The organism is Streptomyces sp. NPDC050703, from assembly GCF_040654435.1.
Lineage (GTDB): Bacteria > Actinomycetota > Actinomycetes > Streptomycetales > Streptomycetaceae > Streptomyces.
On record NZ_JBFAHX010000041.1, the window covers coordinates 1 to 57497 of the forward strand.

The 57497-nt window shown below is 73.2% G+C and carries 51 protein-coding genes (1 of these 51 running past the window's edge); 31 read left to right on the forward strand and 20 right to left on the reverse strand.

All coding sequences use genetic code 11. The features are described 5' to 3' along the window. Nucleotides 1-149: 149 nt before the first annotated feature. The 4 genes from AB0I16_RS28880 to AB0I16_RS28895 form a co-directional block, all read right to left on the reverse strand. Nucleotides 150-1499, reverse strand: coding sequence for a protein kinase (locus tag AB0I16_RS28880; RefSeq protein ID WP_363252546.1), 1350 nt, complete (start codon nucleotides 1497-1499; stop codon nucleotides 150-152). 17 nt (nucleotides 1500-1516) lie between these two features. Beyond that, entirely contained in the window at nucleotides 1517-2413 is an 897-nt protein-coding gene (locus AB0I16_RS28885) for a protein phosphatase 2C domain-containing protein (RefSeq protein WP_363252547.1), read from the reverse strand. Next, nucleotides 2410-3072, reverse strand: a complete 663-nt coding sequence (locus AB0I16_RS28890; RefSeq protein ID WP_363252593.1) for a tellurium resistance protein — start codon at nucleotides 3070-3072, stop codon at nucleotides 2410-2412. Before AB0I16_RS28890 ends, AB0I16_RS28885 begins: the two co-directional genes overlap by 4 nt. A 124-nt stretch (nucleotides 3073-3196) precedes the next feature. Next, nucleotides 3197-5572: a GTPase-associated protein 1-related protein gene (locus AB0I16_RS28895; protein ID WP_363252548.1), complete on the reverse strand. Its 2376-nt coding sequence runs from the start codon at nucleotides 5570-5572 to the stop codon at nucleotides 3197-3199. A 381-nt stretch (nucleotides 5573-5953) separates the two neighbouring features. Here AB0I16_RS28895 and AB0I16_RS28900 point away from each other — a divergent pair, with 381 nt between their 5' ends. The 7 genes from AB0I16_RS28900 to AB0I16_RS28930 all read left to right on the forward strand — a co-directional run bounded on the left by AB0I16_RS28900 (nucleotide 5954) and on the right by AB0I16_RS28930 (nucleotide 15382). Then, on the forward strand, nucleotides 5954-7222 hold the full coding sequence (locus AB0I16_RS28900; RefSeq protein WP_363252549.1) for a DUF1266 domain-containing protein: 1269 nt from the start codon (nucleotides 5954-5956) through the stop codon (nucleotides 7220-7222). 566 nt (nucleotides 7223-7788) lie between these two features. After that, nucleotides 7789-8832: a LacI family DNA-binding transcriptional regulator gene (locus AB0I16_RS28905; protein WP_363252550.1), complete on the forward strand. Its 1044-nt coding sequence runs from the start codon at nucleotides 7789-7791 to the stop codon at nucleotides 8830-8832. A gap of 11 nt (nucleotides 8833-8843) precedes the next feature. Beyond that, nucleotides 8844-10424: a sugar ABC transporter ATP-binding protein gene (locus AB0I16_RS28910; protein WP_363252594.1), complete on the forward strand. Its 1581-nt coding sequence runs from the start codon at nucleotides 8844-8846 to the stop codon at nucleotides 10422-10424. Then, on the forward strand, nucleotides 10414-12357 hold the full coding sequence (locus AB0I16_RS28915; RefSeq protein ID WP_363252551.1) for a substrate-binding domain-containing protein: 1944 nt from the start codon (nucleotides 10414-10416) through the stop codon (nucleotides 12355-12357). Before AB0I16_RS28910 ends, AB0I16_RS28915 begins: the two co-directional genes overlap by 11 nt. 76 nt (nucleotides 12358-12433) lie before the next feature. Continuing rightward, a complete protein-coding gene (locus AB0I16_RS28920) occupies nucleotides 12434-13360 on the forward strand; it encodes a ribokinase (RefSeq protein ID WP_363252552.1) in 927 nt (308 codons plus the stop codon). Continuing rightward, the gene (gene rbsD / locus AB0I16_RS28925) at nucleotides 13357-13746 is read left to right on the forward strand and encodes a D-ribose pyranase (protein WP_363252553.1); all 390 of its coding nucleotides are present in this window, start codon (nucleotides 13357-13359) and stop codon (nucleotides 13744-13746) included. The genes AB0I16_RS28920 and rbsD overlap by 4 nt, the downstream gene beginning before the upstream one ends. Before the next feature lie 274 nt (nucleotides 13747-14020). Continuing rightward, nucleotides 14021-15382, forward strand: coding sequence for a M28 family metallopeptidase (locus AB0I16_RS28930; protein ID WP_363252554.1), 1362 nt, complete (start codon nucleotides 14021-14023; stop codon nucleotides 15380-15382). A 56-nt stretch (nucleotides 15383-15438) separates the two neighbouring features. Here AB0I16_RS28930 and msrB read toward each other — a convergent pair whose 3' ends face one another. The 4 genes from msrB to AB0I16_RS28950 form a co-directional block, all read right to left on the reverse strand. Beyond that, the gene (gene msrB, locus AB0I16_RS28935; RefSeq protein ID WP_363252555.1) at nucleotides 15439-15846 is read right to left on the reverse strand and encodes a peptide-methionine (R)-S-oxide reductase MsrB; all 408 of its coding nucleotides are present in this window, start codon (nucleotides 15844-15846) and stop codon (nucleotides 15439-15441) included. 11 nt (nucleotides 15847-15857) lie between these two features. Continuing rightward, nucleotides 15858-17261, reverse strand: coding sequence for a UDP-N-acetylmuramate--L-alanine ligase (gene murC, locus AB0I16_RS28940; RefSeq protein WP_363252556.1), 1404 nt, complete (start codon nucleotides 17259-17261; stop codon nucleotides 15858-15860). A 192-nt stretch (nucleotides 17262-17453) separates the two neighbouring features. Then, on the reverse strand, nucleotides 17454-17924 hold the full coding sequence (locus tag AB0I16_RS28945; protein WP_363252557.1) for an indole-3-glycerol phosphate synthase: 471 nt from the start codon (nucleotides 17922-17924) through the stop codon (nucleotides 17454-17456). Nucleotides 17925-18057: 133 nt separating this feature from the next. Beyond that, nucleotides 18058-18906, reverse strand: a complete 849-nt coding sequence (locus AB0I16_RS28950) for a pyrimidine reductase family protein (RefSeq protein ID WP_363252558.1) — start codon at nucleotides 18904-18906, stop codon at nucleotides 18058-18060. Nucleotides 18907-18943: 37 nt separating this feature from the next. Here AB0I16_RS28950 and zapE point away from each other — a divergent pair, with 37 nt between their 5' ends. Together zapE and AB0I16_RS28960 are read left to right on the forward strand one after the other, a co-directional pair. Beyond that, nucleotides 18944-20035 (forward strand): cell division protein ZapE, encoded by a 1092-nt coding sequence (zapE, locus tag AB0I16_RS28955; protein ID WP_363252559.1) that lies wholly within the window; start codon nucleotides 18944-18946, stop codon nucleotides 20033-20035. Nucleotides 20036-20160: 125 nt separating this feature from the next. Then, a complete protein-coding gene (locus AB0I16_RS28960; RefSeq protein WP_363252560.1) occupies nucleotides 20161-21522 on the forward strand; it encodes a PhoX family protein in 1362 nt (453 codons plus the stop codon). 61 nt (nucleotides 21523-21583) lie between these two features. Here AB0I16_RS28960 and sph read toward each other — a convergent pair whose 3' ends face one another. Next, nucleotides 21584-22558, reverse strand: coding sequence for a sphingomyelin phosphodiesterase (sph, locus tag AB0I16_RS28965; protein WP_363252561.1), 975 nt, complete (start codon nucleotides 22556-22558; stop codon nucleotides 21584-21586). 393 nt (nucleotides 22559-22951) lie between these two features. On the opposite strand from sph, the gene AB0I16_RS28970 reads away from it, so the two are divergent. Continuing rightward, entirely contained in the window at nucleotides 22952-23704 is a 753-nt protein-coding gene (locus tag AB0I16_RS28970; RefSeq protein ID WP_363252562.1) for a class I SAM-dependent methyltransferase, read from the forward strand. Nucleotides 23705-23782: 78 nt separating this feature from the next. Here the strand turns inward: AB0I16_RS28970 and AB0I16_RS28975 are convergent, their stop codons facing one another. Next, on the reverse strand, nucleotides 23783-23992 hold the full coding sequence (locus tag AB0I16_RS28975) for a DUF397 domain-containing protein (protein ID WP_363252563.1): 210 nt from the start codon (nucleotides 23990-23992) through the stop codon (nucleotides 23783-23785). Further along, on the reverse strand, nucleotides 23989-24819 hold the full coding sequence (locus tag AB0I16_RS28980) for a helix-turn-helix transcriptional regulator (RefSeq protein ID WP_363252595.1): 831 nt from the start codon (nucleotides 24817-24819) through the stop codon (nucleotides 23989-23991). The genes AB0I16_RS28975 and AB0I16_RS28980 overlap by 4 nt, the downstream gene beginning before the upstream one ends. A 163-nt stretch (nucleotides 24820-24982) precedes the next feature. Between AB0I16_RS28980 and AB0I16_RS28985 the strand changes: the two genes are divergently transcribed. The 6 genes from AB0I16_RS28985 to AB0I16_RS29010 all read left to right on the forward strand — a co-directional run bounded on the left by AB0I16_RS28985 (nucleotide 24983) and on the right by AB0I16_RS29010 (nucleotide 29060). Further along, a complete protein-coding gene (locus AB0I16_RS28985) occupies nucleotides 24983-25177 on the forward strand; it encodes a hypothetical protein (RefSeq protein ID WP_363252596.1) in 195 nt (64 codons plus the stop codon). A gap of 344 nt (nucleotides 25178-25521) precedes the next feature. Beyond that, nucleotides 25522-25905 (forward strand): SPASM domain-containing protein, encoded by a 384-nt coding sequence (locus tag AB0I16_RS28990; protein WP_363252564.1) that lies wholly within the window; start codon nucleotides 25522-25524, stop codon nucleotides 25903-25905. 20 nt (nucleotides 25906-25925) lie between these two features. After that, nucleotides 25926-27083, forward strand: a complete 1158-nt coding sequence (locus AB0I16_RS28995) for a methyltransferase domain-containing protein (RefSeq protein WP_363252565.1) — start codon at nucleotides 25926-25928, stop codon at nucleotides 27081-27083. An 87-nt stretch (nucleotides 27084-27170) separates the two neighbouring features. Further along, nucleotides 27171-27863, forward strand: coding sequence for an alpha/beta hydrolase (locus tag AB0I16_RS29000; protein ID WP_363252566.1), 693 nt, complete (start codon nucleotides 27171-27173; stop codon nucleotides 27861-27863). Nucleotides 27864-27986: 123 nt separating this feature from the next. Then, nucleotides 27987-28829, forward strand: a complete 843-nt coding sequence (locus AB0I16_RS29005) for a polysaccharide deacetylase family protein (protein ID WP_363252567.1) — start codon at nucleotides 27987-27989, stop codon at nucleotides 28827-28829. Nucleotides 28830-28838: 9 nt separating this feature from the next. Then, a complete protein-coding gene (locus AB0I16_RS29010) occupies nucleotides 28839-29060 on the forward strand; it encodes a hypothetical protein (protein WP_363252568.1) in 222 nt (73 codons plus the stop codon). A 7-nt stretch (nucleotides 29061-29067) separates the two neighbouring features. Here the strand turns inward: AB0I16_RS29010 and AB0I16_RS29015 are convergent, their stop codons facing one another. Beyond that, nucleotides 29068-30330 (reverse strand): hypothetical protein, encoded by a 1263-nt coding sequence (locus tag AB0I16_RS29015; protein ID WP_363252569.1) that lies wholly within the window; start codon nucleotides 30328-30330, stop codon nucleotides 29068-29070. Nucleotides 30331-30574: 244 nt separating this feature from the next. On the opposite strand from AB0I16_RS29015, the gene AB0I16_RS29020 reads away from it, so the two are divergent. From AB0I16_RS29020 to AB0I16_RS29045, 6 genes are all read left to right on the forward strand, one after another. Then, nucleotides 30575-31330 (forward strand): aminoacyl-tRNA hydrolase, encoded by a 756-nt coding sequence (locus tag AB0I16_RS29020; protein ID WP_363252570.1) that lies wholly within the window; start codon nucleotides 30575-30577, stop codon nucleotides 31328-31330. Nucleotides 31331-31427: 97 nt separating this feature from the next. Next, nucleotides 31428-32195, forward strand: a complete 768-nt coding sequence (locus AB0I16_RS29025) for a DUF4142 domain-containing protein (protein WP_363252571.1) — start codon at nucleotides 31428-31430, stop codon at nucleotides 32193-32195. A 104-nt stretch (nucleotides 32196-32299) separates the two neighbouring features. Then, nucleotides 32300-33586 carry a DUF692 domain-containing protein gene (locus tag AB0I16_RS29030; RefSeq protein ID WP_363252572.1) on the forward strand — a complete coding sequence of 429 codons (1287 nt, stop codon included), beginning with the start codon at nucleotides 32300-32302 and terminating at the stop codon, nucleotides 33584-33586. A 367-nt stretch (nucleotides 33587-33953) separates the two neighbouring features. Further along, nucleotides 33954-34697: a DUF4142 domain-containing protein gene (locus AB0I16_RS29035; protein WP_363252573.1), complete on the forward strand. Its 744-nt coding sequence runs from the start codon at nucleotides 33954-33956 to the stop codon at nucleotides 34695-34697. 105 nt (nucleotides 34698-34802) lie between these two features. Continuing rightward, entirely contained in the window at nucleotides 34803-35585 is a 783-nt protein-coding gene (locus AB0I16_RS29040; RefSeq protein ID WP_363252574.1) for a TIGR04222 domain-containing membrane protein, read from the forward strand. 103 nt (nucleotides 35586-35688) lie between these two features. Then, nucleotides 35689-37293, forward strand: a complete 1605-nt coding sequence (locus AB0I16_RS29045; protein ID WP_363252575.1) for an alpha/beta hydrolase — start codon at nucleotides 35689-35691, stop codon at nucleotides 37291-37293. Nucleotides 37294-37305: 12 nt separating this feature from the next. Here the strand turns inward: AB0I16_RS29045 and hemQ are convergent, their stop codons facing one another. Both hemQ and hemG read right to left on the reverse strand, forming a co-directional pair. Next, nucleotides 37306-38034: a hydrogen peroxide-dependent heme synthase gene (hemQ, locus tag AB0I16_RS29050; RefSeq protein ID WP_363252576.1), complete on the reverse strand. Its 729-nt coding sequence runs from the start codon at nucleotides 38032-38034 to the stop codon at nucleotides 37306-37308. A 5-nt stretch (nucleotides 38035-38039) separates the two neighbouring features. Then, nucleotides 38040-39503, reverse strand: coding sequence for a protoporphyrinogen oxidase (hemG, locus tag AB0I16_RS29055; protein WP_363252577.1), 1464 nt, complete (start codon nucleotides 39501-39503; stop codon nucleotides 38040-38042). Between the two features lie 156 nt (nucleotides 39504-39659). Here hemG and AB0I16_RS29060 point away from each other — a divergent pair, with 156 nt between their 5' ends. From AB0I16_RS29060 to AB0I16_RS29070, 3 genes are all read left to right on the forward strand, one after another. Continuing rightward, the gene (locus AB0I16_RS29060) at nucleotides 39660-40652 is read left to right on the forward strand and encodes a DUF4349 domain-containing protein (protein ID WP_363252578.1); all 993 of its coding nucleotides are present in this window, start codon (nucleotides 39660-39662) and stop codon (nucleotides 40650-40652) included. Nucleotides 40653-40743: 91 nt separating this feature from the next. Next, nucleotides 40744-42123, forward strand: a complete 1380-nt coding sequence (locus AB0I16_RS29065) for an FAD-dependent oxidoreductase (RefSeq protein ID WP_363252579.1) — start codon at nucleotides 40744-40746, stop codon at nucleotides 42121-42123. 628 nt (nucleotides 42124-42751) lie between these two features. Next, nucleotides 42752-43669, forward strand: a complete 918-nt coding sequence (locus tag AB0I16_RS29070; protein WP_363252580.1) for an NAD(P)-dependent oxidoreductase — start codon at nucleotides 42752-42754, stop codon at nucleotides 43667-43669. Between the two features lie 82 nt (nucleotides 43670-43751). Here the strand turns inward: AB0I16_RS29070 and hemE are convergent, their stop codons facing one another. Beyond that, nucleotides 43752-44825 (reverse strand): uroporphyrinogen decarboxylase, encoded by a 1074-nt coding sequence (hemE, locus tag AB0I16_RS29075; RefSeq protein WP_363252581.1) that lies wholly within the window; start codon nucleotides 44823-44825, stop codon nucleotides 43752-43754. Between the two features lie 85 nt (nucleotides 44826-44910). Here hemE and AB0I16_RS29080 point away from each other — a divergent pair, with 85 nt between their 5' ends. From AB0I16_RS29080 to AB0I16_RS29100, 5 genes are all read left to right on the forward strand, one after another. After that, nucleotides 44911-45570 (forward strand): DUF3000 domain-containing protein, encoded by a 660-nt coding sequence (locus AB0I16_RS29080; RefSeq protein WP_363252582.1) that lies wholly within the window; start codon nucleotides 44911-44913, stop codon nucleotides 45568-45570. A 443-nt stretch (nucleotides 45571-46013) separates the two neighbouring features. Continuing rightward, on the forward strand, nucleotides 46014-46676 hold the full coding sequence (locus tag AB0I16_RS29085) for a response regulator transcription factor (protein ID WP_016643199.1): 663 nt from the start codon (nucleotides 46014-46016) through the stop codon (nucleotides 46674-46676). A gap of 78 nt (nucleotides 46677-46754) precedes the next feature. After that, nucleotides 46755-48020, forward strand: coding sequence for a ribonuclease D (locus tag AB0I16_RS29090; RefSeq protein WP_363252583.1), 1266 nt, complete (start codon nucleotides 46755-46757; stop codon nucleotides 48018-48020). 663 nt (nucleotides 48021-48683) lie between these two features. Further along, entirely contained in the window at nucleotides 48684-49910 is a 1227-nt protein-coding gene (locus AB0I16_RS29095) for an acetyl-CoA C-acyltransferase (protein WP_363252584.1), read from the forward strand. Further along, nucleotides 49907-52039 carry a 3-hydroxyacyl-CoA dehydrogenase NAD-binding domain-containing protein gene (locus AB0I16_RS29100; RefSeq protein WP_363252585.1) on the forward strand — a complete coding sequence of 711 codons (2133 nt, stop codon included), beginning with the start codon at nucleotides 49907-49909 and terminating at the stop codon, nucleotides 52037-52039. The genes AB0I16_RS29095 and AB0I16_RS29100 overlap by 4 nt, the downstream gene beginning before the upstream one ends. Nucleotides 52040-52136: 97 nt before the next feature. On the opposite strand, the gene AB0I16_RS29105 is transcribed toward AB0I16_RS29100, so the two are convergent. After that, a complete protein-coding gene (locus AB0I16_RS29105; protein ID WP_363252586.1) occupies nucleotides 52137-53192 on the reverse strand; it encodes a hypothetical protein in 1056 nt (351 codons plus the stop codon). Between the two features lie 88 nt (nucleotides 53193-53280). Here AB0I16_RS29105 and AB0I16_RS29110 point away from each other — a divergent pair, with 88 nt between their 5' ends. Continuing rightward, nucleotides 53281-53649, forward strand: coding sequence for an NTP pyrophosphohydrolase (locus AB0I16_RS29110; RefSeq protein ID WP_363252587.1), 369 nt, complete (start codon nucleotides 53281-53283; stop codon nucleotides 53647-53649). Between the two features lie 12 nt (nucleotides 53650-53661). On the opposite strand, the gene AB0I16_RS29115 is transcribed toward AB0I16_RS29110, so the two are convergent. The 4 genes in view from AB0I16_RS29115 to AB0I16_RS29130 are tightly spaced (at most 16 nt apart) and all read right to left on the reverse strand, a layout consistent with a single transcriptional unit that may run on beyond the window. Then, nucleotides 53662-54735, reverse strand: coding sequence for an NlpC/P60 family protein (locus AB0I16_RS29115; protein ID WP_363252588.1), 1074 nt, complete (start codon nucleotides 54733-54735; stop codon nucleotides 53662-53664). Nucleotides 54736-54751: 16 nt separating this feature from the next. Then, nucleotides 54752-55234 carry a poly-gamma-glutamate biosynthesis protein PgsC/CapC gene (locus AB0I16_RS29120; RefSeq protein ID WP_062770698.1) on the reverse strand — a complete coding sequence of 161 codons (483 nt, stop codon included), beginning with the start codon at nucleotides 55232-55234 and terminating at the stop codon, nucleotides 54752-54754. After that, a complete protein-coding gene (gene pgsB / locus AB0I16_RS29125; RefSeq protein ID WP_363252589.1) occupies nucleotides 55231-56928 on the reverse strand; it encodes a poly-gamma-glutamate synthase PgsB in 1698 nt (565 codons plus the stop codon). Before pgsB ends, AB0I16_RS29120 begins: the two co-directional genes overlap by 4 nt. 5 nt (nucleotides 56929-56933) lie before the next feature. After that, nucleotides 56934-57497: the end of a HAMP domain-containing protein gene (locus tag AB0I16_RS29130; protein WP_363252590.1), read on the reverse strand. Its footprint extends 1674 nt past the window's final position; the window shows 564 of its 2238 coding nt (coding positions 1675-2238); the start codon falls outside the window, past its right edge — the gene reads right to left on this strand; the stop codon is at nucleotides 56934-56936.

Here is a 57497-nt window from a genome sequence, read left to right on the forward strand (position 1 = left end):
GGTCGGTGCGTGCGATCGGCGTGCGGCGTCCCCGGTCATGTGGCGGAGCCACCTGTCCGGGGGCGCCGTGCGGCGAGCGGGCGTGCCGGGCGTCGAGGCGCAGGCGAGGGTTCAAAGACAGGCTCTGAGGCGGTGCCGCCCGCGTGGCGCTACTCCTTGACCACCGCCTCCGTGCCGCCGCCGAACTCGATCAGCAGTCCCGGGCGCAGCGCGATGGTCTTGCCGGGGTCGACGTCGCGTACGGTCCCGTCGTCCTTGCGCGCCGTCCACACCGAGTTCGTCCGGTTGGTCAGGCCGAACCTGCCGCGCTGCTGCGGGTGTTCGGTGACCTCGCCGACGACGGCGGTGAAGTCGTGCCGGTCCGGCTCGTCACACAGGTGGTGGGCGTAGACGCGGGCGCTCGGGGCCAGCCGGATGCCGCGCCGGGTGCGGAGCGACCCGGTGCCGGTGGCCAGTTCGAGGCGGGGCGGCAGGGTCAGGGTGGTGCGGCACTTCCAGCACGCGGGCGGGGCGCCGTCCGGCTGGGTGAGGTTCTGCTTGCCGCAGGCGCCGCACTGCGTGATGGAGTCGAGGACCTGGCTCAGCGCCTCGCGCCACTGCGTCTCGCGCGCCCGCTGCGTCGGGTCCTTCAGGCCGATGGTGAAGGTGCGGACGAAGAGGTCGCGCAGGATCTGCGGCAGCGCGTCCCAGCTCGCGACGACGGTCGGCTGCTCTCCGGCGACCGGGCGGTTGCGGGTGTCGTTGGGGTCGTACACGAAGACGGGGTCCGTGCCGTACAGCTTGCGCTTGGCCGCCGGGTCGAGGCAGCGGATGCTGAACTGCTGGGCCCCGTTGAAGGGGTGGTCGTTCATCAGGAGGTAGAAGAGCAGCACGGCGAGCGAGTGGAGGTCGCTCTGGGTGCCCGGCATGGCGCCACGGTCGCCGCGCACCAGCTCGGGCGCCATGAAGTCCATGGTGCCCTCGACGGCCGCCTCGGCGCCCTCCACGACGGCGTTGTCGTTGTCGCAGACCAGGATGTCGCCGGTGCCGGGGTCGAAGAAGATGTTGCCCCAGTTGATGTCGCGGTAGGCGATGCCGCGGGAGTGCAGCGCGCGGTACGCCTCCACGGTGTGCAGGGCCACGGTGACCAGGGTGCGCATGGTCGCCGCCGAGACCGAGGGGTCGCGGCGGAAGAGGGCGGGCAGGTCGCAGAAGCGGGCGGGCCGCACGTCCATCACGTAGCCGAAGCCGGGCTGTTCGCCCTCGGGGTCCATCACGATGGAGCGCGGCCACAGGAAGCGGTCGTCGTCCCAGCCCTTGTCGATCAGTCCTTCGAGGATCGTCCGCTGCCTGGCGTCGGCGAGCTGCGGGTAGTACCACTTGACCGCGCGGTCGCCGGTGGGCGTCTGGACGCGGTAGACCTCGCCCTGGCCGCCCGAGCCGAAGAGCTCGGCGACCTTGAGCTTCTCCCCCGACTCGGCCACCAGGGTCTTTCCGGCGGCGAGCATGCCGTTCGTCATGCTGTTCCTTCCTGCACTCAGCTGTCGTCGCTGTGCTGGGCGGACGCCGCGATGGCGCCCACGAGGGTCGTGTCGTCCCCGGAGAACGTGGCGGCGCGCGCCAGCCAGTCCGGGAGCTGGGCCTGGACCGCGGCGACGCCCTGCTCGGCGGCGCGTCCGCGGACTCCGGTGGCGAAGTCCAGGAAGCCCTGGTCGTCGGTGAAGCTCTTGGAGAGCCCGTCGGTGGAGAGCAGCACGCACGGCGGGGGCCCGCCGGTGAACGGCTGCCAGTACGAGCGCATCTTGCGCCAGGGCTCCGGCTCGCAGAGCGAGTCGGTCTCGTCGCCCATGTCGGGGCCGGTGGAGAGCGGGGTGTGCGGGGTGCCGGCGTCGTCGACGAGGACGAAGTCACCGTCGCCCAACTGCCAGCAGAACACCATGTGTTCGGTGAGGACGGCGCCTATGAGGGTGCTCCCGTAGGCGGCGAGGTCCCGGGGCCCCTCACGCTCCCCGGCCGTGCGGCGCGGGACGGCGGGGCCGTGGGCGGGCGCGTTGCAGTCGTGCAGCAGGGCCCGCTCGTGCCAGCGGTGGCCGACCTGCTGCGGCAGCCGGCGCGCCTCCTCGCGCAGCCCGGTCCAGTGCGCCGCGTCACCGCCGACGCGCACCGCCTCGTACGCGAAGGCCCGCGCGCACGCGGTGAACTCCTCGACCGCCCAGCGCGCCCCCAGGTCGCTGCGGAAGTGCGCGGCGCTGCCGTGTCCGTCGGCGACCGTGAGGACGGCGGCGCGCCCTCCCGCGACGGGCAGGAGCGCGCTGCGGTCCTGGCTGTACTTCTTCGCGACCCCTTTGACCGCGCCGCTGATGAGCGTCCAGGGAGCGGCCGTCGGTGTGCCTGCCGCCGGGTCGCGTTCCGTCACTGTCCCCGGTTCGGTCACCAGATGTCGTCTTCGCCCTTGGTCATCGACGGCACGTCGATCGGCGTCGTCACAGCCCTCGAACCGTCGTCGACCTTCGGCGTGGAGGCGTCCTTGACGACCGCGGTGGACATCCAGCGGATGGCGGCGGCGAGCTGGCGGGGGTTCTTCGCCTGGAGCGGCTCCAGTTCGGGGTTGCCGAGGAACTCCTTGAGCATGCTCTTGTCGGCGTCGTCCCCGATGGCGACCGCGACGCGCACGGCCCGCTTGCCCCACGGGGTGCCGTCGATGGCGCGGAGCCCGGCGCGCCAGTCGTCGGTGGGCTGGCCGTCGGAGGCGAGGGCGAGGACCGGCGGCAGGGCGCGCTGGGGCATCGGCGGGGTCTGCAGCGCGCCGGCCGCCAGCTTGAAGGCGGCGCCCATGTCGGTGCCGCCGTAGATGTGGACGTCCTCCCAGGAGAACTGGTCGACGGGGGTGGGGTCGCTGACGTGCCAGCTCGCGCCGCTGGCGAAGGTGATGGCCCGCACGAGCAGGGAGGCGGCGGGGTTGGACTGGGCGGCCTGCTGCATCTCGGGGATGGCCTCGCGGATGGCGAAGTTGAGCTGGCCGATCTTGCCGTTGACGCCCATGGAGCCCGAGCAGTCGAGCATCCAGATGAAGTGGACGGGCCGACTGGCCATGCTGCCGCCGGGGAAGTTGTCGGCGAGGGTCTGGGTGGTGTCGCTCACGCTGTTCCTTTCCTGTGGAGCGTGATGGGTGCGGGCGGGCCCGCGGTCGTGGCCCCGTGGGGCACGGACGTGGAGGTCACTCGTCCTGCTGCTCGATCCGGTGGCGCCACGCCGTCCACCCCTGCAGGTCCTGGTTCTCCCGCTGGAGAACGGTGGCGACCCGGCCGAGGTGGTGCTCGTCCATGTGCGCGACGACGGGGGCGAGCACCTGGCCGAGCAGTTCCTCGGCGACCGCGCGCCACTCGTCGGTGACGCCGGACCGCCGCCGGGGGCGCCAGAGGTAGTAGTACGCGGCCAACTCGGCGGGCCGGTCGGGCAGTTCGCGCACCATGCCGTCCCGGATGGGTGCGTCGGTGAAGTACGCGCGGTAGGCGCTCAGCAGTTCCGGGCTCGCGGCGACGAGGAGCCGCAGTCCGTGGGACTCGCGCACGTCGACCGGGTCGGCCCTGGCGAGCGCGCGCCCCACCCGCTCGTCGACGCCGAGCCGCAGCACCCGGCTGAGGGGCCCGGCCTTGCGGCCGAGCTCGCCGAGGCGGCCGACGGAGGCCCGCGTGACGCCGAGCCGGCCGTCGGCGAGGTCCTGGGCGGTCACGAGCAGGTCGGCGGTGGCGCGGTCGGCCACTCCGAGCTGCGCGTCGCCCCGCATGTCCCGGGCGTAGGCGACCAGTTCGGGATCGCAGCGGTCGGGGTCCCTGACCCAGTGGATGATCCCTCGGCCGTGGCCCGCGTCGACGACGAGGCGGGGCGTGCAGGTGCGGGCGACCCACGCGACGTCCGCGTGGTCGGGCACCTTGCTGCGCCACACGAGGCGCCAGAGCAGCCGCAGCGTCGCGACGTCGCCGACGCGCCGTCCGGGCAGGAGCCCGACGAGCGCCTCGAACAGTTCGGCGCCGCGCAGGTGGTCGGGGGCCCCGGACCAGAGCACCGCGGCGGCGGCGAGGCGCACGGTGGGCGGCGCCTGTTCGATGTTGCGCTGCAGCCACACGCCCTGGGGGGACCTGGCGAGCTCCCGCACCCGGTCCAGCTTGCGGGAGGTGAGGTCGACGATCAGCATGCGCAGCACCCGGCGGATGAACGGCAGGTGACCGAGGTCGTCGAGGAGCCGCACCGCGTGGGCGCACTCGTGCTGTTCGGGGTGGAGCAGGGCGTCGGCGAGGCGGTCCATGGCCTCGGCGATCCCGGGGCCGTTGTCGGCGCCCACCGCGAGGGCGAGCCGCAGCGGTTCGGCCCAGGCGGGGATGGGTCCGCGCAGCGCCCCGCGCAGGGCGTCGTCGGCGCGCTGACCGTACTCCTCGCGCAGTTCCCGCCAGGCGTCCTTGCCGAGCGGCAGCCCCTCGAAGGCGGCCAGGCCGGGGAGGGCGCCGCCGGTGCGGGACGTGTCGAGGCGGTGCTTGACGAGGGCGAGGGCGAGGGGCCGCGCCGCGAGCGCCTGCTCGCCCTCCACTTCCCTGCACAGCGCTTCGAGCCGGTCGAGCGTGGCGGCGTCGGCCTCGCCCCTGGTCACGGACTTGGTGAATGCGTCGAGGACCGCGTGCAGCGAGTCGCCGCCGAGCCCCGCGAGGTCGGCGCCGGTGAGGGCCGCCGCGCCCGGCCGGTCTCCGCCGCCCCCGCCGGAGATGAGCGGGATCAGGGCGAAGGCGTCGTCGGCGCGCGCCCCCGTGCCGGGTGCGGGCGGGCTGCCGGAGATCCAGCGCTCGGCGGTGAGCTGCGCCCAGGCGTCGGCCGCGGCGGGCGGGCTCTGGCGGCCTCCGGTGGCGTCGTGGACGCGGTAGAGGTACTCGACCGTCGCGTCGTCGCGGTCGAACTCCACCCCGGGGCCGATGCCGATGATCTGCTGCGGGGCGCGGTGCGGATCGGTGGTCCAGGTGGTGAACGTCAGGGCGGGGACGTGGATTTCGGGCAGCGAGGCGCAGGCCAGCGCGACCCAGTGGGCCACGGCCTCGGGGTCCTCCTCGACCAGGACGATCTGCCGTCCCGCCGGGTCGGCGAAGAGGCGGCGCACATCGGTGAGGAAGGGCGCGACCCGCTCCGCGCGCGCCCTGGCGAACTCCACGAGGCGCCCGCTGTCGAAGTGCGCCCGTGTGACGGGCAGTTCGGACTCGACGAAGCCCGCCCCCAGCTCCTCCCCCGCGTCGGGCTCCCAGGTGGCGGAGCGCCAGGTGTCGATCGGCCACACGGAACCGGGCCCCGGCGTGCCCGCGCTCAGGTGCAGCGCCTCCACGCGCCGGCCGGAAAGCGTGGCGCACAGGAGCCTGCCGCCGTCGGGGAGCAGGGTGTAACTCAGCTCGGAGCCCGTGCCGATGACGTCTTCGACGGCGGGCCCGAGACCGGTCACCGCTATGCGGTGCCGGGGCTCCTCGTGGGGGGACCGCACGGGCTGTGCGGGGATCAGACGGACGGCTCCGGTGTCCGGCTCCTGGTCGAGCCGGTAACTGAGGCGACGGATGGCCATGCCACATTCTGACCGCGAACCCCACGCCCCCGCAGGCCGTCCACCAACTTCCCCCCACCACGCCCCCACCGGGCACGAGAAACCGCACGACCGCCCCCCAGCGGCACGAGGAACCACACGACCAGCCCCCCCCAGCGGCACGAGGAACCGCACGACCGGCCCCCCAGGGGCGCGGGGAACTGCGCGACCACCCCCCCCAGGGACACGAGAAACCGCACGACCGGCCCCCCAGGGGCGCGGGGAACTGCGCGACCAGCCGAAGAGAACCCGCACCCGGCAACAGAGATCAACCCGGCAGACGCACCCCCGACTCAGAAACGGCCCACCCACGCCACCCACGTAAACTCAAGATCCACCCAGGAGACGGAACCGGAGAACCAGATGGCCGCAGACGAGGACGAACCCCACGACGAGATCTTCCCGTGGGTGCCGGCCCCGAAGAACGGGAGCCCCTGGCAGGCCCCGGCCGACCTGGAACAGCACCTGTACGAACTCCGCGAGGCCGACGACGCGTACACCTATCTGCGGGCCATCGCCGTGGAGGGCCTGTACCGCCCGGTCGCCGCCCCGCACGAGAAGGACCCGGACGCGGAGTCGAGCCCGCTGCTCACGGTCGACCTGCCGGACGGCAGGAAGGCCGCGCAGGTGTACACGGCGGGGCTGCTCCCACGCCCGCACCCGGCCGTGGTCTACGAGTTCGTGACGCTCGGCGCGCTCGCCGAGGGGTGCCCCGACGACGTCCAGGTCCTCGCGGTCAACGCGGCGACGCCGTGCGAGCAGTACTTCCTCACCACGGACGAGGAGCGGCGGGTCTGGGCCGAGCTGCACGAGCGCCACCACCGGACCGGCGGTCTCGGCGACCGCATCGAGACGCGCCGCACCGGGGCACCCGCGCCCGGGCCCCTCCTGCACGGCCTCGCCTGCGGCGCGCACCTCTGCTTCGCCAACGGCGACCCCTGGAACACCGTCCACTGGCACGGCGCGGGCCACCACAACGAGGTCGGCCGCCTCGCCGAGTCCTGGGGCGTGACGAGCCGCGAGGAGTGGCTGGCGACGCAGGAGCGCCTGCTGACGCGCGAGGTCAGCCCGTGGTACTGGGACTTCGTGCTCGGCGCCCGGGTCGCGGTGCTCGCCGAGGTCGGCCCGCGGCTCGACCCCGAGCGGTGGCGCGAGTGCGTCGAGGTCACCCTGCGCAACCGCGTCGTGGAGACCGGCGGCCCCGGCACCCCGCACCGCCCGGGCGACGACCCGGACCTGGACGACTTCGTGACCGCCATGCGCGACCTGGTCGGCAAGGTCCTGCGCTACGAGGCCCGTTTCCGCGCGGACGAGCTGCTGCCGCCGGACGGCTTCGTGCGCACCGTCGCGGCCTGGGACATCGGCCGCGCCTCCAAGATGGCCCGCTGGGGCAGGGGCGCGCGCTACGCCACCGAGGCGGAGATGCGGACGGCGCTGGAACGGGCCTCCCGGGCGGCGGAGGCCGCGTACGGCTCGTGGGAGGAGTTCTCGGCGGGCTACGTGCTCGGGCGCTGCCTGCACTTCGACGAGGAGTCGTTCGGCACCTGGTACACGGACGTCCTCCACGCCCACCGCGCCCTGACCACGGACCCGGACAGCCCGTGGCTGACGGTGCCGTTCCGCCCGACCTGACCCCCGACGGGTCCGACACCGACCACCACCACCGGACCCCACCGGTTCCGCCAACCCGCCCCCGGTCCCACAACCCCACCGGACCCGGCACTCCATCGCACGACCAAGCCGACCGGGCCGGACCATCCCCATCGGACCCCGTTAGCCCCATAGGGCCTCACCAACCCCATCGGGTTCCGCCAACCCCATCGGCCCCCCGCCAACCCGTCCCCGGCCCCACAACCCCACGGAGCCCGACACCCCATCGCACCCGACCAAGCCGACCGGCCCGGACCAACCCCATCGGACCCCACCAGCCCAATCCGGCCCGCCCAACCCCATCCAGCCCGCCCAACCCCATCCAGCCCGCCCAACCCCATCCAGCCCGCCCAACCCCATCGGGCCCGCCCAACCCCATCGGGCCCGCCCAACCCCATCGGGCCCGATCGCGCCCGTCAGCCCCCCACCCCCGACCATCACAATCAGGTCTCACTAGCCCCAGCGGCCCCTCGAACCCCTTGCCAGCCGACCGTGTAATCGTTTCCAATCCTCCGTGTAATCGATTCCACAAGGAGGTGGGAGCGGCGATGACCCCCAGTCCGCCCGGCTCGGCCGGGATCAAGGACGTCGCGGCCGAGGCCGGGGTCTCCGTGGCGACGGTGTCGCGGGTCCTGAACGAGCATCCCTCGGTCAGCCCCGGGTCCAGGGAGCGCGTGCTCGCCGCCGTCGAGGCGCTCGGCTACCGGCCGAACGCCGTGGCCAGGTCCCTGCGCACCCACCAGACGCACACCCTCGGCCTCGTCATCAGCGACGTGCTCAACCCGTACTTCACCGAGCTGGCCCGCTCCGTCGAGGAGGCCGCCCGCGCCCTCGGCTACAGCGTGATCATCGGCAACGCCGACGAGCGGCCCGAGCTCCAGGACCACCACGTGCGGACACTGCTCGACCGGCGGATCGACGGCCTGCTCGTCTCCCCCGCCGACGGCGGCTCACCGCTGATGCTCGACGCCGTGCGCGCCGGTACCCCGATGGTCTTCGTGGACCGGTGGATTCCCGGCGTGGGCGCCGATGTGCCCGTCGTCCGCTCCGACGGCCGGCAGGCCGTGCGCGACCTGGTCGCCCATCTGCACGGCCTCGGCCACCGCAGGCTCGCGATCATCGCGGGCCCCGCGGCCACCACGACCGGCAGCGAGCGCGTCGAGGCCTTCCGGGAGGCACTGCGCGAGCACGGCACCGCGCTGCCCGACGCCTACATCGGGCAGGGCGACTTCCAGGCCGACAGCGGGCGCCGCGCCACGGAGCGGTTCCTCGCCCTGCCCGAGCCGCCCGACGCCGTCTTCGCCGCCGACAACCTGATGGCGCTCGGCGCCCTCGACGCGATCCGCGCGCGGGGCCTGCGGGTCCCGCACGACATCAGCCTCGCGGCCTTCGACGACATCCCGTGGTTCGTGCACACCGACCCGGCGGTCACGGCGATCGCCCAGCCGACGGCGGAGCTCGGCCGGGCCGCCGTGCACGCGCTCGTCGACCGGATCGAGGGCAGGAGCCCCCGTTCCGTGACCCTCCCCGCCCGCCTCGTCGTCCGGCGTTCCTGCGGCGAGGACACCCGCGTACGAAGGAGCAGCCCGTGAGCGGCCAGGAGATGGCGAAGCGCGGCGCACAGGAGAAGGACGCGCACGAGGAACTGCTGCGCGTCGAAGCCATCAGGAAGACCTTCCCCGGGGTCGTCGCGCTCGACTCCGTGGACTTCGACCTGCGGCGCGGGGAGGTGCACGTCCTGCTCGGCGAGAACGGCGCGGGCAAGAGCACCCTCATCAAGATGCTGTCCGGCGCCTACCGTCCCGACAGCGGCCGCATCCTGGCCGCCGGCCGCGAGGTGCGGATCAACGGCGCGCAGGACGCCGAGCGGCTCGGCATCGCCACCATCTACCAGGAGTTCAACCTCGTACCCGACCTGACGGTCGCCGAGAACATCTTCCTCGGCCGGCAGCCGCGCCGCCTCGGCCTCGTCGACCGCAAGAAGATGGAGGCGGACGCCGAGGTCCTCCTGGAGCGGGTCGGCCTGGCCGTCTCGCCGCGCGCCAAGGTGCGCGAACTGGGCATCGCCCGGCTCCAGATGGTCGAGATCGCCAAGGCGCTCAGCCTGGACGCGCGCGTGCTCATCATGGACGAGCCCACCGCCGTACTGACCTCCGAGGAGGTCGAGAAGCTGTTCGCCATCGTGCGCACCCTGCGCGCGGACGGCGTCGGCGTCGTCTTCATCACCCACCACCTGGAGGAGATCGCCGCGCTCGGCGACCGCGTCACCGTCCTGCGCGACGGCCGCAGCGTCGAGCAGGTGCCCGCCTCCACGCCGGAGGACGAACTCGTACGGCTCATGGTGGGCCGCAGCATCGAACAGCAGTACCCGCGCGAGCGGCCGGACGTCGGCCCGCCGCTGCTCCGCGTCGAGGGTCTCACCCGGGGCGGCGTCTTCCACGACGTCGGCTTCGAGGTGCGGGCCGGTGAGGTCGTCGGCCTCGCGGGCCTGGTCGGCGCCGGGCGTACGGAGGTGGCGCGCGCGGTCTTCGGCGCCGACCCGTACGACGCGGGCACCGTCGACGTACACGGAGAGCGGCTGCCCGGGCACGACGTGAACGCCGCGATGGGTGCCGGCATCGGCCTCGTGCCCGAGGACCGCAAGGGCCAGGGCCTCGTCCTCGACGCCTCGGTCGGGGAGAACCTCGGCCTGGTCACACTGCGCTCCGCGACCCGCGCCGGGTTCGTGGACCTCAAGGCGCAGCAGCGGGACGCCGCCCGGATCGCGGAGCAGCTCGGCGTACGGATGGCCGGGCTCGGCCAGCACGTGCGCACGCTCTCCGGCGGCAACCAGCAGAAGGTCGTCATCGGCAAGTGGCTGCTCGCCGACGTCAAGGTGCTGATCCTCGACGAGCCGACGCGCGGCATCGACGTGGGCGCGAAGGTCGAGATCTACCAGCTCATCAACGAACTGACGGCCTCGGGCCACGCGGTCCTGATGATCTCCAGCGACCTGCCGGAGGTGCTCGGCATGAGCGACCGGGTCCTGGTCATGGCCCAGGGCCGGATCGCCGGCGAACTGCCCGCCGGGGAAGCCACGCAGGACGCGGTGATGGCCTTGGCGGTCAGCAACACGGCGGCGGCCGGCCCCGTACGGAACGACGGACAGAACGAAGAAGAAGCGGAGGGCTCCCGTGGCCACTGAAACCGTGAAGCGTGACGCGGGTGGCGCGAGTTCGCTCCGCCGCGTCCTGCTCGACAACGGCGCGCTGAGCGCCCTGATCGTCCTGGTCGTGGCGATGTCGCTGCTCTCCGGCGACTTCCTCACCACCCAGAACCTGCTCAACGTGGGCGTGCAGGCCGCCGTGACGGCGATCCTCGCGTTCGGCGTGACGTTCGTGATCGTCTCGGCGGGCATCGACCTGTCCGTCGGTTCGGTGGCCGCCCTCTCGGCCACGGTCCTCGCCTGGACGGCGACCTCGCAGGGGATGCCGGTCTGGCTCGCGGTGATCTTCGCCGTCGCCGCGGGCCTGGCCTGCGGTCTCGTCAACGGCCTGCTCGTCTCCTACGGGAAGCTGCCGCCGTTCATCGCGACGCTCGCGATGCTGTCGGTGGCCCGCGGGCTCTCCCTGGTGATCTCGCAGGGCAGCCCGATCCCGTTCCCCGACTCGGTCTCGCACCTCGGCGACACCATCGGCGACTGGCTGCCGGTCCCGGTGATCGTGATGGTCGTGATGGGTCTCGTGACGGCCGTGGTCCTCGGCCGCACGTTCATCGGCCGCTCCATGTACGCGATCGGCGGCAACGAGGAGGCGGCCCGCCTCTCCGGCCTGCGGGTCAAGCGTCAGAAGCTCGTCATCTACGCGCTCTCCGGGCTCTTCGCCGCCGTCGCGGGCATCGTGCTCGCCTCCCGCCTGGTCTCGGCGCAGCCGCAGGCCGCGCAGGGCTACGAGCTCGACGCCATCGCCGCCGTGGTGATCGGCGGCGCCAGCCTCGCGGGCGGGGTCGGCAAGGCGTCCGGCACGCTCGTCGGCGCGCTCATCCTCGCGGTGCTGCGCAACGGCCTCAACCTCCTGTCCGTCTCCGCCTTCTGGCAGCAGGTCGTGATCGGTGTCGTCATCGCGCTCGCCGTCCTGCTCGACACGCTGCGCCGCAAGGCCGGGGCGACCCCGGGTGCCTCGTCGGGCGCCCCGGGGGCCGGGCTCAAGGGGCCGCAGGCGGTCAAGTACGCGGTGGCCGCCGTGGTCGTGGCGGCCGTGATCGGCGCGGTGTCCTTCTTCAACTCGGGTTCGTCGGGCACCTCGACGAAGATCGGCATGTCGCTCTCGACCCTCAACAACCCCTTCTTCGTACAGATGAAGGAGGGCGCGCAGGACGAGGCCGGGAAGGCGGGCGTCGACCTGACGGTCACCGACGCGCAGAACGACGCCTCGCAGCAGTCCAACCAGCTCCAGAACTTCACCGGCGAGGGCGTCGAGTCCATCATCGTCAACCCGGTGGACTCCGACGCGGCGGGTCCCGCCGTGCGCGGCGCCAACAAGTCCGGCATCCCGGTGATCGCGGCCGACCGCGGCGTCAACAAGGCCGAGACGGCCACGCTGGTCGCCTCCGACAACGTCGCGGGCGGCAAGCTGGCGGCGAAGTCACTCGCCGAGAAGCTGGGCGGCAAGGGCGAGGTCGTCGTCCTCCAGGGCACGCCCGGCACGTCGGCGAGCCGCGAGCGCGGGCAGGGCTTCGCCGAGGGCATCAAGGCGTACCCCGGCATCGAGGTCGTCGCCAGGCAGCCCGCGGACTTCGACCGCACCAAGGGCCTCGACGTCATGACGAACCTGCTCCAGTCCCACAAGGGCGTCGACGGTGTCTTCGCCGAGAACGACGAGATGGCGCTCGGCGCGGTCAAGGCCCTCGGCGGCAAGGCGGGGAAGTCGGTGCCGGTGGTCGGCTTCGACGGGACCCCCGACGGCCTCAAGGCGGTCGAGGCGGGCACGCTGTACGCGTCCGTGGCGCAGCAGCCCGCGGAGCTGGGCCGGATCGCCGTGCGCAACGCCGTACGGGCGGCCCGGGGCAAGGACGTCGAGGAGATGGTGAAGGTACCGGTGAAGGTCGTCACGGCGAAGAACGTGAAGAATTTCTCCTGACCTCCTTCGGCGCGCGGCCCGGGCGAACCCCGGGCCGCGCGCCGCGCCGGCACCGTACGAAAGCAGGGAACAGCACATGAACGACGACTACGAGCTGCTGGTCGTGGGCTCGGCCAACGCCGATCTGGTGGTCGGTGTGGAGCGCAGGCCGGCGCCGGGCGAGACGGTCCTCGGCTCCGACCTGGCCGTCCACCCCGGCGGCAAGGGCGGCAACCAGGCGGTGGCCGCCGCCCGGCTGGGGGCGCGCACGGCGCTCCTCGCGCGGGTGGGCGACGACGCGCACGGCACGCTGCTGCTCGACGCGCAGCGGGCGGCCGGGGTGGACACCGCGGGCGTCCTGGTGGGCGGCGCCCCGACCGGCGTCGCGCTGATCACGGTGGACCCGTCGGGCGACAACAGCATCGTGGTGTCGCCCGGCGCCAACATGCGCCTCACCCCCGAGGACATCCGCGCGGCGGGCAGCCTGCTCGCGGCGGCGCGGGTGGTCTCCACCCAGCTGGAGATCCCCCTGGAGACGGTCGCCGAGGTCGCGCGCGGGCTGCGGCCCGGCGCCCGCCTGGTCCTGAACCCCTCGCCGCCGGCCCCGCTGCCCGACGAGGTGCTCGCCGCCTGCGACCCGCTGGTGGTCAACGAGCACGAGGCCCGGTTCATCCTCGGTGACGGCGCGGGCGAGACGCCGCGGGAGTGGGCGCGGGGTCTCCTGGCGCTCGGCCCCCGTTCGGTGGTGGTGACGCTGGGCGCCGAGGGCGCGCTCACCGCCGAGCGGGGCGCGGAGCCCGTACGGGTGGAGAGCCCGCGGGTGGAGGCGGTGGACACGACCGGTGCGGGCGACGCCTTCACCGCCGCGCTCGGCTGGCGCCTCGGCCTCGGCGAGGACCTGGCGACGGCGGCGGCCTACGCGGCGCGGGTGGGCTCGGCGGCGGTCACCCGCAAGGGCGCGCAGGACTCGTACCCGACCGCGGTGGAGCTGTCGTCGGTGGCGCCGGAGGTCGCGTCCTCGTGAAGAGGTCGGGCATCCTCAACCGCCATCTCGCGGGCGCGCTGGCCGAGCTGGGCCATGGTGACACGGTCCTCGTCTGCGACGCGGGCATGCCGATCCCGGCGGGTCCGCGCGTGGTGGACCTGGCGTTCCGCGCCGGGGTCCCGTCCTTCGCGGAGGTCCTCGACGGTCTGCTCGCCGAGCTCGTGGTGGAGGGCGGAACGGCCGCGCGCGAGGTGGCGGAGGCCAACCCGGCGGCGGCGCGGCTGCTGCGGGAGTCCCTCCCCGCCCTCGGCCTCGTCCCGCACGAGGAGCTGAAGGCTCTGTCGGCCGGGGCCCGCCTGGTGGTCCGCACCGGGGAGGCCCGCCCGTACGCGAACGTGCTGCTGCGCTGCGGGGTCTTCTTCTGAGGGGAGGAGGGCCGTGGGGCGGAGGGGCGGAGGGGGGCCGACCGACGTGATGGCGGGCTGACGGGCTGACGGGCTGACGGGCCCGTCCTCTCAAGGTCCGGTCCGTTATGCGAACACGCCTGCCCGCATTGTGACCGGATTCCGCTCTTGACGTGAACACGCCCCGCCTTCAGCATCAGGCAACGCACAGCTCCAAAGGCGCCCCGCGACACCCGCGTCGCAGGGCGCCTCGCACGTTCCGTCCCCACCTTCTGTTCGGAATTCGGAGCCCCACATGAGCCTCTCCCGATCCGTCCGGCCCGCCGTGCCCGGGGTGCTGAGACGCACAGCCCTGAGACGCGCCACCGCGGGCGTCGCCGTCCTCGCCGCCGCGGGCCTCCTCGCGACGGCCGCGCCCTCGGCGCTCGCGGCCCCTCCGGCGCCCGCCGCGGCGCTCGCGGCACCCGACATCCCGCTCGCCAACGTCAAGGCGCACCTCTCCCAGTTCCAGTCCATCGCCTCGGCCAACGGCGGCAACCGCGCGCACGGCAGGCCCGGTTACAAGGCCTCCATCGACTACGTGAAGGGCAAACTGGACGCGGCCGGCTTCACCACCACCGTCCAGCAGTTCACGTCGAGCGGCGCGACCGGCTACAACCTGATAGCCGACTGGCCGGGCGGCGACACGAGCAAGACGCTGATGGCGGGCGCGCACCTGGACAGCGTCTCCTCGGGCGCCGGCGTCAACGACAACGGTTCGGGCTCGGCGGGCGTCCTTGAGACGGCGCTCGCGGTCTCCCGGGCCCAGCTCAAGCCCACCAAGCACCTGCGCTTCGCCTGGTGGGGCGCGGAGGAGCTGGGCATGGTGGGCTCGCGGTACTACGTGAACAACCTGCCGTCGACGGAGCGTTCCAAGGTCAGCGGCTATCTGAACTTCGACATGATCGCCTCCCCGAACCCGGGCTACTTCGTCTACGACGACGACCCCACGATCGAGAAGACGTTCAAGGACTACTACGCGGGCCTGAACGTCCCCACGGAGATCGAGACCGACGGCGACGGCCGCTCCGACCACGCCCCGTTCAAGAACGTCGGCATCCCCGTCGGCGGCCTCTTCAGCGGCGCGGAGCGCGCCAAGTCCAGCGCGCAGGCCCAGAAGTGGGGCGGCACGGCCGGCCAGGCCTTCGACCGCTGCTACCACTCGTCGTGCGACACCACGTCGAACATCAGCGACACGGCCCTGGACCGCAACAGCGACGCCATCGCCCACACGGTCTGGGCCCTCGCCACGGACACGCCCGTCCCGCCGGGCGACGTCTACGAGAACACCACGGACGTCGCCATCCCGGACAACGGCGCCGCGGTGACCTCGACGGTGAACGTCACGGGCCGCACCGGCAACGCCCCCGCCACCCTCAAGGCGGACGTCGACATCCGCCACACCTGGCGCGGCGACGTGGTCGTCGACCTCCTCGCCCCCGACGGCACCGCGTACCGCCTGAAGAACTCCAGCGGCAACGACTCGGCGGACAACGTCATCGCGTCCTACACGGTCGACGCCTCCAGTGAGCCCGCGAACGGCGCCTGGAAGCTCCGCGTCCAGGACGTGGCGTCCCAGGACACGGGGTACATCAACAGCTGGAAGCTGACCTTCTGACGTCGGTCCCGCGGCGGGGCGCACGCCCCGCCGCGGACCTCAGTCCTCCTCGGGCGTCACCCCTCCTCGGGCGTCAGCCGCAGGGAGATGCTGTTGATGCAGTAGCGCTGGTCGGTGGGCGTGGGGTAGCCCTCGCCCTCGAAGACGTGGCCCAGGTGGGAGCCGCAGCGGGCGCAGCGGACCTCCGTGCGGACCATGCCGTGCGAGGTGTCCTGGAGGAGTTCGACCGCGTCCGTGTCCTTGGGGTCGTAGAAGCTCGGCCAGCCGCAGTGCGACGCGAACTTCTCCGACGACGTGAACAGCTCCGCGCCGCACGCGCGACAGGAGTAGACGCCCCGCGTCGTGGTGTCCGTGTACTCACCGACGAAGGCCGGTTCCGTACCGGCCTGGCGCAGCACCGCGTACTCCGAAGGGGTCAGCTCCGTCCGCCACTGCTCGTCCGGCTTCTCGACGTCGTACGCCATGGTGCAATCCCTCACTTCGACAGGTGGGCCAGGATCCGCGGGCCGAGGTCGGTGACGTCGCCCGCTCCCATGGTGAGAACGAGATCACCGGGCTTCGCCATTCCCGCGATCTCCCGCACCGCCTCGTCCTTGTCGTGGACGGCCCGCACCTCGGCGCCGGCCGCGCGGGCCGCGTCGACGATCACGTCGCTGGTGACGCCGGGGATCGGGTCCTCGCGGGCCGGGTAGATGTCCAGGACGACGGAGGAGTCGGCCAGCGCGAGGGCCTGGCCCATCTCCGTGCCCAGCTCCTGCGTGCGCGAGAACAGGTGGGGCTGGAAGAGGACGAGGATGCGGGAGTCGCCCGCCGCGGAGCGCATCGCCTCCAGGTCGGCCGTCATCTCGGTCGGGTGGTGGGCGTAGGAGTCGATCACCTGGACGCCCGCGGCCTCGCCCTTGAGCTGGAGGCGGCGCTTGACGCCGGTGTAGGACTTCAGGGCGCCCGCCATGTTCCGGGACGGGATGCCGAGCGCGACGCCGGCGGCGAGGGCCGCGACCGCGTTGCCGGCGTAGTGGCGGCCGGGCACCGAGACCGTGAAGGTGAGCAGCTTGCCGTCGAGGAGGACGGTGACCTCGCTGGTGAGACCCCGTGCGTTGATCTTGTGGATGCGCAGGTCGGCGCCCTCGGACTCGCCGTACGTGACGACCTTCAAGCCGTCGAGGCCGCGCAGGCGCCGGGTCAGCTCGACCGCGCCCTCCTGGTCCGCCGAGATGACGAGCGTGCCGCCGGGGACGACCTTCCCGGCGAAGATCTCGAAGGACTCGTAGATCTCGTCCATCGAGGCGTAGTTCGCGTGGTGGTCGAGCTCCACGTTCAGGACGATGGCGACCTCGGGCGCGTACTTGTGGAAGCTGCGGTCGCTCTCGTCGGCCTCGGCGACGAAGATGTCGCCCTCGCCGTGCAGCGCGTTCGAGCCGGGGACGTCGAGGTCGCCGCCGATCGCGTACGACGGGTCGAGGCCGAGGGTGGCGAGCGTGACCGCCAGCATCGACGTCGTGGTCGTCTTGCCGTGCGTACCCGCCACCGCGATCGGCCGCAGGCCGTCCATCAGCGAGGCCAGGGCGTCCGAGCGGTGCACGACCGGAATGCCGAGTTCGGCGGCGCGGGCCAGCTCGGGGTTGTCGGCGCGGATCGCGGAGGAGACCACGACGCAGGTCGCGTCGGAGGCGAGGTGGGCGGCGTCGTGCCCGATGTGCACCGTGGCGCCGAGCGCGCGCAGCGCCTCTGCCGTGGCGGACTCGCGGGCGTCACTGCCGGCGACCTCGGCACCGCGCTGGGCCAGGATCTTCGCGATCCCCGACATTCCGGCGCCGCCGATGCCGATGAAGTGCGGTCGGTCCATGTCGGCCATGGACTGGGGCAGGCCGGGTGCCATGCGTGTGTCTCCCTGAAGTGACGACGGTGCCGCTTACGTCTACGGCCGGATCAGGGCCCCAGCCTATTCGCACGCCGCCCCGGGTCACGCGAAGCGCCCCTACGAGGGGCGCGGGGAAGGGCGCGAGCGACCACGGCCGACCGGCGCCCGGAAGAAGAGCCGGAGCGGAGAACCCCCGAGGCCCCGGCCGGGTCACGCGCTGTGGGAGAACAGCTTCAGCACCGGCACCCCCACCTTGTGCCGCGCCCGCGAGGCCCAGTCCCGGTGGAAGAACTCCTCCACGTAGTGGGGGTCGGTCAGCACGATCACCTCGTCCGCCGACGCCTCGTCCACCAGCGCCGACAGCGCGTCCAGCGGGTGGTCCTCGATGAGCCGCCCCGTCGCCCCGCAGCCGGCCGCGCGCAACGCGGCCAGCGAGACCCGCAGCGCCTGCTCGCCGGGGCCCGTCGCGTCCTCGCCCTCGGGGGTCGACCCTTCCCGCGCCGCCTCGTCGAGTTCCCCGAGGGCGACGTCGTCGATGGCCCGCAGCAGACGGTCCGCCTGGTCCCCCCTGGGCTGGAGCAGCACATGGAAGCTGACCGGCTCGTCCCCGTGCAAGGTGGTGACGAACTCCACGTCCGCGGAGGTCAGGGCCTTCTCGATCATCAATACGCTTGTGAACACGGCAGGCGCCCTTCTCATCCGTGGGCCGTCCATGAGGCCCGCGCGGAAACCATCCTGCCCCGTGCCCCCACGGGGCCTGCGAGTTCTAGTCTGCCCGGCCGAAGCCAAACGGAACGAGTGATTCCGCCGATTGTCAGCTTCGACGGTATCGGGTGAAGAGGAACCCGGCCTCCTCCAGCAGGGACGCCAGGACGAACCGGTCCGGCGTCACCAGCGCGTGCCCTCCGGCGATCCGCTGGGCGTCCCCCGCGGTGAGCATCGGCGACACCGTGAGGCACAGCTCGTCCAGCGCCCGTGCGGCCACGAACTGCCCGAGCAGCCGGGGCCCGCCCTCGGTGAGCAGCCGTGTGAGCCCCCGCTCGGCGAGGGCGGGCGCGACCCGCTCCGGCGCCACGGTCGCCCCCTCCCCGGCGATCACAACCTCGGCACCGGCCTTGCGGGCCGCCTCCATCCTGTCGGCGGGCGCGGCGGCCCCCGTCACCACGAGCGTGGGCGTCAGGGGCGAGGTGAAGAGGGGGAGCGAGAAGTCCAGGTCCAGGCTCGCGCTGACCACGGCGATGGCGGGCGCGGGGGTCTGACCGGCCGCCGCCCTGCGCGCGGCGAAGGCCTCACGCGCGCGTGCCGGACGGTACCCCTCAAGACGTACCGTTTCGGCCCCTACGATCACGGCGTCGGCGAGGCCGCGCAGGGTGCCGAAGATCCGCATGTCGGTGTCGTTGGAGATCGGCTGGGAACGGCCGTCGTGCTGGGCGGCGCCGTCGAGCGTGGACACCATGTTGGCGCGCAGCCAGGGCCGCTCGCCCACGGGGTAGGCGTACGCCTCGGCCAGCTCGTCGAGCCCCCACTCGCGGTCACCCCCGGGCACCGCCCGGCCGGCCGCGGACACCGCATGGTCACCCTCGGGCAGCACCTGGCCACTCCCGGTGGCCACCTGGTCACCCATAGGCACTGTCTGGTCGGTCACAGGAAACAGACGTCGCATGACCGGCAGTCTCGCACGCCGTTTAAGCTGGGGAACCGTGTCGTCATCCCCCGCCGCCCCCGCGCCCCGCCCCACCGCCGAAGCGGCCCCGCGGTCCCTGTGCGCCCGCGAGCCCCACGTCCCCGCCGACCGCCTGGTCGCCGAGATGGTGCCGCCGCCGCGCTTCGACTCCGTGCGCTTCGACACGTACATCCCGGACCCCGCCAGGCCCAGCCAGACCGAGGCGGTCCGCGAGCTGAGCGCCTTCGCGGCGGGACTCGGCGGAGCGCACGCCTCCGGTTCGGGCCGCAAGCGCTGGTTCCAGCGCAAGGCCGCCGCCCCCACGGGCCCCCGCGGCATCTACCTCGACGGGGGCTACGGCGTCGGCAAGACCCACCTCCTGGCGTCCCTCTGGCACGCGACGCCCGCGGCGCCGGCGCAGAAGGCATTCGGCACCTTCGTCGAGCTGACGAACCTCGTGGGCGCGCTCGGCTTCCAGCAGACGGTGCGCACGCTGAGCGAGCACCGGCTGCTCTGCATCGACGAATTCGAACTCGACGACCCGGGCGACACCGTGCTCGTCTCGTCCCTCCTCGCCAAGCTGGTCGAGCAGGGTGTGGCGCTGGCCGCGACCTCGAACACGCTGCCGGGCAAGCTCGGCGAGGGCCGCTTCGCGGCGACCGACTTCCTCCGCGAGATCCAGGGGCTGTCGGCGCACTTCAGGGCGTTGCGCATCGACGGCGACGACTACCGGCACCGCGGCCTGCCCGAGGCCCCCGCCCCGTACTCGGAGGAGCAGGTCACCAAGGCTGCCCACGCGACCGAGGGCGCCTCGCTCGACGACTTCCCGCAGCTCCTGAAGCACCTGTCCACGGTGCACCCGAGCCGGTACGGCGCGCTGACCGACGACATCGCGGCCGTGTGCCTCACGGACGTCACGCCGGTCCCCGACCAGTCGACCGCGCTGCGGCTCGTGGTGCTGGCCGACAGGCTGTACGACCGGGAGGTGCCCGTGCTCGCGTCGGGTGTGCCCTTCGACCGGCTGTTCAGCGAGGACATGCTGAACGGCGGCTACCGGAAGAAGTACTTCCGGGCGATATCGCGGCTCACGGCACTGGCCAGGGACGCCAAGGGGCTCGTCGGCGCGTAGGCCCGGCAGCGGGGCCGGCAGGGGCCGCGGAGAAACCGATGGCTACGCGCGTGGTTCCCGATCACCAAGGCGCGTGGTACACACATCCGGTCATATTCCTGTCCGCCAGCAGGAGGTTGCCCCATATGTCTGCCACTCGACGTCAGGTTCTCGCCCGTACCGGTGCGGTGGGGGCGGGAATCGCCTTCACCGGCGCTCTCTCCGAGCTCTTCGCGGGCAGCGCCGCCGCGCTGGGGAAGGCCGGGTACGGCCCGCTCGTACCCGACCCGAAGGGTCTGCTCGACCTGCCGAAAGGTTTCCGCTACAAGGTGCTCTCACGGGAGGGCGACGACCTCCGCTCGGGTGAGGGCAAGGTGCCGAGCAACCACGACGGCATGGCCGCCTTCAGAGGGCGCGACGGCGGGGTCCACCTCGTCCGCAACCACGAGAACCGGGTCACCGGCAAGATCGGCGTACCGACCGTCAAGGGCCTCACCTACGACCCGATGGCCAAGGGCGGCTGTACGGCGCTCTCGCTCGACCGGCGGAACGACGTCCTGGGCGAGCGCGTCGCGATCGCCGGGACGGCCGTGAACTGCGCCGGCGGTCCGACCCCCTGGGGCACCTGGCTGACCTGCGAGGAGACCGAGGACAAGGCCGGCACGAACGGCTACACCAAGGACCACGGCTTCATCTTCGAGGTCGACCCGGTCGATCCGCGCCGCACCGGCGCGGTGCCGCTGACCGCGATGGGCCGCTTCCAGCACGAGGCCGTCGCCGTCGACCCGCGGCGCGGCATCGTCTACGAGACGGAGGACGCCTTCGAGAAGCCCTTCGGGCTCTTCTACCGCTTCCTGCCGAAGAAGCCCGAGGGAGGCCGCGGGTCGCTGCGCGCGGGCGGCAGGTTGCAGGCGATGCGCGTGCCCGGCGTGCCGGACCTGTCCTCGGTCCAGGAGACGGGCGCGACGTTCGAGGGCATCGAGTGGGTCGACGTCCCCGACCCGCTGGCCGTGCGGACGCCCATCCGCCACCAGGACTTCGGCAAGAAGGGCATCACCCACGCGCAGAAGCTGGAGGGCTGCTACTGGGGCGGCTCGTCGGTCTACTTCGTCTCGTCCTTCGCGCGCAGGACGGAGGGCTCGGCGGGTGACCACTTCGGCCAGATCTGGCGGTACGACCCCGCGCGCCGCCGCCTCACCCTGGTGATCGTCTTCGGCCCCGCCACGGACGTCCAGCTGCCCGGCGAGTCCCCCGACAACATCTGCCTCGCGCCCAGCGGCGGCCTGATGGTCTGCGAGGACGGCGGCGGCGCCCAGTACGTCTACGGCGTCACCCGCCGGGGCGAGGTCTACGCGATGGCCCGCGGGCGCCAGAACATCGGCACGCCCGAGGAACCGGAGTGGGGCGAGTTCGCGGGAGTCACCTTCTCCCCCGACCACGACACGATGTACGTCAACTGCTACACCCCCGGCACGACGTTCGCGGTGACGGGGCCCTGGCACAAGTAGGGGCGCACCGGTCGCCCCTCCGCCCGCGTCCGGGGCGGAGGGACGGCCGCGCGGCCGACGGTCAGTACGCCGTCACGGGGTAGTGGTCCGACAGGTTCGTGTACGTGTACTCCTTGCCCCAGCTCGACACCGTCCAGGGGGCGCTCCGCTCCTTGAGCACGTCGTTGCGCCAGGTGGCGGGGCGGGCGTGGCCCTCGCGGTGGAGGATGTGGTCGAGGTCCTCGCGGGGGTCGTCCGGGTAGCGCTCGGCGGCGACGGAGTTGTCGCGGGTGTCGAAGGAGTACGGGTGGCCCGTGCGGGCGTCGGCCGGGACGAGGCCGCCGGCGGCGAGCATCGAGGCGTACTCGGAGCCGTGCCCGTCGACGTTGAGGTCGCCCGCCACGACGACCTGTTCGTCCGCCGGGATCTTCTTGGCGTCCAGGAAGGCGTCCAGCTCCTTGAACTGCTTCGCGCGCGTGGCCGCGGCCTCGCCCGCGCCGCAGCCCGGGTCGGTGGACTGGGTGTGGGTGCCCACGACGTGCGCCCTGACGCCGTTCACGTCGAGGACGGCGTAGACGAAGCCCTTGTTGGAGTACGCGTCGGAGCCGCAGGCGTCCTTGTACACGTACTGCTCCTCGCGCAGGACCGGCCACTTGCTGAGGACCGTCACGCCGCCGTCCTCGGGCGCCACCGCGGAGTACGCCCCGCCGGTCGCGTCCCAGCCGCTCCTGGAGCGGCCCAGCACGGGCGTCTGGTGCGGGTAGCGGTCCGCGGCGGCGCTCTTCAGCGCGTCGGACGAGGAGTTGTCGAACGCCTCCTGGAGCACGACGACGTCCTGCCCCCGGAAGAACCCCGCCTCGGGTATGGCCCTGGCGCGGTGGTCCTGGCCCCAGTTCGGGTACAGCGTCTTGCTGAACAGGAACGTGTTGTACGTGAGCACCTTGAGCGGCGGCGGCGCGGTGGCCGCGTGGGCGGGCGGGACGGCGGCGGCCAGGGTGGCGGCGACGACGGCGGCGACCGCGGCGGCGCGGGGCCCGCTCGGCGCTGAGTACGGCACGGAGACTCCTCGGGGTGAGGGGGGCAGGCGAGGGGGGGTGACCGCCTGATGGGCGGGCGGCTGCACATCCAACCACCCGCGATTACTTCTGGGGATACTCCGCGTGAACACACCGGTCCCGCCCGTCTCGGCCGTGCTCCCCCGTCGACAGCCGTACCGCCCGGAAAAGCCGCTCCAACAGCGCCCCGAACGGCCCCCGTACGGCCTTCGGAGGCGGCGAGGACGCCTTTCCGCCCCGGAGGTGAGGGGCGGCACCCGACGCCCGCCCGCCGGGCCGCCGACGGCCCGCCGACAGCCTCCGCACCCCACCCCCGAACCCCACCTGACCTGGGCTTTCAAGCCGCTACGAACCTACAATTACCCCTCGCACAAGGGGACTTGTAAGGGGACTCGATGGAACGCGACATCCGCACGATCGACGACGTGATGCGACTCCTGGACGGCCTGTTCGCGCCGGAGGCCGACCGGTGGACGCCCGAGGGGGCCGCCTGGTGGGACGGGTTCTACGCGGACCGCACCAAGCCGGTGCCGTTCTTCGCGGCGAAGCCCGACGAGAACCTCGCCTCGTACGTCGAGCGGGGCCTGGTGAGGCCCGGCCGCGCCCTCGACCTCGGCTGCGGCCCCGGCCGCAACTCCCTGTACCTGGCCGCCGCCGGCTTCGCGGTGGACGCCGTCGACCTGTCGCCCGCCGCGCTCGGCTGGGCCGCGGAGAGGGCCCGCGAGGCGGGTGCCGACGTGCGCTTCCACCTCGGCGACGCCTTCGCGCCCGACGGCCCCGTGCCGCCGGGGCCGTACGACCTGATCCACGACTCCGGCTGCTTCCACCACCTGCCGCCGCACCGCCGCGTCAGCTACCTCGCCCTCCTCGACCGCGCCCTCGCCCCCGGCGGCCACCTCGCCCTCACCTGCTTCGCCGCGGGCCCCTCGGGCATGGGTTCCGAACTCCCGGACGCGGCCTTCTACCGGCAGTCCGGGCTGCACGGCGGCATCGCGTACGACGACACGTCACTGCGCCACGTCTTCGCGGACCTCACGGAGGTGGAACTCCGCCGCATGCGCGACGAACCCCCGGGGTCCGCCCGCTTCGGCGAGCCGTTCCTCTGGGCGGCCCTGTTCCGCCGCGAGGCCCCTGCCGCGGGCCGGTAGGCGGGCCGGAGCCCGGGCACAGCGAAGCCCCACCCCGCGTCGCGCGATGGGGCTCCCCGGCCTGTGGTCTCCGACGCGTCAGAGGGCCCCGAGCTCTCCGGCCTTGACGCTCGCCACGAACGAGGCGAACGAGCCGGCGGGGAAGTCCAGGACCGGGCCGGACGGGTCCTTGGAGTCGCGGACGGGGACCACATCGCGCGAAGCGACAAGGTTCGTGGCGACCTCGATGCACTGGCCGCCGTTGTTGCTGTACGTGGACTTGAACCAACGCGGGTTTTCGGTCGTCACGGGGAACCCTTTCGAAGCTCTTCGATCATGGCCACGGAAGCCGCCTGGGACATGGCCTCGGCCTGTAGCTGATGGTAGGCCGTAAGGATGGGCAGCACGAACGTGCTTTCCCGCTCCAAGTGCCCTCGCTGAGCGGACTCCGCGTACGACATGAGCGACCGGTCCGGCAGCGTGAGCACCGTGACCGGCAGATCGAAGGGGCGGCGGGCGCCCATGTCGAACGGGGCGACCTGTAGGACCGTGTGCGGCAGATCGGCGAACTCCAACAGCCGTGCCAACTGCGCGTTCATGGTCTCCGGGCTGCCGATGGGGCGCCGGACGCAGCTTTCGTCCAGCACGGCCAGAACCAGCGGCAGGGGCTCACGGACGACAGCCGCCTGCCGGTCCGCGACGAGCGCCACACGTTGCTCGGCCTGCTCGGTCGTGACGGCCCCCCGCTTCACCGCGCTCTCGGCCAGCACCCGTGCGTACTCCGGTGTCTGTAGAAGACCGGGGACCACACCCACCTCGTACAGCCGGATCTCCGCGGCTCGTGACTCGTGCCCCACGTACTCCTCGAAACCCTCAAGCAACGCGGTATGCCGCACGGCCCGGCCCCGTCGCTGCAACTCGTGGCCAGTGCCGAACACCTTGTCGGCACGTGCCTCGAAGCGGGGAGTTGGGGGACGCCGACCAGTTTCCACGGCCGAGATGTGGGTGCCCGAGAACCCCATGTGTTCGCCCAGTTCGTCCTGTGTCCAGCCCCGCTCATCCCGCAGCCTGCGCAGACGTTCCCCGAATGCCGCTACGGGTGACGCGCTCGGGTCCAGCTCTTTCCGGTTCAACAGCTACCGCCCAACTCTTCGGTCAGAACACGCAAGTTGAAGACCATCTGACTCTAGGACACGCTGAGTCGCCTTGGTAGTGAAACCGCTACGGAGAGGAGTCGCGGTGCCTGCGCAGAACGTTCCCGGGGACGCCCCCGTCCACGTTCCCGAACCCGGCACGCTCATGGTGGACACCAGCCGGGACGGCCGGGTCGGGGAGTTCCGGGGTGTCGCCGGCCCTTACTGGGCGCTGCGCCCGGTCTGTGGCGGGACCGAATGGGAAGCGGAGCCCGAGCATGTGCGCCCCGCGGATGTCATGGAGCGACTGAGGGCGAAAGCCGCCCGCGCCAACGCACGGAGCCGGGGCGACGTGCTGTGACGCCGAAGCACCACAGCCCCCTACAGGCCCCCGCCCGGCTGCCCCTGTCTGGGGACGGTGGCAGTCGGGCGGGCTCCACACACGGACCTGCACGACGACACGGAGGGAACACCGCATGACCACGCTCATTGAGCCCCCCACTCGCGAACCGTGTAATAGCTCGTCCCGACGGTGATTCCGTCCCGCTGGAACAGCTCCCACCATGCGGGCCTGACCGTGAACAGGTTGGACGCGACGACCCCGAGGAACACGACCGGATCACGGGCCGGACGGGCAGCTACGTCCGCACCCGGTGCAACATCCGTGAAGCCGTGAACCGAGGGATCACGGTCCGGGCCGGAATCGTGGACATTCTGCCCGGGCAACGTGTCGCCGAGGCCCGCGCCGAGCTGGAATCGATGGGGGTGAAGCACATCAGCACCGACCGGGTGCGGGCCGTGGGGCGGGCAGCGCTGCCGGGGCGGGCGCCCACCCTCGCCGAGATGTGCGGACGGTGCACGCGCGGCCGGGCTGCCATCCTGCCGGACGGAGACCTCGCCGGCTGCGTGCTCTCCCGGGACTTCCCCGTGGGCAACGTGCGCAGGACCCGGCTCGCCGATTTGCTCGGGGGCCCGCGGTGGGCGGAACTCTCGGCGCTCGTACCCGCCCCCCGTGCCTCCGGGTGTACCCCTGCGGACTCCAACGACTGTGACCCCGCGAACACCGAAGCGTGCGGCCCCGCGTACTGATGACGGAAAGGCTCGACGGCATGGACCGGGAGATGTGGGAGAAGCGGGCGCGCACGCTCGCCGACAAGGTGACGGAGCCGGATTCCCGGTGGTGCGCACCCGTGGCATACGTGCCCCGTCACGAGCTGGTCCCGCGCTGGTGGGAGCGGGACGGCTCGGACACGTGGGCTCTGCGTGAGGGAGCGAGCGACCCGGAAGCCTGGGTGGATGCCGCGTACGCGGACCGATCGCTGATCACCAGGGTCGGCGGACTGCACGCCGATCTCGCGAAGCCCGGGGACCGGCCCGAGGGGCTGCCCACGTCTTCCGCCACGCTGCCGAGCCTGGTCGTCCAGATGCTTCGGCACGGGCGACTCGGGGACGGGCTGCCGTTCCTGGATCTGGGTACCGGAGCGGGCGGGCTCACCGCGTACGCCTCGCACCGCCTCGGGGCCGGACACGTGACGAGTCTGGACGTGGACCCCTACGTGACGGGCTCGGCGGGTGAACGGCTCGCACGCATGGGCTACCACCCTCGCTTCGTCACTGCGGACGCAACCGAGTACGTGCCGGGTAGGTATGACCGCATCGTCGCCACGGTGGGACTCCCCGCAGGCCCGGGGCTCCGTCCGGTCCTTGCCGCACTGGAGCCCGGCGGACGCATCGCGATGACCATCGGGCGCACGTGCCTGGTCATCACCGGGTGGAAGCAGCAGAACGGCGTGGTGGTGGGGCGGGTGGAACGGGACATGGCGGGGTTCATGGTCGCGCGGTCCGAGGACGGCTGTCCGCACCCCGCACTCTCCGAGCTGTACAGCCTCGCGGCGAACGCGGAAGGGGAGCAGCGCGGTAGCGGCCGCTATCCCGTCGTGGACGTGGCCAACGCATGGGAGTTGCGTTCCATGCTGGAGGTCACGACACCCGGTGTGGAAACACGCTATGAGACCAGCGGGCGGACCCGCACCGCTGTCCTGGTGCATCCCGACGGGTCGTGGGCCCGTGCGGTGGCCGAGTGGACCGACCCGCCGGAAGTCCACCAGGGGGGACCGCGACAACTCTGGACTGCGCTGGAGCGCATCCGGAACCGGCTCAACGCCGAGGGGTCCCTGCCGTTGCTCGGCGCACGGGCCCGCATCACACCCGACGGGGTGATCTTCCTGTCCCGCGGACAGTGGCAAGCAGCCATGGGAGCCGAGTGACGGGGGGCCGCGGAACAGCCCCGCTACCTGATCCAGCAGGATCATCCCGTGCCGCACCGCCCGCACGAGAGAAAGGCTCCGTCCACGATGAAGCTGCACACCCATGAATGGGGTACCGGCGACCGCGTCGCCCTGCTGGTCCACGGGATCATGTCGGACCACCGCACCTGGCGGCGCGTGGGACCCGCCCTCGCCGACAAGGGGTACCGCGCGATCGGTGTCGATCTGCGGGGCCACGGCGCGAGCGGGCGCGGTGCGTACGGTGCGGAGATCTTCGCGGACGACCTGGTCGAGACGTTGCCGGTCGGCGCGGAGGTCGCCATCGGGCACTCGCTCGGCGCTCTCGCGCTCTCCCTGGCCGTCGAACGCCTCGCGCCCGCGCGGGCCGTCTACTCCGACCCGGCGTGGGCGCTCGGCAACGCCGGGTCGGTGGACCCCGCGATGTTCGTGCAGTTCAAGAGGGTCACCCGGGGTGTCATAGCGGGCTTCAACCCCCGCTGGGAGGCGGCGGACGTCGACATCGAGGTGGCCACCGTGGCGGCCTGGGACCCGGACACCGCGCACGCGCTGGCGGGCAGGTACGCCGTCGACCGCACGCCCGACGCGCCCGTCGTCCCCTCGCTCGTGCAGGTCGCGGGCCTCGGCCGGCTCGTCGACGAGGAGCGCAGGGCGGAGCTGAAGCAGCGGGGGTTCGAGGTGCGCACGGTCGAGGGCGCCGGACACACCATCCACCGGGACGACTTCGACGCGTTCATGGAGTCGCTCGACGGGTGGGTGTGAGCTGTTCCGGCAGCCCTGGGGGGAGAGCGGGCCGGGCGCAGGCATCCCGCGGACGGGTGGCCGCACGGCGTGTCCACCGGCCCGATAAGCAGTTTGTCGTATTTATACGCATACCGTCACCCCGTGAACGCACTCGTACGGAGAAGCGCCGCGCTCTGCCTCACCGGCGCCCTGACCACCGTCCTCGCCGGCTGCTCCGGGGACGCGCGGCCCGTGCGCGCCACGCGTCCCCCCGTCGCCTCCCCCTCCGCCCCGCCCACGCTCGCGCCGGGCCCGCAGGGGCTGACCCCGGTCTTCGAGAACGGCTCGCGGACGCACGGCCGTACCGTCGCCCTCACCTTCGACGCCGACATGACGGCCGGCCAGGGGCCCCGCGCGGCCGGCGGCGAGCGGTTCGACAACCCCGCGCTCGTCGCCACGCTGCGGCGGCTGAAGGTCCCCGCCACGTTCTTCATGACGGGACGCTGGGCCGAGGAGTACCCCTCCCAGGCCGCGGACATCGGCGGGGACCCCCTCTTCGAGATCGCCAACCACTCCTACAGCCACTACGCCTTCACCCGCGACTGCTACGGCCTGCCCACCCTCCCGCAGGACCGGATGCGCGCGGACGTGGAGCGCGCCTTCGACGCCTTCCGCACGGCGGGCGTCGCGCGCACCGTCCCGTACTTCCGCTTCCCCGGCGGCTGCTACGACCAGCGGGCCCTCCGCGCGCTCGCCCCCGGCGGCGTCACCGCCGTGCAGTGGGACGTGGTCAGCGGCGACGCCTTCGCCACCGACCCGGCGGCCGTGGCACGGCAGGTGCTCGACGGCGTACGGCCCGGCTCGGTCGTCGTGATGCACTGCACCCGCAGCGCGGCCCCCGTCACCGAGCGCGCCCTGCGCACCATCGTCCCCGAGCTACGGAAGCGCGGGTACCGCTTCGTCCGTGTCTCGGAGCAGATCGGCTCGGCGGGGGCGCGGCGTTAACCTGGTCGTATGGCCGACGACGAGAGTTACTGCGCCGCTCCGGGCACGGACACGGCCGCGGCCGCGGCCGTGCGCGCCCTGGGCCTCGGCCCTGACGCCGCGACCGAGGGCCCGTTCGCCGCGTGCGTGCTCTGCCAGGAGCCCACGGAGTACCCGGAGTCCCACAAGGGCACCACCCTGTGCCCGGTCTGCGCCTGGCAGGAGGCCGAGCGCCAGGCGTGCTCGGGCTGACGCCGGGCTACGCGGCGCGCTTCAGGCGTACGAGGACGGGGGCGCCGAAGGGGTCGCCGGACTGGGTCACCTCGACCTTGCCCGCGCCCAGCCACGTGTCCGTGCCGGGCACGCGGTGGACCTCCTCCAGCCACAGCATCTGACCGGAGCCCTTGCGGGCCCCCGTCGACACGGGCAGGCGGTCACGTCTGATCTTCAGGCACCGGCCGCCGTCGTCCAGGAACCAGTTGCCGTCGAGGAACAGGCCCTCGTCGTCCTGGGCCACCGGTATCCGGTACGCGCACCCGCCGGGCGCCTCCTCCTGGTCGACCCATCGGGAGCCCTCACGGCGGAGCCGGATGAACTCCTCCTGGGGTTCGTCCTCGACCTCGCCGTGGTTGAAGGTGTTGCTGCCGTACGCGCGCACCTCGCCGTCCGCGAGCGCGAAGACCTTGATGAGGCTCGCGCCCGGCTCCGGCGGGACGGGCTCGTCGAAGCGGGCCTGCGGGGTCTCCACCTGCCGCCACGACGTGCCGTCCCAGTGCGCCGAGGCGGGCTGGTCGTAGGGTTCGCCGTGGACCTGTTCGGTGCCGGGGCCCGTCGACCGGCTGCCGACCGCCCACACGTCGTCCGGTCCCACCGCCGCGAGGTCGGCGGTCCTGTGGGGCAGCCGCGTCGTGGTCCAGCGGCTGCCGTCGAAGTGCACGGCGGTCCGCTCGCCCGTGAGGGCCCAGATGTCCCGGGGCCCCACGGCCTCCAGGTCCCCGACGTTGCCCGGCGGCGGGTTCGGCACCGCGGACCAGCGGGTGCCGTCCCAGCGCACCCACGGGGCGGCTCCGTCGCCCGCGGCGTACGTCTGGGGCCGCAGCCACAGGGCGTCGTCACCGATCTCTTCGAGGACGGGCGGGTAGTCGGTGTCGCCGAGGGCATCGGGCAGGGGCTCGCGCTGCCACCGTTCGCCGTCGTAGTGCAGCAGATGGGCGTTGGACCTGCCGTTGTTCTCGGTCCCGACCGCCCAGACGTCGTCCTCGCCGAGGGCCGCGATATCGGTGAAGCCGCCGCTGAAGTCCGCGATGTGCTCGAACTCCCAGCGGGGCGAGGTGTCCTCGCCCCCGGGGCGTGCGGTCCCTGAATCGGTGGCCCGCGAGCCGTCCGGCTCGGCTTCCGTGCCGCACCCCGCCGCCGTCAGCAGCACGGCCAGCACCGCGCAGGCCAGCGCGCGAGGGCGCCTGCCGCCGCCCATGACTCCGCCGGCCCGGCCGGTTCCGCCGGCCCCACTGGCTCCACGCATGCGGCACCCTCCCCGTTGCTGATGTCGTTCCGGTGCGGAAGGCGGGCAGCCTATCCCCTCGCCCCCGGGCACGCCCGGTGCCCCCGCGGCCCAGCCGCGCAGGGAGCTGAGCCCCTCGGTGGGCGCGTCGACGCCGGCGAGCAGCCGCAGCGGGGCCACTCCCCGCAGCACCCGGGGGGCCGCGCGGCCCGCAGCGGCGGCCGACGCCCCGCGGGGCGGATTCCCCGCCTGGCAGACTGGGCGCGTGAGCAGCGACGAGACCACCCCCACCGGCACGCGGGACGGCGAGCCCGCCGCGGACAGCCCCTTCCGCCACGAGAGCACCTCGCGCGACGAGGCCCCGCAGTTCGTACTGCCGCTCGTCGCCCGCATCGAGCGTGCCGCTCCCCCGGCCCGTACGGACGCGCTGGAGACCGCGGCCCGCGCCGTCCTGGTGATGCTGAGCGACGAGCGTTCGCTCGGCGACGGCGAGTGGGCGCGGGCGATGCGGGACTGGCAGGACGCCCGCATCCGCAAGGTGGTGCGCAGGGCGCGCGGCGGCGAGTGGCGCAAGGCCGAGGCGCTGCCCGGCATCACGGTCACGGGCAAGTCCGCGGAGGTCCGCGTCTTCCCGCCGGTCCCGCTGGACGGCTGGCCCAAGGAGCTGGCGAAGCTCCAGGTGTCGGGCACCGACCTGGACGACCCCGAGCCGCCGGGCGGGGCCGACGCGACGCACCCCGTCCTGTGGATGAGTCCCGACGTCGGCATGTCGGCGGGCAAGGCGATGGCGCAGGCGGGCCACGGTGCCCAACTCGCCTGGTGGGAGCTGTCCGCCGAGGACCGCACGGCCTGGCGCGACACCGGCTTCGCCCTCGCGGTCCGCACGGCCGCCCCCGCCCAGTGGCGGGCGCTGACCACGAGCGGCCTTCCCGTGGTCCGCGACGCGGGGTTCACGGAGATCGCCCCGGGCTCCTGCACGGTGGTCGCCGACCACCCGACGCTCCGCGCGTCGCTGCCGTGACCTCCGCGCCCGCCCTCTCGCGCGGTTGAACGCCCCGCCCGTATCTTCCGTACTCCTCGGTATCACCGGTGAGTACGGGAGCACCACGGGAGGCACCTTGCGGCGCGTCAACGGCACGGCTCTGATCATCGCGGCACTCGTCGCCACGCTGGGCGCGATCGCGTTCCCCGTGTGGTCCTACGCCGACCGCTCGGGCACGGGCGAGGCCAACCTCGCCGCCGGGTCGGTGGCCACCCGGTGGGGGCCGCTCTCCGCGGCCGACAGGGACCTGCTGGTGAAGGTGCGGCTCGCCGGGCTCTGGGAGATCCCCGCGGGCCAGCAGGCCGTGGAGCGGGCGCCGACGGAGGCCGTCAAGGAAGCCGGTGACCATCTCATCGTGGGCCACACCGACCTCGACGAGCGGGTGCGCTCCGCCGCCTCGCGGCTCGGCGTGGAGCTGCCCAACCAGCCGACCGCCCAGCAGCGGGGCTGGCTGGACGAGCTGACGGAGGCGAGCGGGGAGACGTACCAGCGCAAGTTCGCCAACCTGCTGCGCGTGTCGCACGGCAAGGTGTTCGGCGTGATCGCCCAGGTGCGCGACACCACCCGCAACTCCCTGGTCAGGCAGCTCGCCACGGACTCCAACCAGACCGTCCTCGACCACATCACGATGCTGGAGGCGACCGGGCTAGTCGACTTCGACGCCATCGCCGACGGCGCCGCGGCCGGCGCCACCGCGAGCCCGACCGGGCCGCCCCCGCCGTCCGGGGCCGCCCCGCCGGAGCCCCTGCCCGCCGGGCCCGAGGGCGAGGTGTCCACCACGTCGCGGCCCTCGCCGGGACCGCCGGGGAGCATCGACACCGGCCGGCCGGAACCTCAGATGTAGCTCTGAACGTCTCCCCTGCGGGGTTCGGCCGGTCCCGCCCGGGTGATGGTCCTGGGGACGAGTGACCGGGGGGACCGGGGGACTCGGGGGACCAAGGGGGAGACATGGAGCGTCTGGGGACCGGTATCGGCTGGCGTCCCGAGATGGCGGACGCCGTGGAGGCGATGTCCGGCATCGACTGGGTCGAGGCCGTGGCGGAGAACATCTGTCCGGGGCACCTGCCCGACCCGCTGCTGCGGCTCCGCGAGCGCGGCGTGACCGTCGTGCCGCACGGCGTCTCGCTCGGCCTCGGCGGCGCAGACCGCCCCCACGAGGGGCGGCTGACCGCGCTCGCCGAGCGGGCCGAGGCCCTGGGCTCGCCGCTGGTCACCGAACACATCGCCTTCGTCAGGGCCGGTGGCGACCTCACCGCGACCCAGCAGCTCGAAGCCGGGCACCTGCTGCCGGTGCCCCGCACCCGCGACGCGCTCGCCGTGCTCTGCGAGAACATCCGCGTCGCGCAGGACGCGCTGCCCGTGCCGCTCGCCGTGGAGAACATCGCGGCCCTGATCGCCTGGCCCGGCGAGGAGATGACGGAGGGGCAGTTCCTGTACGAGCTGGCCGACCGCACCGGCGTACGGCTGCTCATCGACGTCGCCAACCTCCACACCAACCACGTCAACCGCGGCGAGGACCCGGCCAAGGCCCTCGACGAACTGCCGGTCGAGGCCATCGCGTACGTCCATGTCGCGGGCGGCTTCGAGCGGGACGGGGTCTGGCACGACAGCCACGCGCACCCCGTCCCCGAGCCGGTCCTGGCGATCCTGGCCGACCTCGCGTCGCGCACCGCGCCGCCCGGCGTCCTGCTCGAACGGGACGAGAACTTCCCCGGACCGGCCGAGCTGGAGCGGGAGCTGAACGCCATCCGGGCCACGGTGCGGACCTCCGGGGCGCCCGCCGCCCCCGCCGTGCCGGCGGCCGTGCCGCCCGCCTCCGGCGCCGCCCGGCAGCGCACCGCCCTCGCCCAGGCCGCCCTGCTCTCCGCGCTCGTGGCGGGCACCCCGGCGCCCGAGGGCTTCGACCACGCGCGCCTGAGGGTGCAGAGCCAGGCGCTGGCCGCCAAGCGCGCCGACGTCGTCGCGAAGGTCGCGCCGGAGCTGCCGGAGATCCTCGGGACCGCGTACCGCGCCGCGTTCCTCGGCTACGCCCGGGCCAGGCCCATGACCGGCGGCTACCGCCACGACGCCCTCGGCTTCGCCGAGCACCTGCTGCTCGCGGGGCGGCCCGCGTCGCCGGACGCCCGGCAGCGGCTGAGCGACTGGTGGCGGGAGCGCTCGGGCCCCGCGCCGCTCTCCCGGCGGCCCGCCGCCAGGCTGCTGCACGCCACCCGCCGCGTCCTGCTGCGGCGGTGACGCCATCGGCGTCGCCGCGGTCGGGTAGGCGGCCGACGTCCTGCTCTCCTCCGCGCTGCTGGTCACGGGCGCGGTGACGGGGCCTTCGTACGGGGCACCCTCCTGCGGTACGCCGCGTGGCGTCCGGCTCGCCCCCGCCTGGTGGCCACCCGCGGGGGCGGGTCGTCGTGCTCCGGGGACGGTGGCTCCTCCTGCGGTGGCGGTGGGGCGGGTCCAGTTGCAGCAGTTCGTCCTCCCGCCGAGGGGCGGCGCACGCCGCGCCGCCCGGACCGGTGGCGCCGTACGGAGGTTGACGTAGGCCCCGTCGTAACACCGCACCGGGCCGCCCCCGGCGCACTAGCGTGCGGTGCCGCACCAGGAGGCACCCATGCGATCCCGCATCATCAACGGCACCGGCCTCGTCGTCACGGGGCTCGTCGCGACGCTCGCCGCGCTCGTCTTCCCCCTCTGGTCCTACGAGGACCGCTCGGGCACCGGCCTGGACAGACTGAACGCGGAGGCGGTGGCGACCGACTTCGGGCCGCTCTCCGCCCTGGACAGGGACTTCGTCACCAAGGTGCGCCTCGCGGGCCTGTGGGAGCTGCCCGCGGGCCAGCAGGCCGAGGAGCGCGGCACCGCCAAGGCGGTGCGGACCGCGGGCCGGCACCTCGTGGAGGGCCACACGTTCCTGGACGCGCGCGTACGCGAGGTCGCCGCCCGGCTGAGCCTGGAACTGCCGAACCAGCCGGACCCGCCGCAGCGGCGCCGGCTCACCGAGCTGAGCGCGGCGCGCGGCGGCACGTACGACGAGAAGTTCGCCAACATCCTGCGCCGGGCGCACGGCACGGTGTTCCCGGTGGTGGCCGAGGTGCGCGCCACCACCCGCAACTCGCTGGTGCGCACGCTCGCCGACGACGCGAACACGACGGTCCTCGACCACATCACCGTCCTGGAGAAGACCGGCCTGGTCGACTTCGACGGCCTCGCCCGGGACGCGGCCCCCGGCCAGGCCCCCGCGACCCGCTCCCCCGCCCCGCCAGGACCCGCAGCGTCCCCGGCCCCGGCATCGCCGGTCACCCCGTCCCCCACGTATCCCCTGCCGCCTGCCGCGTCACGCGCGAAGCCGGAGTAGCCCCGCCACCCCGCCGGGAAACGGAACGTTACCCACCCGTCATCGAACGTCCCGCATGCTGAATAAGCCATGGCGCGCGGCACCGCCTTCGCATAGAACACCGCCATGTTCTGGCTCCCCCTGCTCCTCATCGCCTGGGCCGCGACCGGCCTGACCTGCGGCAGGCTCTGCATGGCCGCCGCCCGTGCCGCCACGCCGGGGGCGGCCGTGCCGCGCGGCCGCCGTCTCACGCTCTACGAGGCCGCGTTCCTGTCCGGCGGGCCCGCCCGCGTCGCCGATCTGGCGCTCGTCGCGATGGCGGGGGCGCGGCGGCTGCTGATCGCGCACACCGGGTGGGCGACCGTGGTCGACCCCGAGGGGCGGGACGACATCGAGCGTTCGGTGCTCGGCGCGATCGGCCCGGCGGGGCAGTCCCGCATAGCGCCGATACGCCGCGGGGCGGCCACCGCCGACGCCGTGCGGGCGCTGGCGGACCGGCTCGTCGCCGCGGGCCTCGCCGTTCCCGACGGCACGGGCGGGGGCGTGGCGGCCGGGGTGCGCCAGGTGCGGGCCGCGGCGGTGGCGGTGCTCGCACTCGGCGCGGTGGCGGTGCTCATGCCGGGCCAGGAACCCGCGGGCGCGGGCGAGATGCCGGTCGCCGCGTGGTTCGCGCTGCCGCTGCTGCTGTGCGCCGGGTGCCTGCTGATCGCCCGCGTCGAGGTCCACCCGTACACGCGCTGGGCCTCGCCCGCGGGGCAGGCGCTCCTGGGGACGCTCGCGACGGGCGACGACCCCCTCACGGCCGTGGCGGTACGAGGAGTGAGCGCGGTCTCCGACCCGGGGCTGCGCGCGGCGTTCTCGCACCGTGCGGGCCGGGAGGACGGGGAAGCCGCTCAACGGGGTCATTGAGCCGACACCGAAGGACCGGTGCTTTACTTCGCCGACTATCACACGAATCATCCCCTTTGTTCGACGCCTGTGCCGACGGCCGACCAAGGGGTAACGAAGCGCGATGAAAGCAGCAGCCGTCCGTTGTGCAACCGCCGGGTCCCTGGCCCTGAGCGCCCTCGTCGCCGCCCCCGCGGGAAGCGCGAACGGTGCCACCGCGCCCTCCGCCGAGGAGCGCGGCGTCAGGATCGCCGCCGAGCGCGCCGAGGCCGCCGGCATCCGCTGGGGCACCTGCGCCAAGGCCGAGGACATGCCGCCGTCCCTGCGCTGCGGGACGGTCGTGGTGCCGCTGGACTACGCGCGGCCGGGCGGCAAGCAGATCCGGCTGACCGTCAGCCGGGCGCGGGCGACCGGCAGGTCCGGGCACCGGGCGGTCGCACGGCAGGGCTCGCTGGTCTACAACCCGGGCGGGCCCGGCGCCTCGGGCATGCACTTCCCGGTCATGGGCGTCATGCCGGAGTGGAAGCGCGTCGCGGCCGCCTACGACCTGGTCGGGTACGCCCCGCGCGGCGTCGGCCGCTCCGCCCCGCTCTCCTGCCGGAGCGCCGGGCAGTCCGCCGAGGCGCCCACGAGCGCGCCGAGCCACCCCGACGCCGCGTACAAGAAGAAGCGCGTCGCCAGGGCGAAGGCGTACGCGCGCGGGTGCGCCGCCCGCAACCCCGGGCTGCGGCACTACACGACGCTGAACAACGCGCGCGACCTCGACGTGCTGCGGGCCGCGCTCGGCGAGCGCAGACTGACGTTCGTGGGCGCCTCGTACGGCACCTACCTCGGGGCCGTCCACGCGACGCTCTTCCCCTCGCACGTGCGCCGCATGGTCTTCGACTCGGCGGTGAACCCCGCGCCCTCACAGATCTGGTACCGCAACAACCTCGACCAGTCGGCGGCCTTCGAGCGGCGCTGGGCGGACTTCCGCGCGTGGACGGCCAAGCACCACACGGCGTACGGCCTGGGCAGGACTCCGGAAGCGGTCCTGCGCAACTACGACCGGGCGAGCCGGAAGCTGGCCCGCAAGCCGGCCGGCGGCAAGGTCGGCCCGGGTGAACTCCAGGCGGCGTTCCTCCAGGCCGGGTACTACGACGACTACTGGCCGATGCGCGCGGCGGCGCTCTCGGCGTACCTCAAGGGCGACCCGAAGCCGCTGGTCGAACAGGCCGCGCCCGAGCCGCGGGGGGCCGCCGAAGCGGAGAACGCCAACTCCGTCTACACGGCCGTGGAGTGCAACGACGCCCCCTGGCCGACGGACTTCGGGACCTGGGACCGCGACAACTCGCTCCTCGCCCGCTCGGCGCCTTTCGAGACGTGGGAGAACGCCTGGATGAACCTGCCGTGCGCCTACTGGCCCGCGCCCCGGCAGCGGCCGGTCGACGTCGGTGCGGCCGAGGGCGAGCTGCCCCCGACCCTGATCCTGGCCGCCGAGCGCGACGCGGCCACCCCGTACGCGGGCGCCCTGGAGCTGAACCGCAGGCTGGGCGGATCGGCCCTGGTGACCGAGCGGGGCACGGGGACGCACGGCATCGGCGGCGGCACCAACGCCTGCGTCAACCGCCACCTGGAGGCGTACCTCCTGACGGGCCGTGTCCCGGCGGGTGGCGCGTCGTGCGCGCCGCGCCGGGAGCCGGAGCCGCAGAGCGCCGAGCGGGCCGCGCGGCCCGCCGGGGCGCTCTGAGGGACGTCGGGGCTAGGCCAGGCCCGCCACGAGGTCGGCGACGGACTTGCGGCGGCCGGTGTAGAACGGCACCTCTTCACGGACGTGCATCCGGGCCTCGGAGGCACGCAGGTGACGCATGAGGTCGACGATGCGGTACAGCTCGTCGGCCTCGAAGGCCAGCATCCACTCGTAGTCGCCGAGCGAGAACGAGGCGACCGTGTTGGCGCGCACGTCGGGGTAGCCGCGGGCCATCTTGCCGTGGTCGGCGAGCATGCGGCGGCGGTCCTCGTCGGGCAGCAGGTACCAGTCGTAGGAGCGCACGAAGGGGTAGACGCTGATGTAGTTCCGCGGCGTCTCGTCGGCCAGGAAGGCCGGGATGTGCGACTTGTTGAACTCGGCGGGGCGGTGCAGCGCCATGTTCGACCAGACCGGCTCCAGGGCGCGGCCGAGCCTGGTGCGGCGGAAGAGGTTGTAGGCCTCCTGCAGCTCGTCGCTCGTCTCGGCGTGCCACCAGATCATGATGTCGGCGTCGGCGCGGAGCCCGGAGACGTCGTACGTGCCGCGGATGGTGATGTCCTTGGCCGCGAGCCGGTCGAACAGCTCCTGGACCTCGTCGGCGTAGCCCGCGCGGACCGTTCCGTCGTCGGGCAGCACGTCTCGCAGCCTGAAGACCGACCACAGGGTGTAGCGGATGACCTCGTTGAGGTCCTTGGCCTTCTTGCCGGCGTTCGGGGTCTTGGCGGGGGTGTCGTCACTCATGCCCCTTATTCTCCTCCGGCCCCGTGGAGACTCTGCACCGGGTTGCGGCTGAGCTCGTCCACGCCCGTGAGGTCGCCCGCCAGCCCGTCGACGGCGGCGACGGCGCTCGCGACGCAGGCGGGGATGCCCACGCCGTCGTACGCCGCTCCGCACACGGCGAGGCCGGGCAGCCTGCCCACGTGCTCGCGGACGCGGGCCACGCGCGCGTGGTGGCCGACGGGGTACTGCGGGAGGCCGTCGTGCCAGCGGGTGACGCGGGTGGCGACCGGCGTGGCGTCCAGGCCGGTCGCGGCGCGCAGGTCGTGCCGGGAGAGACCGACGAGGTCGGCGTCGTCGCGGCCCAGGATCTCGGTCTCCCCGTACCGCCCCACCGAGGTGCGCAGCACCAGCAGGCCCGGGTCCTCGTCGGCGATCCAGCCCCACTTGCGGGAGGCGAAGGTGGACGCCTTGATGGTGTGCCCGTCGACGGGCGGCACGAGGAAGCCGCTGCCCTCGGGGAGGTCGATGTCACCGCGGCGGTAGGCGAGGGTCGTCAGGGCCATGGAGGCGTACTCGACGCTCGCCAGCTCGGCCGCGACGGCGGGCGCCTCGGCGCCGAGCAGCGCGGCGGCGGCGTAGGCGGGCACGGCGACCACGACGCGGTCGGCGGCGACGGCGTCGTCACCGGTGCTCACCCGCCACCCCGCAGGGGTGCGCCGCAGCCCGGTGACCGGCGTCCCGGTGCGGATCTCCCCGCCGAGCGCGCGCACCGAGTCCGCGACGGCGAGCGGCAGGCGTCCGACGCCGCCCTCGATGCCCATGAAGACCGGCCCGGTCCGCTGGTTCCGCGCGGCCTCGGCCTGGATGGCGCGGACGCCCTCGGTGAGGGAGGCGTGGGTGCGGGCGGCCTCGAAGAGCTGGGGTACGGCCGAGCGCATCGAGATGCGGTAGGCGTCGCCCGCGTAGACGCCGCCGAGCAGCGGTTCCACGAGGCGGTCGACGACCTCGCGGCCCAGGCGTTCGGCGACGAAGGCGCCGACCGCGACGTCGTCGCCGACCTCGGTGGGCGGCAGTTCGCGGTCCCGCTCGATGCGGCGCAGGCCCTCGTCGGAGAGGACGCCGGAGAGCGCGGAGGCGTCGCCGGGGACGCCCATGACGTGGCCCTTGGGCATGGGGCGCAGGGCGCCGCGGGTCCAGATCGACGCGGTGCCGGTGGCGGGCGGCTGAAGCCGGTCGCCGAGGCCCACCTCGCGGGCGAGCGCGACGGCCTCGGGGCGGCGGGCGAGCATCGACTCGGCGCCGAGGTCGACGCGGACCCCGGCGATCTCCCCGGCGTGCAGCTTGCCGCCGATCCTGTCGGAGGCTTCGAGGAGCGTCACCCGGGTGCCGGGTGCGGTGACGAGCAGCCGGTGCGCGGCCGCGAGGCCGGCGATCCCGCCGCCGATGACGACGGCGTGGCCGCTGCCCGTACGTGTGTCCGTTTCGCGCATGTCCCCACTCTCTCAGAGCCGGTGCCGCTCCTCCGACCCAGACCCTTTTACGCCCGAGTCCCGAACGTGACCGCATCGGGACCGTCCGGCAACCACCGTCCTGGCCCGCCCCGCGTCGAAGGAGCACCAGTCACCACATCCCTCGGGGGGACACCGATGCACACCTCGGACACGAGCGCCCACCACGCCTCCGGCCGCCGCGGTGCGCGGCGCCGCGCGGCCCGGACCCTCTCCGCGGTCCTGCTGGCCGTCGCGCTGGCGCTCGCGGGCTGCTCCGCGGGCGACGGCGGCAGCGGGGCGGACGACGACAAGGCGGCGGTGGAGCGGAAGCCGGACGGGGCCGGCGGCCCGGCCGGCGGCGGCCGGGCCGACAAGTCCGCCGAGAGGCCCGGCGCACCCGGCGGGAAGCAGCCGCGGCAGCCGGCCGGCACCCACGTCATCCGCACCGCGACGCTCACCGTCCGCGTCACGGACGTGCCGAAGGCGCTGGCGGAGGCCAGGGCGGCGGCCGGGGACGCGGGCGGCATCGTGGGCGACGAGAAGACCTCCCGCGACGGCGACGGCCGCGACCGCTCCCGCCTCGTGCTGCGCGTCCCGCAGGAGCGGTACGAGGAGGTCCTCGCCGCCCTTGAGGGGACCGGCAGGCTGATCGCCAGGAACGCCAAGGCCAAGGACGTCACCGACCAGGTCGTCGACGTGGAGAGCCGCGTCAGGTCGCAGCGGGCCAGTGTGGCGCGCGTACGGGAGCTGATGGACGAGGCCACGAAGCTGAGCGACGTCGTCACCCTCGAAGGGGAGCTGAGCACCCGTCAGGCGGAGCTGGAGGCGCTGCTCGCGAGGCGGGCCTCGCTGAAGGACCGCACGACCATGGCGACGATCACGCTGTCGCTCACCGAGGGCGCCGCGCGGGCGGACGCCGCGGACGACGGCGGTCCGACGCTCCTGGACGCGCTGGCGGGCGGCTGGAGCGCGTTCGTCACCGTGCTGCGCTGGATCGGGATCGCACTCGCCGGGGTGCTGCCGTTCGCGGCGGTGGCGGCGCTGCTGCTCCTGCTGTGGCTGCGGGTGGTGCGCCCGAGGCTGCCGCGCCGCGCGCGCCCGGTGGCGCCGGGCGCGAACGGAGGGGCCGGTGGGGCCGAAGGGGCCTGAGGGGCCTGAGGGGCCTGAGGGGGCTGAGGGGCCTGAGGGGCCGGCGACGGGCCGCGGCGCTCTCGTACGGGGCGCGCCGTAGCGTGTCCGTATGAGCGGCACACGAGAGCGACTTGTCATCATCGGAGGCGACGCGACCGGCATGTCCGCGGCGTCGCAGGCGCGCAGGCTGAGGAAGCCGGAGGAGCTGGAGATCGTCGCGTTCGAGCGCGGCGGCTTCACCTCGTACTCCGCCTGCGGCATCCCCTACTGGGTGGGCGGTGACGTCGAGGACCGGGACGATCTGATCGCGCGCACGCCGCGGGAGCACCGCGAGCGCGACATCGACCTGCGGATGCGCACCGAGGTGCGCCGCCTCGACGTCCCCGGCAGGCGCGTCCTGGCCCGTGACCTCGCGTCGGGCGAGGAGTACTGGACGGCGTACGACAAGCTCGTCATCGCCACCGGTGCCCGCCCCGTCCGCCCGCCGCTGCCCGGCATCGACGCCCCCGGCGTGCACGGCGTGCAGACCCTCGGCGACGGGGAGGCGCTGATCGACACCCTGCGGCGCACGGAGGGCCGGCGGGCGGTGGTCGTCGGCGCGGGCTACATCGGCGTCGAGATGGCGGAGGCGCTGATCCGCCGCGGTTACGAGGTGACGGCCGTCAACCGCGGCGAGGAGCCGATGTCGACGCTCGACCCGGACATGGGCCGCCTGGTGCACGACGCGATGACCGGCATGGGCATCGAGATGGTGAACGACGCCGAGGTCACGAAGGTCCTCACCGGGGACGACGGCCGGGTCAGGGCGGTGGCCACGGAGGACGCCGAGTACCCGGCGGACATCGTGGTGCTCGGCCTCGGCGTGCGCCCGGAGACGACGCTCGCCGAGGAGGCGGGCCTGCCGGTCGGCGAGAACGGCGGCCTGCTGACCGACCTGGCGATGCGGGTGCGCGGCCACGAGGACATCTGGGCGGGCGGGGACTGCGTGGAGGTGCTCGACCTGGTGTCGGGCAGGGAGCGCCACATCGCGCTCGGCACCCACGCGAACAAGCACGGCCAGGTCATCGGCTCGAACGTGGGCGGCGGCTACGCCACGTTCCCCGGCGTGGTGGGCACGGCCGTCAGCAAGGTGTGCGACCTGGAGATCGCCCGCACGGGGCTGCGCGAGAGGGAGGCGCGGGCGGCGGGCCTGAAGTACGTGGCGGTGACCATCGAGTCGACGAGCCGCGCGGGCTACTACCCCGGCGCGGCCCCGATGACGGTGAAGATGCTGGCCGAGCGGCGCACGGGCAGGCTGCTGGGCGTCCAGATCGTCGGCCGCGAGGGCGCGGGCAAGCGGGTGGACGTCGCGGCGGTCGCCCTGACGGCGAGGATGACGGTGGAGCAGATGACGGCCCTGGACCTGGGCTACGCGCCGCCCTTCTCCCCCGTGTGGGACCCGGTCCTGGTGGCGGCGCGCAAGGCGGTGGCGGCGGTCCGGGCGGGGTGAGGGGCAGGGTGAGGCAGGGGCCAGGAAAGGGCCAGGGAAGGGCCAGGCAAGGGTGGGGCCGACCCGCGGACCTCTCCGCGTGCCCTGTTTCGCACCCCCTTTCCCGGCGCGGGGCACACGTGCCGCGCAGGTCAGAACGCGCTTGCTACGCGGGGGCCGCCACCCGGCGGCCCCCGCCCACTGGCCGAAACCTTCTCTTTCCCCGCACGAGATCCACGGGGCCGTGGGAGCCCGCCCACGGCAGCCGCGCGCACGGGGCACGCGGCGCCCCCGCCCACCGGTCGCACCCCCTCTGAGCGGCGACGGCCCACCGGAACAGCTCACTCCACCGCCACACCACGCGCCTCCGGTCGCCGCCCCGCCCCTCCGGACGACCGCTGTCGCTTTTCCGCCAGCTTTCACGGAATCAACACAGGCTTCACAGGTGGCACGCACCATGTGACGCGTCAGAGCGGCACGGGCACAGTCGGCGACTGGGGTCCGCGCCGCTGGGGGGCGGGCCGCAGGGTGGGGACACCCTCGCCGGCCCGACCGTGGAGGGGACCCACGCCATATGAAGGACACCGCGCGAGCCACCGCTCACCGCCCGCTCACCCGTCGCCCACTGCCCGGCAAGGGGGTGTGAGGCGTGCGCATCCTCATCCTGGGCTCCACCGGGTTCCTGGGCGTCCACATCACCGAACGGCTGCGGACCCTGCCGGGCGTGCGGCTGCTGCGCGGGGGCCGCGCCCCCGGCGACGACCAGCGGATCGACCTCGCCACCTGCACCCCGGACGGGCTCGCCGAGCGGCTCGCCGAGGCCGCGCCGGACGCCGTGGTCAACTGCGCGGGCTCGGTCGGCGGCGGCACGCCGCACCTCGCCGAGGTCAACGCCCGCGGCCCCGCCGTGCTCTGCGCGGCCCTCGCGGCGGCGCTGCCCACCGCCCGCCTCGTGCACCTCGGCTCCGCGGCCGAGTACGGGCCGACCGGCGTCGACGAGCGGCTCACGGAGGACACGGCCGCCCGCCCGGTCACCCCGTACGGCGCCACCAAGCTGGCCGGGACGCTCGCCGTCCTGGAGAGCCCGCTCGACGCCCTGGTCCTGCGGGTCACCAGCCCGGTGGGCCCGGGCGCACCGGCCGCGGGCCTGCCCGGCCGGCTGACCGCCGAACTGAGCAGGGCCGTGGCCCGCACCCCGCACGGCACGGTCAAGGTGGGCGGCCTGTCGGCGCACCGGGACTTCGTCGACGTACGCGACGTGGCGCGGGCCGTGGCGCTCGCGCTCGCCCTGCCGGGGCGGCTGCCGCGGCTGCTCAACGTCGGCAGCGGGCGGGCCACCCCGGTGCGCGACCTGGCGCACGGTCTGGTCAGGGCGGCGGGCTTCACCGGCGAACTCCTGGAGACGCCGGGCGCGGCGGGCCGCGCCACGCCGGTGCCCTGGCAGTGCGCCGACATCACGGCGGCCGAGTGGGAACTGGGCTGGCGCCCGCGGTTCTCGCTGCGCGAGTCCGTCACCTCGCTCTGGGCCTCGGACGGCACACCGGCCGCACGCCTCGGCACGCCCTGACCGCACGGTCGCGGAAGCGAACGGACCACCGGCGCGGAAAACGGCCCCTGCTGCTCGGGCAGAGGCCGTTTTCGGACAATTTTCAGGCTGATGTGCGCTCGTGCACGTACTCCACGAGCCGGGTCAGCGCCTCGGGGTCCGTCGTCGGCAGGACGCCGTGGCCGAGGTTGAAGATGTGCCCCTCAAGGCCCTTCGCGGCAGCGAGCACCTCGTCCGTCTTCGCCTCGACGGCCTCGCGCGTCGAGAACAGGACCGCCGGGTCGAGGTTGCCCTGGATCGCCTTGCCGGGCCCGACGCGGCGCGCCGCCTCGTCCACCGGCACCCGCCAGTCGGCGCCGACGACGTCGGCGCCGGCCTCGCCCATGAGGCCGAGCAGCTCGCCCGTGCCGACACCGAAGTGGATGCGCGGCACGTCGTACGCGGCGACCGCGTCGAAGACCTTCTTCGACGCGGGCATCACCGAGCGCCGGTAGTCGGCGGGCGAGAGGGCGCCCACCCAGGAGTCGAAGAGCTGCACGGCGCTGGCGCCCGCCTCGATCTGCACCTTCAGGAAGGCGCCGGTGATCTCCGCGAGCCGGTCCAGGAGGTCCGCCCAGAGCCGCGGGTCGCCGTACATGAGCGCCTTGGTGTGCTCGTGGTTGCGGCTCGGCCCGCCCTCGACGAGGTAGCTCGCGAGGGTGAAGGGCGCGCCCGCGAAACCGATGAGCGGCGTGGCGCCCAGCTCGGCCGTCAGCATCCCCATCGCCTCGGTGACGTAGGGGACGTCGTCCGGCGTGAGGTCCCTGAGCCGCGCGAGGTCGGCACGCGTCCGGATGGGGTTCTCGACGACGGGACCGATGCCGGGCTTGATGTCGAGGTCGACGCCGATGGCCTTCAGCGGTACGACGATGTCGCTGAAGTAGATCGCGGCGTCCACGCCGTGCCGGCGCACCGGCTGCAGGGTGATCTCGGTGACGAGGTCGGGGCGCATGCAGGACTCCAGCATGGCCGTGCCCTCGCGGACCTTGCGGTACTCGGGCAGTGAGCGCCCCGCCTGCCGCATGAACCAGACCGGCGTGTGCGGCACGGTCTCCCGCCTGCACGCCTTCATGAACGGGGAGTCGTACGTCGCTGCGTGTCGCCGGCCCACGGGGCTCTGGCTGCTGTTGGCACTCACCCGGAGAGTCTCCCACGTCGACCGGGAGCCCTCTCACGGGTGTCTCTCCCTGCGCGAAGGCGCGGTTCCCCTTAACCTTCCCCGCATGGCTGCGGCTCAGGGACAACGGTCGGACGGCGCTGGCGAGATGGACGGTTCGGAGGGGAAGGTGGCGGATTCGGCTCCGCCGCCCTTCCGCGCGGCGGTCGACGCGCTGCGGGGGGCACGGCTGCGGCCGGAGATCGAGATCGACCCGACGCGGGCACCGCAGCGGCTCGCGCCGTACGCGTACGCGCTGGAGGCGGCGGTCGTGGAGGGCGAGGACGACCTCGCGGACGGCCGCCTCGTGCTGCTGCACGACCCGGCGGGGCACGACGCCTGGCAGGGCACCTTCCGGCTCGTCACGCTGGTGCGGGCGGAGCTGGAACCGGAGATGGCGGCCGATCCGCTGCTGCCGGAGGTGTGCTGGTCCTGGCTGACCGGCGCGCTCCAGTCGCGCGGGCTCTCCGCGGGTGAGGCCAGCGGCACGGTGACGCGCGCCGGATCGCACTACTTCGGGGGGCTCGCGGAACGCCCCCCCGCCTCGCAGATCGAGATCCGGGCCTCGTGGACGCCCCGCGAGGGCCCCGGCGGGGCGCCGGACACCGCGACGCACCTGGCCGCGTGGTGCGAGCTGCTCTGCCAGGTGGCGGGGCTGCCGCCGGTCACGCCGGGCGACGGGTCCGTGGTGTCGCTGCCGCAGCGGAGGGGGCCGCTCTCGCGCTGACGCGCGGCCAGGGCCGGCGCCGGCCCTGCGGACCCCCCACACGCGCTCCGCACACGCCCCGCACACACGCCCGCACACACGCCCCGCGCGCACGCCCCCGTCCACGCGCCGCTTCTCTCCGCTCACGCACCCACTCATCACCCACCCATCGCGCACCCCTCGCGCACCCGTCACCCACCCGTCGGCCCGACGGGTGGGTTTCGTGTGCGCCGGAGCCCGGGAGCGGGATACCCCGTCCGTGGTCACTCGGAAGAGTGACCATTCGGTTCGATCTTCGGATGATCGAGTGCGCGTCCGAATTGCCCTGATTATTACGCACCGAATCCTGATCATTTCCTAAAGGCGGGGGCCTTTGCTGCCGAAGAGGTTTGTGACCTTGAAAGCACGGTTTCGCCCGGCTTCATCCCCGAGCCGGCCCCTTCCCGCCACCCCCAGGAGGCCTGGTGTCCGTTCTCCTCGAGCAGCCCGCAAGCCTGGTCGCCTACCGCCCGAACAAGCCGACCGCCATGGTCGTCGTGGCCGACCCCCGCGTCCGTTCCACCGTCACCCGCCACCTGTGGGCGCTCGGTGTGCGCGACGTCATCGAGGCCTCGTCGATCGCGGAGGCTCGTCCCCGCATCGGCAACCCCCGGGACATCTGCGTCGCAGACGTCCACCTCCCCGACGGCTCCGGCCTGACGCTCCTCTCCGAAACCCGTGCCGCGGGCTGGCCGAACGGCCTCGCCCTCTCCGCCGCCGACGACATCGGTGCCGTACGCAACGCCCTCGCGGGCGGCGTCAAGGGCTACGTCGTCACCGGCACGCGGACGAACGTCGGACTCCCCACCCGCCCCGGCGCCGCTCCCATCGGCTCGGCCGCCGCCCGAATGCACCGCCGCCCACCGGGCACCCCGAGCCACCCCGGTGGCTACCGCGAGCTCTCCGGCCGCGAGGTCGAGGTGCTCCGCCTCGTCGCTGAGGGCCAGTCCAACAAGGCCATCGGCGTCTCGATGGGCCTGTCCGCCCTGACCGTGAAGAGCCACCTCGCCCGGATCGCGCGCAAGCTCGGCACGGGCGACAGGGCCGGGATGGTCGCGGTCGCCCTGCGTACCGGAATCATCCACTGACTCATTTACATCCCCTTCACGCCCGTCGACGGAACGTTCCGTCGACGGGCGTCGTGCATACACAGATACCCTTGACAGGTGACCGACGCCCAAGAGACCGCAGCAGACAGCTCACTGCGAACCACCGGAGGCGCCCCTCCGGACGACGTCGAAACGGCGCCGACCCCGTTGCTGGAGCCCCGTGACGGCATTCCGCCGGTGATCGCCGACGAGGACGCCCTCGCCGAGATGATCGCCGCGTACGCCCGCGGCACCGGCCCCGTGGCCGTCGACGCCGAGCGCGCGTCCGGCTACCGGTACGGCCAGCGCGCCTACCTCGTCCAGCTCCGCCGCGAGGGCGCGGGCACCGCGCTGATCGACCCCGTGGCCTGCCCCGACCTCTCCGGCCTCGGCGAGGCCATCGGCGACACGGAGTGGGTCCTGCACGCGGCCACGCAGGACCTGCCGTGCCTGCGCGAAATAGGCATGGTCCCCTCCCGGATCTTCGACACCGAGCTGGCGGGGCGGCTCGCCGGATTCCCGCGCGTGGGACTCGGGGCGATGGTCGAGGGCGTCCTCGGCTACGTCCTGGAGAAGGGCCACTCCGCGGTCGACTGGTCCACCCGCCCCCTTCCCGAGCCCTGGCTGCGGTACGCGGCGCTGGACGTGGAGCTCCTGGTCGACCTGCGCGACGCCCTGGAGAAGGAGCTGGACCGGCAGGGGAAGCTGGAGTGGGCCCGCGAGGAGTTCGACGCCATCGCCTCCGCGCCGCCCGCGCCGCCCCGCAAGGACCCCTGGCGGCGGACGTCCGGGATGCACAAGGTGCGGCGGCGCCGTCAGATGGCGGTCGTACGGGAACTGTGGACCGCGCGTGACAAGGTCGCGCAGCGGCGGGACGTGTCGCCGGGCAAGGTGCTCAGTGACGGGGCGATCGTCGAGGCGGCGCTCGGGCTGCCGCCCAACGTGCACGCGCTCGCGGGGCTCTCGGGCTTCGGGCACCGCATGGGGCGGCGCCAGCTGGAGCAGTGGCAGGCGGCGGTGGACCGCGCCAAGGCGCTGCCGGACTCCGAGCTGCCCCAGCCCGGGCAGACGGTGAGCGGTCCGCCGCCGCCCCGCTCCTGGGCGGACCGCGACCCCGCGGCGGCGGCGCGGCTCTCCGCCGCGCGGGCGGCGGTCTCCGCGCTGGCGGAGCGGCTGAACATGCCCCAGGAGAACCTGATCACTCCGGACACGGTCCGGCGCGTCTGCTGGGAGCCTCCGGCCGAGGTGACCGAGGGCTCGGTGGCCGAGGCCCTGGCCGCTCATGGGGCGCGGCCCTGGCAGATCACGCAGGTGACCCCGGCGTTGGTTGCGGCCCTCGCCTGAGCACCACGGAACCTGGCGGGACGCCGGGGCGCGCGTTCCCCCACCGCCGGGTGCGCGCTTCCCCACCGCCGGGGCGCGCGTTCCCCCCGCCGCTGGGGCGTGCGTTTTCCCGTGTCGCTGAGCCGGGTCTTTGGCCCCGCCGCTTCGCGGCGGGATTCTTTCCCACCCACCCACCCGTTCACCCCGCATCGAGCCCTGGCCGACCCCGGGTGAGCGGGCGGGCGGGTGGGAGGCTCCCGCCGCGAAGCCGACCCCCGGCAGCCGCCCGAGAGACCCAAGCCCCCCCCCCACAGCACCGACCAACGCCAGGTGCGCGGGCGGGTGGGTGGGGGAACACCCGCCGCGAAGCGGCGGCCACGCGGCCGGCCCGCGGCCAGCGGGAGAGCACCGGACGACGGCAAGCCCCGCGGCAAAGCGACCCACCGAACACCACCACCCCCGGCGAGGAAAAATGACCCCGCCGACCCCACCGCCCCCGGCGAGCAAAAGCGGCCCCGCAAAGAACACCGCCCCGCGGTCGGGGACCAGCCACCGGGGCCCGCGGCCAGATGTGACGTTCGCCTCCCCAAACCCTCCCTTGGCCACATAGTTACCGGCAAGTAGGGTGAGTGGAAGGAAGCGCGCCGCAGGCGTGGCGCAACCGCACCCTGGAGGAGAGCCATCGTGCCTCGTACCGTCAGGGACGTCGTCTTCGTGGACGGCGTCCGCACCCCGTTCGGCAAGGCGGGCCCGAAGGGCATCTACCACGAGACCCGTGCCGATGACCTCGTCGTGAAGGCCATCCGGGAGCTGCTGCGCCGCAACCCGGACCTCGACCCCGCCAAGATCGACGAGGTCGCCATCGCCGCGACCACGCAGATCGGCGACCAGGGCCTGACGATCGGCCGCACCGCCGGCATCCTGGCCGGGCTCCCGCAGTCCGTGCCCGGTTACTCCATCGACCGCATGTGCGCCGGTGCCCTGACCGCCGTCACCTCGGTCGCGGGCAGCGTCGCCTTCGGCGCGTACGACATCGCCGTCGCCGGCGGCGTCGAGCACATGGGCCGCCACCCCATGGGCGAGGGCGTCGACCCCAACCCCCGGTTCGTGAGCGAGAAGCTCGTTGACGAGTCCGCGCTGTTCATGGGCATGACCGCCGAGAACCTGCACGACCGCTACCCGAGCATCACCAAGCGGCGCGCCGACGAGTACGCCGTGCGCTCGCAGGAGAAGGCCGCCAAGGCGTACGCCGACGGCAAGATCCAGGCCGACCTGGTCCCCATCTCCGTACGGCGGACCAACGAGGAGGCCGGTGAGACCGGCTGGGGCCTCGCCACCGCCGACGAGCCGATGCGCCCGGGGACGACCCTGGAGAACCTCGCGGGCCTCAAGACGCCGTTCCGTACGCACGGCCGCGTCACCGCGGGCAACGCCGCCGGTCTCAACGACGGCGCCACCGCCTCCCTCATCGCCTCCGAGGAGTTCGCGCGGGAGAACAACCTCCCCGTGAAGATGCGCCTCGTGTCGTACGCCTTCGCGGGCGTCGAGCCGGAGGTCATGGGCTACGGCCCGATCCCGGCGACCGAGAAGGCCCTCGCCAAGGCGGGCCTCGGCATCGGCGACATCGGTCTCTTCGAGATCAACGAGGCGTTCGCCGTGCAGGTGCTCGCCTTCCTGGAGCACTACGGCATCGCGGACGACGACGCGCGCGTCAACCAGTACGGCGGCGCCATCGCGTTCGGCCACCCGCTCGCCTCCTCCGGCGTACGCCTGATGACGCAGCTCGCGCGGCAGTTCGAGGAGCAGCCCGAGGTGCGCTACGGCATCACGACCATGTGCGTCGGCTTCGGCATGGGCGCGACGGTCATCTGGGAGAACCCGAACCACAAGGACGCCGGAGGCGACAAGTGAGCAGCTCCACCACTGAGCTCCTGAAGGGCGCGGCCGAGCTCTTCCCGGGCGAGGTCGTCACGCAGGCGCACGTACGCCACCTCGACCTCCCGCAGGGTGCCGGGCGCTTCGCGCTGATCACCCTCGACAACGGTCTGGACCACACCAAGCCGACCACCTTCGGCCCGCAGTCCCTCGCCAACCTGAACACGGCGATCGACCAGGTCGAGAAGGAGGCGGCCGAGGGCGCGATCGTCGGCGTCGGCATCACCGGCAAGCCGTTCATCTTCGCCGTCGGCGCCGACCTCAAGGGCGTGGAGCTGCTGAAGCGCCACGAGGACGCGCTCGCCATCGGCAAGGGCGGGCACGAGGTCTTCAAGCGGCTCTCCGGGCTCGCCGTGCCGACCTTCGCGTACTACAACGGCGCCGCGATGGGCGGTGGCGTCGAGGTCGGTCTGCACTGCACCTACCGCACCGTCTCCAAGGCGCTGCCCGCCTTCTCGCTGCCCGAGGTCTTCCTCGGCCTGGTCCCCGGCTGGGGCGGCTGCGCGCTGCTGCCGAACCTGATCGGCGCCGACAAGGCCGTCTCGGTCATCATCGAGAACTCGCTGAACCAGAACCGCCAGCTCAAGGGCGCGCAGGTCTTCGAGCTCGGCATCGCCGACGCGCTCTTCGAGGGCGCCGACTTCCTGGAGCAGTCGCTGCTCTGGACGGCCTCCGTGCTGACCGGCGAGACCGAGGTCGTCCGCGGCGAGGTCGACCGCGGCGAGGGCTGGGACGCCGCCGTCGCCCGCGGCCGTGCCATCGCCGACTCCAAGGTGCACGGCGCCGCCCCGGCCGCCTACCGCGCCCTGGAGATCATCGAGGCCGCCAAGGACGGCGACCTCCAGAAGGGCTTCGACGCCGAGGACACCGCGCTCGCCGACCTGATCATGGGCGGTGAACTGCGCGCGGGCATCTACTCGTTCAACCTCGTGCAGAAGCGCGCCAAGCGCCCGGCCGGCGCCCCGGACAAGAGCCTGGCGCGCCCGGTCACCAAGGTCGGCGTCGTCGGCGCCGGTCTGATGGCCTCGCAGCTCGCCCTGCTCTTCCTGCGCCGCCTGGAGGTGCCGGTCGTCCTGACCGACATCGACCAGGAGCGCGTCGACAAGGGTGTGGGCTACGTCCACGCCGAGATCGACAAGCTGCTCGGCAAGGGCCGTGTCAACCAGGACAAGGCCAACCGCCTCAAGGCGCTCGTCACCGGCGTCCTGGACAAGGCCGAGGGCTTCTCCGACGCCGACTTCATCATCGAGGCCGTCTTCGAGGAGATCGGCGTCAAGCAGCAGGTGTTCGCCGAGGTCGAGGCGGTCGCTCCGGCGCACGCCGTCCTCGCCACCAACACCTCCTCGCTCTCGGTCTCCGAGATGGCGTCGAAGCTGAAGCACCCCGAGCGGGTCGTCGGCTTCCACTTCTTCAACCCGGTCGCGATCCTGCCGCTCCTGGAGATCGTGCGCGGCGAGCGGACGGACGACGCGTCGCTGGCCACGGCCTTCGGTGTCGCCAAGAAGCTGAAGAAGACCGCGGTGCTCGTGAAGGACGCCCCGGCGTTCGTCGTGAACCGCATCCTCACCCGCTTCATGGGCGAGATCCAGAACGTCATCGACGAGGGCACCCCGGTCGCCGTCGCCGAGAAGGCCGTCGAGCCGCTCGGTCTGCCGATGTCGCCGCTGGTGCTCCTGGAGCTCGTCGGTCCCGCCATCGGTCTGCACGTCTCCGAGACCCTGAACCGCGCCTTCCCGGAGCGCTTCACCGTCTCCCCGAACCTCGCCGCCGTCGTCAAGGCGGGCAAGCGCGGCTTCTACGTGTACGACAGCGGGAAGCCGGAGCTCGACCCCGAGGTCGCCGCCCTCCTGAAGCAGGGCGACTCCGTCCTGACCGAGGAGCAGGTGCGGGACCGCGTGCTCGACGCGGTGGCGCAGGAGATCGGGCTCATGCTCGACGAGGGCGTCGTCGCCGAGGCGCAGGACATCGACCTCTGCCTGATCACCGGCGCGGGCTGGCCCTTCCACCTGGGCGGCATCACGCCGTACCTGGACCGTGAGGGCGTCAGCGAGCGCGTCAACGGCAAGCGGTTCCTCGACCAGGGCGTGGCGAGCGTCCCGGCGTAGCACGCGGAGCACGACAGGGCGGGGCCGTACGGAAGTCGCTTCCGTACGGCCCCGCCGTCGTACGGCCCCGCCGTCGTACGGGCCCGCGGGGCCCGTGTCAGAGCGTGGTCCACGCCTCCAGCGCGAGGCCCGGCTCCGCCTTCTGGCGGGCCAGGCGCGGCGTCCCGTCGAGGCCGACGGCCGCGATGACCACACGGCCCCGCGCGTCGAGCGCGAGGGCCGGGGCGCCGAGGCACGGCTCGCCGGTCTCGGCCCACCACAGGCCCGCGCCCTCGTCCTCGGTGGGGAACGCGCCGATCGCCGGGCGTCCCGAGCCCGTGCGGTGGGCGAGGACCGTGCAGTCGTGGCCGTCTATGGGCGTGCGCAGGGCGGCGACGGCTCCGGTGCCGGGGTCACCGCCGAGCGGCACGGCGGCGCCGCCGTCGGCGGGGCGGTACGCGAGGACGCCCTTGCCGTCCGCGCCCGCGGCGTAGTACGTGAAGCGGTCGGGGCCGGTCTCCAGGAGCGCGCCGGAGCCGGGGACGGGGGCGAGCGGGATGTCGTCGGCGGGCAGCAGCTCGCCGCCCCGGCTCTCCTGGGCCCAGCGCAGGGTCGCCTCGGCGCCGGGCGCGTAGACCTCGACGCGGCCGGTGGAGGTGGCGCGGGCGACGATGCCGTCCAGGGCCCGGCGGACCTTGAAGTCCTTCCACCCCTCCCACTTGCCGCCCTTGCCCTCGCGGCGCATCCGGACGCTGTTCACCGCGTCCCGCACGAAGACGTGGACGGTGCCCGCGGCGTCCACGGCGGCGGCGGGCGCGCCGAGGTGCGGCGCGCGCTCGACGAGCTTGGTGTGCGGGTTGCCGACCGAGCGCCAGTCCATCAGGGGCCGTCCCGACTGGTACTGGATGGAGTGCACGAGGTCGACCGTCTTCCCGCCCTCGGCGTCGCGCCGCTCGCGGCGGCCGATGAAGTGCACGTACCGGTCGGCACCCTGGGCCAGTGTCAGGTAGGTGATGCCGGGTGCCTCGAAGAAGTCGGGGCCCGTCCAGTCGGGGCCGCCGGGCGCGGTCTCCGTCCAGCGGAGCAGCCCGCCGTCGGCCCGGACGTAGGCGGTGAGTCTGCCGTCCTTGCCGCGCAGCAGCCAGCGGGCGCTCTCCAGGGGACCGGTGCTCACCGGTTTCGACCTCGACGGCATGACTCGGCGGCAACCCTTCCACGACCACGTGCGCACAACGCTTCACCGGCTAGTTTACGTTTGCCGTATGAGAACTCTCGTCGTCGTCGACGCCGCGAACGTCGTCGGGTCCAAGCCCGACGGCTGGTGGCACGACCGCCGCGGGGCCGCCGAGCGGCTGCGGGACGGGCTCGTCGCGTACGCGGAGGACGGGCTGCCCGGCCATCCGGGGCCGCTGGACATCGTCCTGGTCGTGGAGGGCGCCGCGCGCGGCGTCCGGTCCGTGCCCGGCGTCCGCGTGGAGAGCGCGCCCGGCAGCGGCGACGACCGCATCGCGGAGCTGGCCGCCGAGGCCGCGGGCCGCCCCTGCCTGGTGATCACGGCCGACCGGGAACTGCGCCGGAGGGTGGGCGGTTCGGGGGCCCGGTGTGCGGGCCCCCGAACCGTACGCCCGTGAAGGACGCCTTGCCTACAGCCGCTTGGCGCTGCGCAGGGTGGAGGCGTAGTAGCCGTTGCCGTCGAGGCGGGACGTGCCGCCCTTGTCGCCGATCGTCGGGCCGTTGACCTCTTCGCGGCTGGAGATGAAGATCTTGTGGCCGTCGGCGTCGTGGCCGACGAAGATCCCCACGTGGTCCAGGCGCTCCTTGGTGCGGGCGTCCAGCTTGAAGAAGACCAGGTCGCCCGGCTGGATGACGTCGATGGACTTCGGGCGGTCCGCGGAGGACACGCCCTTCAGCTTGATGACGTCCGTGCCGGCCTTGCCGCGCGCCATGCCGTTGGCGGTGCGGGGCAGACCGTCGCCGGCCTGGTCGCTGGCCATCAGGGGGTAGCGGGCGCGGTAGCCGAAGACCGTGCGGATGAACCCGGAGCAGTCCATGGAGCGGGCGCGGATGGTCTCCGGCTGGATGGTGGTGCCGTCACGGAAGGTGTACGGGATGCCGAGGTAGTCGAAGAAGTCCGACTGCTCAAGGCGCAGGTCGTTGCCCTCGCTGCCCTCGGGGTTGATCGGGCCGAAGTTGGCGTCGCCCGCGTAGGCGATGCCCTCGTCGTCCTTCTTGACCGGCGCGCCCTGCACGTACTGGAACGCCATCGCGAAGATGTCGTCCTCCTCGCTGCCGGAGAACTCCTTGTACCAGTCCTTGAACCACTTCTCCTTCTCCGCGCCCTCGCGCCAGGTCTCCGGCATCAGCCGCACCCAGTCGTTGGTGACGACGCGGGACTTGGTGTTGGCGGGCTCGGTGAAGGTGCGGCTCGGTCCGGTGAGCGTCGCGGTGCGGGCGCCGTCCGTGAAGGTGGCGAGCACCTTGCCGCTCTCGGTGCGCAGGACGGAGCGCTCGGGGTTCTTCAGGCGCTCCCACTTCTGCTTCCCGCTCCCCTGCTGGCCGTTGCTGTTCTGCAGGCCGGGGGTGTCGGTGACGGCCTGCACCTTGGGTGCCTTGGCCTCTTCGTCCTTGCGCAGCTCCACGGTGAGGTACGCGCTGCCCGCGAGGAGGGCGAGCACGGTCGCCGCGTGAACGACGGGACGTTTCTTCTTGGGCGGCATGGATGACTCCTGCGATTCAGACGGACGGCATGAAGCCGAGGAGGATGCCGGCGGTGAGGACGACGTAGGCCATGAGCGTCACCGAGCCGGTGGCGAGCAGAGTGGGGCCCTTGGGCTGGCGCACCAGCTGGTAGGCGATGAGGCCGGGGACGATGAAGCCGAGCGTCTGGTTCGCGTACATCAGCGGGAACTCGATCGACAGCACGATCATCACGGTCGCCTGGAGGGAGACACCGAGCAGCACGACCGCGGCGAACAGCCGCTTGCCGTACAGGATCACGTACTTCTGCATCAGCAGGGTGCCGAGGTAGGTCAGCACCGTCACGCCGAGCACCATGGCGGCGCGCTGGAGGTCCTCGACGAGGGTCAGGGCGAGCCAGCCCGGGGTGATCATGCCACCGGGCGAGAGGTTGGTCGTCAGGTAGCAGACCAGGGAGAAGAGCAGCCCGAGCGCGATGCCGACCGCGGCGATCTCGGGGGTGAGGACGGAGGGAATCAACGGGGCTCTCCTGGGCTGTGCCACTGCTGGTCGTCGTCATGGGCGGGCGGTACGGGCGGTACCCGCGGCTCGAAGAGGCCGCGGGGCGCCGGGGGCTGGGGCTGCGGTTCCCGGGGCGCGTAGCCCTCGTGGGACACGTACTGCTGGTTCTGCTGGTTCTGCTCGTACTGCTGCTGCTCGTACTGCTGCTGCTGCTCGTACTGCTGATGGTGCTGCTGTTGCTGTGGGTACTGCTGCTGGTACTGCGGCTGCTGGTGCTGCTGCTGCTGCGGCGCGTAGGACTCGTACGGCTGGTCGGGCGTGCGCTGTACGGGTACGTGGACACCCGGCGGGAGCTGGCCCTGGCCCTGCTGGGCGTGGTGGGCCTGCTGGGCCTGCTGCGCGTGGATCTGCTGGATCTGCTGGGTGTGCACCGGGGTGTACCGCTCCTCGTACGCCTCCGGATAGTGCTGGTACGGGTCGACGTGCGGCTCGTAGAACGGCGCGGGCTCCTCGGGGGCCTGCTCCTCGCTCTCGTCGGCCGGCAGCTCCGCGAGGTGTTCGAGCAGCAGCTCGCCCTGGCCGTGGATGTTGCCGATCGCGACGAGCGAGGAGTCGGGTCCGAGCTGCCCGAGCATCTGGTGCATGAACTCCTCGGGGTCGCGCCGGTCGCCGCCGAGGTCCACCGCGCGGTCGCGCCAGTCGGCGGGGATCGCGTCGATGGCGGACTTGGCGGGGTGGCCGATGACGAAGACCTTCTCCGGCCGGAGGTCGGGGACGATCTCGCCCATCTGGCCGTTGCGCTCGACGCGGTCGGGACGGCAGTTGATGACCACGTTCAGCGGGCGCTTGATGGCGCCCAGGTCGAGGAGCTGGTTGATGTTCATCAGCGTCGACTCGGGGTCGTTGGCCGCGAAGACGTTGGCGAAGCGCAGCTTCTTGCCGTCCTCGGTGGCGTACCGCTCGACGGAGAGGACACCGGGGTCCGGCGGGGCGTCGTACATGCCCTGGAGGGCGACCTCGCGGCCGACGCCGACCAGCTCGGCGACCTTGAGCGCGATCGCCACGTTCTCCTTGAAGGTGAACCAGCTGAAGCCGCGCAGCTCCTCGTCGCTGACCGTCTCGGGATCGGCGTAGATCAGCTCGCAGTTCCGCGCGTCGGCCTCCTCCTGGAGGATGTCGAAGCGGTCCTTCTCGGCGGTGACGCAGATGCCGTTCTCCGGCATGGAGCGGCACAGCGAGCGCGCCACGTCGTCGAGGGTGGGGCCCATCTCGGCGAGGTGGTCCTCACGGACGTTGCAGAGCACGCCGATGGTGGAGCGGATCAGCTTGGACTGGTTGATCTCCTGGAGCGCGGGCATGACCGCCATGCACTCGATGACCAGGGCGTCCGGGTTGTACGCGGCGGCACGCCGCACGATGCCGATCTGCTCGACGACGTTGGCGATGCCGAACTTGCGGTAGACGGGCTCCTCGGTGGCGTCGGGGTGGATGAAGCGGGCGGCGGTGCCGGTGGTCTTGGCGACCGTGGTCAGCTCGCCGCCGCGCAGGGCGCCCGCGCAGAGGCGGGTGATGGAGGACTTGCCGCGGATGCCGTTGACGAGCACCCGGGTGGGGATGTGCTCCAGGCTGGCGAAGTGCCGCCGCTGTTCGACGACGCCCGCCGCCAGCAGGATGGCGCTGCACACCACGAGCACGGTGTAGAGGAAGAGCACGGGGTTCAGTTCCTTCCGGCGAGGCCGGCCGTGGCGCCGTCCCGCTTGCGCTGTGTGCCCGTCGGCAGCTGCTGCCTGATCAGCTCCAGACTGCGGGTGACGGCACCGACCTCGTCGTGGTGGGTCGGGTACAGGACGGTGCGGCGGTCCCCTTCGGCGAGCGCCTCCGCCCGGTCGGCGAGGTGCCGCAGCGGCCGTACGACGACGATGTGCAGCCACCCGAGACAGGCCGCCGCCGCGGTGATGCCGAGGAGTCCGGCGAGGACGGTGCGGTTCTGGAGGGTGTACTCGGGGATGGCGAGACCGGAGGCCGGCTGCCAGCTGACGACGGTCCAGTTGAGGGAGGACGCCGCGCCGCCGCCCGCGAAGGGAGCCGCCGCCGCGATCTGGATCTCGTCGCCGTCGCGGTAGAGGACACCGCTGGGGCGCGTGCTGACGCCCACCTTCTGCGCGGTGCCCTCGGCGAGCGCGTCGAGCCGCCCGCTCGGCAGGCTCTCGAACTCCTGGTAGCCGTAGTTGGCGCCGATCACCTTGCGCTTCGCGTCGACGACACGCACCTGGCCGAGCCC

Coding starts and splice junctions, on each gene's coding strand:
- AB0I16_RS29080 (WP_363252582.1), top strand. CDS start 44,911: ATGGCTGCGGCTCAGGGACAACGGTCGGACGGCGCTGGCGAGATGGAC.
- AB0I16_RS28880 (WP_363252546.1), bottom strand. CDS start 1,499: ATGACGAACGGCATGCTCGCCGCCGGAAAGACCCTGGTGGCCGAGTCG.
- AB0I16_RS28895 (WP_363252548.1), bottom strand. CDS start 5,572: ATGGCCATCCGTCGCCTCAGTTACCGGCTCGACCAGGAGCCGGACACC.
- AB0I16_RS29030 (WP_363252572.1), top strand. CDS start 32,300: ATGGAGCGTCTGGGGACCGGTATCGGCTGGCGTCCCGAGATGGCGGAC.
- AB0I16_RS28950 (WP_363252558.1), bottom strand. CDS start 18,906: ATGCGACGTCTGTTTCCTGTGACCGACCAGACAGTGCCTATGGGTGAC.
- AB0I16_RS28920 (WP_363252552.1), top strand. CDS start 12,434: ATGAACGACGACTACGAGCTGCTGGTCGTGGGCTCGGCCAACGCCGAT.
- murC (WP_363252556.1), bottom strand. CDS start 17,261: ATGGCACCCGGCCTGCCCCAGTCCATGGCCGACATGGACCGACCGCAC.
- AB0I16_RS28905 (WP_363252550.1), top strand. CDS start 7,789: ATGACCCCCAGTCCGCCCGGCTCGGCCGGGATCAAGGACGTCGCGGCC.
- AB0I16_RS29065 (WP_363252579.1), top strand. CDS start 40,744: ATGAGCGGCACACGAGAGCGACTTGTCATCATCGGAGGCGACGCGACC.
- msrB (WP_363252555.1), bottom strand. CDS start 15,846: ATGGCGTACGACGTCGAGAAGCCGGACGAGCAGTGGCGGACGGAGCTG.
- AB0I16_RS29000 (WP_363252566.1), top strand. CDS start 27,171: ATGAAGCTGCACACCCATGAATGGGGTACCGGCGACCGCGTCGCCCTG.
- AB0I16_RS28985 (WP_363252596.1), top strand. CDS start 24,983: ATGGTGGACACCAGCCGGGACGGCCGGGTCGGGGAGTTCCGGGGTGTC.
- AB0I16_RS29035 (WP_363252573.1), top strand. CDS start 33,954: ATGCGATCCCGCATCATCAACGGCACCGGCCTCGTCGTCACGGGGCTC.
- AB0I16_RS29015 (WP_363252569.1), bottom strand. CDS start 30,330: ATGCGTGGAGCCAGTGGGGCCGGCGGAACCGGCCGGGCCGGCGGAGTC.
- AB0I16_RS29115 (WP_363252588.1), bottom strand. CDS start 54,735: ATGCCGCCCAAGAAGAAACGTCCCGTCGTTCACGCGGCGACCGTGCTC.
- AB0I16_RS29060 (WP_363252578.1), top strand. CDS start 39,660: ATGCACACCTCGGACACGAGCGCCCACCACGCCTCCGGCCGCCGCGGT.
- hemG (WP_363252577.1), bottom strand. CDS start 39,503: ATGCGCGAAACGGACACACGTACGGGCAGCGGCCACGCCGTCGTCATC.
- AB0I16_RS28930 (WP_363252554.1), top strand. CDS start 14,021: ATGAGCCTCTCCCGATCCGTCCGGCCCGCCGTGCCCGGGGTGCTGAGA.
- AB0I16_RS29045 (WP_363252575.1), top strand. CDS start 35,689: ATGAAAGCAGCAGCCGTCCGTTGTGCAACCGCCGGGTCCCTGGCCCTG.
- hemQ (WP_363252576.1), bottom strand. CDS start 38,034: ATGAGTGACGACACCCCCGCCAAGACCCCGAACGCCGGCAAGAAGGCC.
- AB0I16_RS28900 (WP_363252549.1), top strand. CDS start 5,954: ATGGCCGCAGACGAGGACGAACCCCACGACGAGATCTTCCCGTGGGTG.
- AB0I16_RS29040 (WP_363252574.1), top strand. CDS start 34,803: ATGTTCTGGCTCCCCCTGCTCCTCATCGCCTGGGCCGCGACCGGCCTG.
- AB0I16_RS29110 (WP_363252587.1), top strand. CDS start 53,281: ATGAGAACTCTCGTCGTCGTCGACGCCGCGAACGTCGTCGGGTCCAAG.
- AB0I16_RS28960 (WP_363252560.1), top strand. CDS start 20,161: ATGTCTGCCACTCGACGTCAGGTTCTCGCCCGTACCGGTGCGGTGGGG.
- AB0I16_RS29010 (WP_363252568.1), top strand. CDS start 28,839: ATGGCCGACGACGAGAGTTACTGCGCCGCTCCGGGCACGGACACGGCC.
- AB0I16_RS28995 (WP_363252565.1), top strand. CDS start 25,926: ATGGACCGGGAGATGTGGGAGAAGCGGGCGCGCACGCTCGCCGACAAG.
- AB0I16_RS28890 (WP_363252593.1), bottom strand. CDS start 3,072: ATGGCCAGTCGGCCCGTCCACTTCATCTGGATGCTCGACTGCTCGGGC.
- AB0I16_RS28910 (WP_363252594.1), top strand. CDS start 8,844: ATGGCGAAGCGCGGCGCACAGGAGAAGGACGCGCACGAGGAACTGCTG.
- AB0I16_RS28970 (WP_363252562.1), top strand. CDS start 22,952: ATGGAACGCGACATCCGCACGATCGACGACGTGATGCGACTCCTGGAC.